At 53.8% G+C, this 40,800-nt stretch carries 38 protein-coding genes; 29 read left to right on the forward strand and 9 right to left on the reverse strand.

Going from position 1 to position 40,800, the window contains the following annotated elements:
* Window positions 1–271: 271 nt before the first annotated feature.
* A complete protein-coding gene (gene sdaAB, locus FHS18_RS32380; protein WP_183604546.1) occupies window positions 272–952 on the reverse strand; it encodes an L-serine ammonia-lyase, iron-sulfur-dependent subunit beta in 681 nt (226 codons plus the stop codon).
* A gap of 135 nt (window positions 953–1,087) precedes the next feature.
* Between sdaAB and FHS18_RS32385 the strand changes: the two genes are divergently transcribed.
* Window positions 1,088–1,666 (forward strand): RNA polymerase sigma factor, encoded by a 579-nt coding sequence (locus FHS18_RS32385; protein ID WP_183604547.1) that lies wholly within the window; start codon window positions 1,088–1,090, stop codon window positions 1,664–1,666.
* A 50-nt stretch (window positions 1,667–1,716) separates the two neighbouring features.
* On the opposite strand, the gene FHS18_RS32390 is transcribed toward FHS18_RS32385, so the two are convergent.
* The 3 genes from FHS18_RS32390 to FHS18_RS32400 are packed head-to-tail and all read right to left on the reverse strand — an operon-like array spanning window position 1,717 to window position 5,748.
* The gene (locus FHS18_RS32390) at window positions 1,717–2,865 is read right to left on the reverse strand and encodes a Ger(x)C family spore germination protein (RefSeq protein WP_183604548.1); all 1,149 of its coding nucleotides are present in this window, start codon (window positions 2,863–2,865) and stop codon (window positions 1,717–1,719) included.
* Window positions 2,866–2,870: 5 nt separating this feature from the next.
* Complete coding sequence (locus FHS18_RS32395; protein WP_183604549.1) at window positions 2,871–4,130, reverse strand: GerAB/ArcD/ProY family transporter; 1,260 nt, start codon at window positions 4,128–4,130, stop codon at window positions 2,871–2,873.
* Window positions 4,090–5,748: a spore germination protein gene (locus tag FHS18_RS32400; RefSeq protein WP_183604550.1), complete on the reverse strand. Its 1,659-nt coding sequence runs from the start codon at window positions 5,746–5,748 to the stop codon at window positions 4,090–4,092. Before FHS18_RS32400 ends, FHS18_RS32395 begins: the two co-directional genes overlap by 41 nt.
* A 143-nt stretch (window positions 5,749–5,891) precedes the next feature.
* Between FHS18_RS32400 and FHS18_RS32405 the strand changes: the two genes are divergently transcribed.
* On the forward strand, window positions 5,892–6,401 hold the full coding sequence (locus tag FHS18_RS32405) for a CBO0543 family protein (protein WP_183604551.1): 510 nt from the start codon (window positions 5,892–5,894) through the stop codon (window positions 6,399–6,401).
* Between the two features lie 59 nt (window positions 6,402–6,460).
* Here FHS18_RS32405 and FHS18_RS32410 read toward each other — a convergent pair whose 3' ends face one another.
* Together FHS18_RS32410 and FHS18_RS32415 are read right to left on the reverse strand one after the other, a co-directional pair.
* Window positions 6,461–6,793 (reverse strand): winged helix-turn-helix transcriptional regulator, encoded by a 333-nt coding sequence (locus FHS18_RS32410; protein WP_183604552.1) that lies wholly within the window; start codon window positions 6,791–6,793, stop codon window positions 6,461–6,463.
* A 156-nt stretch (window positions 6,794–6,949) separates the two neighbouring features.
* Window positions 6,950–7,399, reverse strand: a complete 450-nt coding sequence (locus FHS18_RS32415) for a hypothetical protein (protein WP_183604553.1) — start codon at window positions 7,397–7,399, stop codon at window positions 6,950–6,952.
* A 217-nt stretch (window positions 7,400–7,616) separates the two neighbouring features.
* Between FHS18_RS32415 and FHS18_RS32420 the strand changes: the two genes are divergently transcribed.
* The 12 genes from FHS18_RS32420 to FHS18_RS32475 all read left to right on the forward strand — a co-directional run bounded on the left by FHS18_RS32420 (window position 7,617) and on the right by FHS18_RS32475 (window position 23,882).
* On the forward strand, window positions 7,617–8,303 hold the full coding sequence (locus FHS18_RS32420) for a response regulator transcription factor (RefSeq protein ID WP_183604554.1): 687 nt from the start codon (window positions 7,617–7,619) through the stop codon (window positions 8,301–8,303).
* Between the two features lie 10 nt (window positions 8,304–8,313).
* Entirely contained in the window at window positions 8,314–8,457 is a 144-nt protein-coding gene (locus tag FHS18_RS32425; RefSeq protein ID WP_183604555.1) for a hypothetical protein, read from the forward strand.
* Window positions 8,458–8,492: 35 nt separating this feature from the next.
* A complete protein-coding gene (locus FHS18_RS32430; RefSeq protein ID WP_183604556.1) occupies window positions 8,493–11,876 on the forward strand; it encodes a glycoside hydrolase family 44 protein in 3,384 nt (1,127 codons plus the stop codon).
* Window positions 11,877–12,532: 656 nt separating this feature from the next.
* Window positions 12,533–12,892, forward strand: coding sequence for a class Ib ribonucleoside-diphosphate reductase assembly flavoprotein NrdI (nrdI, locus tag FHS18_RS32435; protein ID WP_183604557.1), 360 nt, complete (start codon window positions 12,533–12,535; stop codon window positions 12,890–12,892).
* Window positions 12,879–14,963 (forward strand): class 1b ribonucleoside-diphosphate reductase subunit alpha, encoded by a 2,085-nt coding sequence (nrdE, locus tag FHS18_RS32440; protein ID WP_183604558.1) that lies wholly within the window; start codon window positions 12,879–12,881, stop codon window positions 14,961–14,963. The genes nrdI and nrdE overlap by 14 nt, the downstream gene beginning before the upstream one ends.
* Before the next feature lie 43 nt (window positions 14,964–15,006).
* Window positions 15,007–15,957 (forward strand): class 1b ribonucleoside-diphosphate reductase subunit beta, encoded by a 951-nt coding sequence (gene nrdF / locus FHS18_RS32445; RefSeq protein WP_183604579.1) that lies wholly within the window; start codon window positions 15,007–15,009, stop codon window positions 15,955–15,957.
* A 210-nt stretch (window positions 15,958–16,167) separates the two neighbouring features.
* Window positions 16,168–16,980, forward strand: a complete 813-nt coding sequence (locus tag FHS18_RS32450; RefSeq protein ID WP_183604559.1) for a Fe-S oxidoreductase — start codon at window positions 16,168–16,170, stop codon at window positions 16,978–16,980.
* Between the two features lie 147 nt (window positions 16,981–17,127).
* Window positions 17,128–18,549: a SulP family inorganic anion transporter gene (locus FHS18_RS32455; protein ID WP_183604560.1), complete on the forward strand. Its 1,422-nt coding sequence runs from the start codon at window positions 17,128–17,130 to the stop codon at window positions 18,547–18,549.
* Between the two features lie 156 nt (window positions 18,550–18,705).
* Window positions 18,706–19,635: an AraC family transcriptional regulator gene (locus FHS18_RS32460; protein WP_183604561.1), complete on the forward strand. Its 930-nt coding sequence runs from the start codon at window positions 18,706–18,708 to the stop codon at window positions 19,633–19,635.
* 78 nt (window positions 19,636–19,713) lie between these two features.
* Window positions 19,714–21,222 carry an alpha-glucosidase/alpha-galactosidase gene (melA, locus tag FHS18_RS32465; RefSeq protein WP_183604562.1) on the forward strand — a complete coding sequence of 503 codons (1,509 nt, stop codon included), beginning with the start codon at window positions 19,714–19,716 and terminating at the stop codon, window positions 21,220–21,222.
* Between the two features lie 192 nt (window positions 21,223–21,414).
* On the forward strand, window positions 21,415–22,308 hold the full coding sequence (locus FHS18_RS32470) for an RNA polymerase sigma-70 factor (protein ID WP_183604580.1): 894 nt from the start codon (window positions 21,415–21,417) through the stop codon (window positions 22,306–22,308).
* Between the two features lie 245 nt (window positions 22,309–22,553).
* Complete coding sequence (locus FHS18_RS32475; RefSeq protein ID WP_183604563.1) at window positions 22,554–23,882, forward strand: phytoene desaturase family protein; 1,329 nt, start codon at window positions 22,554–22,556, stop codon at window positions 23,880–23,882.
* A gap of 77 nt (window positions 23,883–23,959) precedes the next feature.
* On the opposite strand, the gene FHS18_RS32480 is transcribed toward FHS18_RS32475, so the two are convergent.
* Together FHS18_RS32480 and FHS18_RS32485 are read right to left on the reverse strand one after the other, a co-directional pair.
* Window positions 23,960–24,733: a pirin family protein gene (locus FHS18_RS32480; RefSeq protein WP_183604564.1), complete on the reverse strand. Its 774-nt coding sequence runs from the start codon at window positions 24,731–24,733 to the stop codon at window positions 23,960–23,962.
* A 33-nt stretch (window positions 24,734–24,766) separates the two neighbouring features.
* On the reverse strand, window positions 24,767–25,156 hold the full coding sequence (locus tag FHS18_RS32485) for a DoxX family protein (protein ID WP_246428045.1): 390 nt from the start codon (window positions 25,154–25,156) through the stop codon (window positions 24,767–24,769).
* 353 nt (window positions 25,157–25,509) lie between these two features.
* On the opposite strand from FHS18_RS32485, the gene FHS18_RS32490 reads away from it, so the two are divergent.
* Together FHS18_RS32490 and FHS18_RS32495 are read left to right on the forward strand one after the other, a co-directional pair.
* On the forward strand, window positions 25,510–26,550 hold the full coding sequence (locus FHS18_RS32490) for a LacI family DNA-binding transcriptional regulator (protein ID WP_183604565.1): 1,041 nt from the start codon (window positions 25,510–25,512) through the stop codon (window positions 26,548–26,550).
* Between the two features lie 22 nt (window positions 26,551–26,572).
* Entirely contained in the window at window positions 26,573–27,025 is a 453-nt protein-coding gene (locus FHS18_RS32495; RefSeq protein WP_183604566.1) for a VOC family protein, read from the forward strand.
* Window positions 27,026–27,218: 193 nt separating this feature from the next.
* Here FHS18_RS32495 and FHS18_RS32500 read toward each other — a convergent pair whose 3' ends face one another.
* Entirely contained in the window at window positions 27,219–27,971 is a 753-nt protein-coding gene (locus FHS18_RS32500) for a hypothetical protein (RefSeq protein WP_246428044.1), read from the reverse strand.
* A gap of 341 nt (window positions 27,972–28,312) precedes the next feature.
* Between FHS18_RS32500 and coxB the strand changes: the two genes are divergently transcribed.
* The 13 genes from coxB (at window position 28,313) to FHS18_RS32565 (ending at window position 40,339) form a co-directional block, all read left to right on the forward strand.
* The gene (coxB, locus tag FHS18_RS32505; protein ID WP_183604567.1) at window positions 28,313–29,356 is read left to right on the forward strand and encodes a cytochrome c oxidase subunit II; all 1,044 of its coding nucleotides are present in this window, start codon (window positions 28,313–28,315) and stop codon (window positions 29,354–29,356) included.
* Between the two features lie 66 nt (window positions 29,357–29,422).
* Entirely contained in the window at window positions 29,423–31,231 is a 1,809-nt protein-coding gene (ctaD, locus tag FHS18_RS32510; RefSeq protein WP_183604583.1) for a cytochrome c oxidase subunit I, read from the forward strand.
* Window positions 31,228–31,848 carry a cytochrome (ubi)quinol oxidase subunit III gene (locus FHS18_RS32515; RefSeq protein WP_183604568.1) on the forward strand — a complete coding sequence of 207 codons (621 nt, stop codon included), beginning with the start codon at window positions 31,228–31,230 and terminating at the stop codon, window positions 31,846–31,848. The genes ctaD and FHS18_RS32515 overlap by 4 nt, the downstream gene beginning before the upstream one ends.
* A gap of 3 nt (window positions 31,849–31,851) precedes the next feature.
* Window positions 31,852–32,169, forward strand: coding sequence for a cytochrome C oxidase subunit IV family protein (locus FHS18_RS32520; protein WP_183604569.1), 318 nt, complete (start codon window positions 31,852–31,854; stop codon window positions 32,167–32,169).
* Window positions 32,170–32,251: 82 nt separating this feature from the next.
* Window positions 32,252–33,169, forward strand: a complete 918-nt coding sequence (gene ctaG / locus FHS18_RS32525) for a cytochrome c oxidase assembly factor CtaG (protein WP_183604570.1) — start codon at window positions 32,252–32,254, stop codon at window positions 33,167–33,169.
* 62 nt (window positions 33,170–33,231) lie between these two features.
* On the forward strand, window positions 33,232–33,696 hold the full coding sequence (locus tag FHS18_RS32530; protein WP_183604571.1) for a DUF420 domain-containing protein: 465 nt from the start codon (window positions 33,232–33,234) through the stop codon (window positions 33,694–33,696).
* Window positions 33,697–33,871: 175 nt separating this feature from the next.
* Entirely contained in the window at window positions 33,872–34,477 is a 606-nt protein-coding gene (locus tag FHS18_RS32535) for a uridine kinase family protein (protein ID WP_246428046.1), read from the forward strand.
* Window positions 34,478–34,697: 220 nt separating this feature from the next.
* Window positions 34,698–35,432, forward strand: coding sequence for a hypothetical protein (locus FHS18_RS32540; protein ID WP_183604573.1), 735 nt, complete (start codon window positions 34,698–34,700; stop codon window positions 35,430–35,432).
* A gap of 48 nt (window positions 35,433–35,480) precedes the next feature.
* Window positions 35,481–35,885, forward strand: coding sequence for a GntR family transcriptional regulator (locus FHS18_RS32545; protein ID WP_183604574.1), 405 nt, complete (start codon window positions 35,481–35,483; stop codon window positions 35,883–35,885).
* The gene (locus FHS18_RS32550) at window positions 35,886–36,788 is read left to right on the forward strand and encodes an ABC transporter ATP-binding protein (RefSeq protein ID WP_183604575.1); all 903 of its coding nucleotides are present in this window, start codon (window positions 35,886–35,888) and stop codon (window positions 36,786–36,788) included.
* Between the two features lie 42 nt (window positions 36,789–36,830).
* Window positions 36,831–37,733 (forward strand): ABC transporter ATP-binding protein, encoded by a 903-nt coding sequence (locus tag FHS18_RS32555; protein WP_183604576.1) that lies wholly within the window; start codon window positions 36,831–36,833, stop codon window positions 37,731–37,733.
* Window positions 37,726–39,063, forward strand: a complete 1,338-nt coding sequence (locus FHS18_RS32560; RefSeq protein ID WP_183604577.1) for an ABC transporter permease — start codon at window positions 37,726–37,728, stop codon at window positions 39,061–39,063. The genes FHS18_RS32555 and FHS18_RS32560 overlap by 8 nt, the downstream gene beginning before the upstream one ends.
* A gap of 82 nt (window positions 39,064–39,145) precedes the next feature.
* Window positions 39,146–40,339 (forward strand): TraB/GumN family protein, encoded by a 1,194-nt coding sequence (locus FHS18_RS32565; RefSeq protein WP_183604578.1) that lies wholly within the window; start codon window positions 39,146–39,148, stop codon window positions 40,337–40,339.
* Window positions 40,340–40,800 lie beyond the last annotated feature (461 nt).

The following is a 40,800-nucleotide window of genomic DNA, read 5'->3' on the forward strand; positions in this document are numbered from 1 at the left end:
CGGCTACCACCATCGTAAGATGCCTATAAAAATAGGCCAACCAGAAAACTCTGGCTGACCTAATAATACGAAGGACACATCGAAGACGGCCGCGTATCGTATAACGCCAATTACGGGTGTCCAGAGGGCGGTTGCCCTCTGGTTCCCCTCCAATGGAGGGGGAAGGGGCGAGGATAAAGCGGGGGTTAAAGGGGCGCAGCCCCTCAATCAGTGGGTCGCAAGGGAGAATCCCTCCCTAGCTCCCACCCAGAGGGTCACAAGGGACGCATCCCTAGCCACCCAGGTCCATCTGATCAACACGCGTAACAGCAGGATGCTCCAGAATCCCTTCGATCAGCGAGGCGGGAATGGGCCCGTCAAGCTCTAGCGCGGTCATCGCTTCCTGGCTCCGTCCTTTGCGGTCGACGGACATATGGCCGATATTGAGGCCGGCTTGCTTCAACAGCTGGGTCATGTCGGCGATCACGCCGAGGGCATCCTGATGGCGGATGACGAGCGTAGGGTAAGCGCCCGTCAGCTTGACCGAGAAGCCGTTCACTTCCACGATCTCGATATTGCCGCCTCCGATGGAGGTGCCGACCAGCGTTAACCGTCGCGAAGGTTCCCCGTCGGCCGCATGCAGAATCAGCCTGGCCGTATTCGGATGCGGATGCAGGCCGTGCCCTTGATCGAAGCTCACCTTCATGCCCTGCTGCTCGGCGACGAAGAGCGCATCCGGCAAGCGAGGGTCATCGGTGGCGAAGTCGAGCAGTCCGCCGACGATCGCGGTATCGGTCCCGTGTCCGCGGTAGGTGGCGGCGAACGAGCCGTAGAACAGAATCTGGGCCTCCGCGGGCTGCGCGCCGAGGAGCTGGCGCGCGGCGCGGCCAATTCGCGCGGCGCCGGCCGTATGCGAGCTGGAAGGTCCGATCATGGCGGGACCGATGATAGAGAAGACGTCCTTGAATCTCATACGCCAAGCTTCCTTTCTTGCGGATGTCCTCCGAACTTGATATCCATGCGAGCGGCCGCTTCCGGCAGCTAGTCACATGATGTTCATATTGGGCTGTTACACTAAGCGCATATGAACCGAAGGAGGAGACCGAGCATGCAGCCATGGATAGAATTCGAGGATGCGGTTAAGCCGCATTTTCAACCTTTGCGCACCTATTGCAGCTATTTGACGGCATCGAGATGGGAGGCGGAAGATCTGTTCCAGGATGTGCTGCTCCGGGCTTTCCAGCATTATCAGAAGGTCGGCGAGTTCAGCCACCCGAGATCGCTCCTGTACAAAATCGCCCGCAATCTGACGATCGATGCCCACCGCCGCAGACGCGGGATTACCGTATCCATCGATGAGGCGCTGCAGCGGCCGTATCACGACCAGAACTATGCCTCCGTCAGGGGGCTCCTCGAGTGGATGGCCGATTATTTGTCCGAGCGCGAGGTCGAGATGCTGCTGCTGGCCGAGGTGCTAGGTTACTCCTATCAGGATATCGCGCAGCAGCTCAATTGCACGGTGCCGGCTGTCAAAATGGTGCTTCACCGCTCGAAGTCGACGCTCCGCAAGCGTGCGCTCAGCCAATACGATCCAGGCATGAAGCCGGACCGTGCCGCGAAAAAACGACCGAAGAGTCCGCAAATCTCCGTGGAGCGGTGGACGAATGCCATGATGAGCTTAGGGTAGGTGGCCGTTCCCTGCCTTAATCGCCTTCCACGAAGCCCGTTTTCCCCATCTTACTGCATCTCCATCCCGGTATTGCGCAGGTTGACGCGAAAATCGACCGTTATGTTCGCTTCCGTGAATGCCTCGTTCCAATTGACTTTCTTCCATATCTCGGGGTGGAAGGCGCGAACGCGTGCGCCGATGCCGAGCGCATCGGTGCGGTACGTCTTTTGCAGCGCCTGAATCAAGGACATCGCATTCTTCTCCAAATATACCTCCGCGCCTTGTTCGAGCTTCTTGATCTCCGAAGCCTTGAATAGGTTGCTATCGAACGTCTTCTCCAGCAGATTGCTCTCCATATCGACCCGGATATGAACCTGAACCTGATCATTCTTATAGCTGATTTTCTCTCTGCGCCGCAGATAATCCATGCTGAGCGTCACCTTCTTGGCGGGATCATTATCGTAATTGTACGTAATATTCGATCCGTTCTTCTTCTCCGCGAGCCTAAGGAGTGACCATGACTGCTCGTCATTGAGCGTGCCGACCATCTGATCATCCCGGAATAACGCAATCCCGTTCCACCGCAGACTCCCCGCCTTGACCTGAAAATAGTTCAGGAACGGCTGTCGGCCATCCGTCGTCAGCTTGATAAAAAACTGCCCCAGATTGACATCCGTAATCGTGCCCGCCTTCGATCCGTTCTCGATCATTGTCATGATATAGACGGTGGGGATTTGCTCGAGGTTCGGGTTAATGTTGAGCGCGTCGAACGCTTTGCCCTTGATAACGAGCAGCCATAACAGGCGGCGGATCTCCGGGTCCCGCCGGAACGGATCGAACAACGAGTTGACGCCTAGTCGGGCCGCGTCCTCGCTGATGGCGATTACCCGCGTATGCCCGTAGAAAAGCTGCTGGTTCAGCTTCTTCTGCAAATTCTTCATCGCATCGAGTACGGTGCGGCCGCGCGCGCTTTCCACTTGAACGGTCTTCCCGTTCCCGCCGCCCGTTCCCGCCCCGCCGGAGCCGGCAATGCGAATCGGAATCGGGATTTGGACAGACACCTCGATCAGTTCCTTATGACCTTGCACCGTATCGATACCGACGGCAACGACAGAAGTTCTCTCTTCAATCTCACGGCGGTCCCAGCAGCCGCATAGCAGCACCGACATGGCTGATAGCAGCAGGAAGATGGGGCAAATCCGGCGCGCGAGCGGCATAGGGTTCACTCCTTCTGCATAGGCATTTCGGGCGGATCGGATAACGCAGCCGCGGCCGCAGTTGCGGCTCTATCCTCGTTGGCCTCATTTTCGGGATGAGGAGTCTCCTTGCCATGGCGCCGCATGAACGAGAGGATCAGGAGGAACAGCGGAATGACGGAGGCGTTAAACAATCCGAACAGATCCCATCGGGACATGAGTTCGAACAGGACTTGCACATTGGGTGCTTGAAGGGAAGTCCAATAGAACAGCGGCAACAGGGCAAGCGCAATCCACCGGTGATGCTTCAGGCCCATGATCTCCTTGAGCATGGTGCACGTGCCGTAATACAAGTTGCCGAGCGTCGTGAAGACGGCTGCGACCCAGACGGCAAGAAAGGCCGATTCGAGCCTCTCCAGAATCAAGCCCGGCACTTCGGTCGTCTTGACCAATTCAAGCGTCGGCCAGGCAAGCAGTTCCAATTCGTCCACCCCGAATACGGCAATGCCGGAGAAGACGATGAGGGAGTAGACCAGTCCAGGGACCGCCACGCCTAGAAGATGGTAGCGCAGGGGCTTGCCGGATTGCTCGCCGATAGCGCCGAAGATCATCAGCATCTCGAAGCCCAGGTACGAGGTGGTCGAAAGGGCGGTACCTTTGAGGAATCCCCACCAGTTCACCTGAAACATCGGGAGGAGGTTAACCAGCTGCGCGCTTTGCAACGAGGATAGACCGATGATGGCAAGCGGGATAACGATGAGCGGCAGCAGGACTTCGTTGACGCGCACGAGCACTTCAATGTCGTGCATCACCAGAATGAAAGCGGTGATCAGCATCGTGCCGATAATGACTTCGAGCGGCGTTCGCTTCAGGACCGTCGTCGTGACCACCTCTCCGAAAATTCTGGCGACGAGCGCCGTTCCCGAGGTCCAATAGAGCGCATAGGACAGCAGGAAAGGCAGGGCCAGCAATAGCCCGATGCGCTTGTGGCGCCCGGGGGTCAGCAACTGCCGCGTGAATCCGACCATGCTCATGCCGGGATGGCGCCGTACTAACGTGCTGATGAGGCTTAGCAGCAGCATGGCGAATACCGAACCGATGAGCGCGGAAATCCAACCGTTCTGTGCCGCGTACGATGCGGTGGAACGCGGCAGCGTCAATACGCCGACACCGATGATGGTGCTGGCGATCAATGCCCCCGACTGGCGGTTGTTCATCCGGAAGGGGACGGAATCGTCTAGGTCTTCATCCGATGGGGTGGGGCTCATGACTATCGCTTCGTTCATCTTGGCTCTCTCCTGTCTGTTCTCCATCGGAAGGCTGGGGCTTGTTGTAGCGGACTTGATCGCGCGGCAGGAACATGGCCGGCCGTCTCTTCATCCAATTCAGCGGCGTGCGGATCAGGGTATCCTTCAGATCGGACAGGCGCGTCGGCGTAAGCGGCGACAGATAGGGCACCCCGAACGATTTCAGCCAGCACAGATGAATGATGATAATGATGAGCAACAGCATAATCCCGTATAAGCCGAACAGAGCGGCGGCAATCATGATCGGGAACCGCAGCATCCTCAGCGCAATGGCGGCGCTGTAGCTTGGCGACGCGAAGGAACCGATCGTCGTTAGCGCGACGACAATGACCATGATCGGACTGACGATGCCGGCTTGCACCGCCGCTTGTCCGACGACCAGCGCTCCGACGATGCCGATCGTAGGGCCGATCGGTCCCGGCAGCCGTACGCTCGCCTCACGCAGGATCTCCATCGTCACTTCCATCAGGAATGCCTCGATTATGGACGGGAAAGGCACGGTTGACCGGCCTGCCGCCATCGCGATGACGAGCCGGGACGGAATCATCTCGGGATGGAAGGAGCTGAAGGCGATATAGAGCGAAGGGAGGAGCAGCGCCATCGCCATGCTGATAATGCGGATGAGCCGGATCAACGTGCCGATGCTGAACCGTTCGTAATAGTCCTCGGGACTGTGATAGAACTGGGTGAACACGGCAGGGGCAATTAGCACGAAAGGCGTCCCGTCCGAAATAATGACGACTTTCCCTTCGAGCAGATGCGATACCGCCTTGTCCGGGCGCTCGGTATTCTGCATCAGCGGGAACGGCGTCCAGCCGTTATCCTGAATAAGCTGCTCGATATAGCCGCTTTCCAGAATGGCGTCGATATCGATGCTGCGGATCCGCTTCAGCACTTCCTTGACGATTTTCGGATTGGTCAAGCCTTCAATATAGATAACGGCCACATCGGTCCGGCTACGTTTGCCGACCTGCAGCTGCTCGACCCGCAGCATCGGATCTTTCAGCCGCCGCCGGATGAGGGCCGTATTCGTCCTCAGCGTCTCGGTGAACCCTTCGCGGGGGCCGCGGACGACCGATTCGGTCGCCGGCTCCGAAATGTTGCGCATCCCCCATCCGCGAATATTAACGATCAGCGCATGCGCATCCCCGTCGACGAATAAGGCGCCATCGCCGCACAGGATGGCATGCACCGCATCGCCGAGCAGCTCGATATAGGCCGATTCGTGAACCGGAATCCCCCGAATCTGGAGATGGGAGAGGACGTTGGCGTTAGCGGCCGGAACGTTCTGCTGGTCGTACATACCGGATTGAATGACAAATTCATCGATGATTTCCGCCTTCACGAGTCCGTCGATATAGACCAGCATCGCCCGTTTGTCTCCGATGGGGCCAAGCTGGAAGAAGCGGTAGACCAGATCCTGGCTTTGGCCCAATATGAACTTCAACTGCTTCGTATTCTCGTCCAAACTTTCGGAGAGCGTAACGTTCTCCATGCCCTCGAGCTGATCGGCAAAATGCTGGTCGAGCACCCGGCTGCGAATGGACTGATGGCGATTATGGAGGCGGGACAAAATCGATTGACGCCCTGCGGTCATAGACGGATCACCTCAAGGGGAGTGTTCCCAAATGAGGGCAGAAGTATGAAGAATTGGTGTGGAATGAAGGATACGGGTATGCAAGGATTGGTATTTGATTATAATATTTGGAATAATGTGGAATATGAATCGAGGGAAGACGCATGCTGCATATGGCCGTCTCGGCACTTTTGCTGCTCATCAATTGGAAGCGAGGCGCCCTAGCCAATTGGAAGACCTACCATGCGACGATGCTCTATATCGTCGTATGCGACTTGACATACAACTACTTCTGCAAAGAATACCCGCTCTGGATTTATGAACTGGACCGCCCTGTCAAAAGCCATCATACGATTGAGCTGATGTATTCCTACTTCTTCCTGCCGCTTACGGCGCTGTTGTTCCTCAGTCTATATCCGAAGCAAGCTTCACGGGTGAAACGGCTGCTGTATATCTTCGCATGGATCTTGCTCTATATGATATGGGAAGGATCGTTCTTCCTGTTGGAGCGGATCTCCTACGATAACGGCTGGAATTTGCTGTGGTCGCTCGGCTTCTATTTCGAGATGTTCCCGATGCTGCTGCTGCACCATAACCGGCCGCGATTGGCTTATCTGCTGAGCATTGGAGCGGCTGCGGTGTGGCTATTTCTCTTCCATGTGCCGCTGAAGTAAGAAGGACCGCTGCCTCGTATCGAAGCATGCGGCCCTTATTCTGTTGGGGGATAGGGGAACTACGCCCATTTGGCCGCCCACAGCTTCATTTCTTTGAGAATCTGATGGAGATCCTCGCCCTTGGGGGTTAAGGTGTATTCGACGGTAACGGGGACGGTCGGGAAGACATGACGCTCGAGCACGCCTTGCTCCTCCAGATGGCGGAGGGTGCTGGTGAGCGCCCGCGGACTGACATCGGGAATGAGACGCTGCAGTTCGCCGAAGCGCTTCGTGCCGCAGAATAGCTCCCGCAGGACGAGGAAAGCCCACTTGCCTCCGATGACATGGAGCGTCCGTTCAATATTACATTCGATGTCGACGGGTTCTTTAGGAATATAATTGCTTTTGGTCATACGATTAAATCTCCTTTACGGACATTCGCACAGCAAGCAAAGTATAGCATAGATGCAAATGACAATATAGAAGCCTAACGTACAAAAAGCGTGCCTTATTCCTCCTGCTTAAACGGCAGGGGGACGAAGCACGCTTCTTCGGGCGGCGGATTGAACTTATAGCGCGGCTGCTGCGCCGAGGGAGCTCTGATCCTCTTCGTGCTCGGCATTGGCGGCTAATAGCCGCTTCTTATTGGCGATCCGCGCGCGGAACGGCTGCAGCAACTCGCGCAGGAGCGGAATAAGACGGGCCGTCACGAGCAGGATCAGGCTGACCGCGATGAGGTCGGCCGCAATATGGGAACACAGCTTAGCGAAGAATCCGGGATTCGTGCCAAGCAGGCTGTACAGGAAACGTTCGGGTTGCAAGGCGGGCGCATCCGGCCGATGCGGCGCAACGTAAGCGTGATGGACAGTCGAGGAAGCGGATGAAGAAGCGCCATAGGACGGCCGGCTCCCGAAGAACAGATCGGATTCCACGTAAAGCAGCAAAGCGGTACTCCCTGCCAATAGAACGAGTGCTCCTGCCAAGCGAGCGAGCAGCTGCAGCCGGCGTCGTAGGCCCATCTTCATTTCATCCCCTTGTCCGTCACTTTGATCGTCCGCAGATATAATCGTCCTTTTCACTATAGAGGGGAAACCTGAAATAAACCTGAAACCTTCCTAAGTCGTGGCTGAAAATAACCTTAAAATGATCCGCAGCATGGCATCGCCGGGCAAGGTTCACGCTTCGTTCATATTGGCTTGCCATAATGGGAGGACCTGATGAAGGGAGAAAAGCCGGATGCAGCAATGGTCGGATATTCGAATACTGCTCGTGGACGACGAGCCTAATATTGTGCAGTTTCTAGAACTCGGCTTACGAAGCGAGGGATTCACGGTCGTAACGGCATCGGACGGCGTCGGCGCCATCGCGGTCGCGCAGGACCAGCAGCCTCATCTGGCGGTGCTGGATGTCATGATGCCGGGCATGGACGGCTTCGAGGTATGCCGGATGCTGAAGCAGATCGATCCGGGTATGGCCGTTATTATGCTCAGCGCCAAAGCCGAGGTCGAGGATCGGGTGAAAGGGCTGTCGCTTGGCGCGGACGATTATATGGTGAAGCCGTTCAGCTTTACCGAGCTGCTCGCCCGCATTGCGGCCCGTCTGCGCAACTACCAGCCCGGATTATTCGGTGAGATCTGTGCGGGTCCGTTCCGAATCGACGACAGGCGCAAGGAGATCCGGTATGACGACCGGATTATGGAGCTGTCACCGACGGAATACGAGCTGCTGCGTTACCTGGTCACGAACCATGGCCTCGTGCTCAGCAAAGCGACGATTCTGGACAAGGTATGGGGATATCACTTCGGCGGAGAAGACAATATCGTCGAGGTGTACGTCCGCTCGCTGCGCGAGAAGTTGGAGGACCGCGAGCATCGCCTGATCCGGACGATCCGCGGCGCGGGTTATCGGGTCGACCTGCCTTGAGGCGCGGAAGGTGCGGATCAGGCAAGAGAATACAGGAATAACGGCACTTAAGCTTCGAAGCGAGTCATGGCGGGCACGGATGACGGCGGGCACGGATGACGGCGGCCACTGGTCATATGACCGCTTGCGGACGGACAATAAGGGAAGCACGTAACCTTGACTTCTCTTATTGAAAGGAGCACTTATTCCATGAACCGCATACCTAGCAGCAGGTGGGGGCGCGTCCTCCTCGTCGCGATCGCCTGTCTGCTCGCCATCAGCGGCTTGACGCCGTTTGGCGGCATCGGCCAAGCGCGGGCTGCCATGACGGTAGAAACTTCCGCGCAGGCGGATTCTGCCGTTATCGCCCCCGGCACCACAACCACGATTCATCTTCAGGTTACTCCCTCCGAGAATGCTTCTCTTCTGTTGGACCTCGAATTGTTCAACTCCAGCCTGACTCGCATCCATCAATCGGTCCAAGACCATATTGAAGTAACGGCCGGCGAACAGAAGACGGTCGCCTTCGAATGGAAGGTACCGGCCGGTCTGCCTGCAGGCACCTACATCGTCAGCTTCGGCGTATTCGGCGCCGGCTGGAGCGGGATGCACAAGTGGCATGCGGCCGCGGCCACGATCACGATCGGCGGGACGGGCACCGGTGGCGGTTCAGGCGGCAATGGCGGCGGTACGGGCGGAGACGGCGGCAGCGAACAGCCGGTCACGTTCGAAAGCGCGGCAGCGATCACGCCGGTTGAAGTCGAACAAGGTGCCGCAGCTACGATTCAGGCGTCGATTAAGGCAAGCGCGGCAGCAGCGGCGGTAGCGGAAGTGCGCATCGTCAGCCCGAGCGGCCAGGTGGCTGCTTCGGAATCTTACTCTCGCACCTTCGGCAGTACGGCAACGGTGTTGCCCCTGACATGGCTTACGGCCGCGGATACGGCAGTCGGCCGGTATACGGTCGAAGTGCTGCTCTATTCGGCGGACCGGTCGAAGCTGCTGCATGAGAACCGTTCAGCGGGCCAACTTACGGTAAAGGCGAAGGCCGAAGCGCCGGCAGGCGGATTCGTCGTCAGCGTCGAGAACGACGGCAATCCGAGAACGGCGGCGCCGAGCCCGGGCTTCGAGATCAAGAACACGTCCACGCAGCCGCTCAAGCTGTCCGCGATTAAGCTGCGTTACTATTTCACAATCGACGGGGAGCAAGAACTGTCCGTGGACTTCTGGACGATGCTCGGCTCCAAGTCGCTGGTCACGACCAAGTTCGAGAAGATGCCGATCCCTTCGGCGAAGGCGGACTACTATCTGGAGATCGGCTTTTCGGAAGCGGCAGGTTCGCTTGCTCCAGGCAAACAGACCGGCGTCTATACGTGGTTCCATAAGCCGGACTGGTCGAGCATGGACCAGACGAACGACTATTCCTATTCCGGAGCCTCCGACCCGGAGCCAAGCCAGCTGGTTACCGCTTATGTAGACGGCGTTCTGCAATGGGGCAGCGAGCCGGAACTGCTTGATATGCCGGCTGCGCCGGCAGGCATTAAGGCCGTTCCAACTTCCTCGAGCGTCGTGTTTACGTGGGAACCGGTCGATGGCGCAGACAGCTATGAGCTGCTCGCTGACGGCATTGCGGTCAAGAACATTACGACAGCCGGTTACATTGACAGCTATTTGAGCCCAGGCACCCCGCACAAGTACAAAATTCGGACGCGCAAAGGCGATGCGTACAGCATATGGAGCGCGCCGATCGCCGTCCGCACGACCGGACTTACGGCGATCCCGGCACCGGTGAACGTGAAGGCGAAGACGACGAGCAGCACCGTTACGTTAAGCTGGAACGCTTCTCCCGTTAAGGTGAGCGGCTATCAGCTCGATATCGACGGTACGATGATCGATCTGCCAAGCACGCAGCTGACTTATGCGCATGAAGGCCTAGCCTCCGGCACGGTGCATCACTACCGGGTCCGCGGCGTAGACGGCGCCGACAAGGGCGCTTGGAGCGACGAGGTGCGCGCCAACACGACCCGTCAGGTGACCGGCGCGTTCGATGTTGCGTTCACCGTTGACCCGGAAGCGGGCCGCGCCCCGATCAGCCCGTATATTTACGGGGCGAACGAGGATATGACGGGGACGGAGAATTTTACGGCCAGGCGGATGGGCGGCAACCGGATGTCCACGTATAACTGGGAGAACAATGCCTCCAATTCCGGTTCGGACTGGATCCACCATAATGACGGCTTCGTCCCGTGGTACTATGGCAATATTCCGGAGGCGCAGTGGAAGGTACCGGGCATCGCGGCGATCGGATTCCATGAGCAGTCGCTCAAGAAGGGCGCTTATTCGCTCGTGACGCTTCAGACGGCCGGTTATGCCGCAGCCGATTATAACGGCACCGTGAGGGATTCCGAACGTGCGCCATCGTCCCGTTGGGTGGAAGTCGCGCCAGCGAAAGGCGCGCCGCTGAGCCTGACGCCGGATCTGAACGACGGCAAAGTATACATGGACGAATTCGTAAACCTGCTGGTGAATACATTCGGACCGGCCTCGTCCAAGACCGGCATTAAAGGCTATGCGATCGACAATGAGCCGGGACTGTGGACGGAGACGCACAACCGGATGCATCCGGATCAGCCGCTCAGCGTGGAGATCTTAAGCAAAGGGGTGGCCCTTGCCAAGGCGGTGAAGGCCGTCGACCCGAGCTCGGAATTGTTCGGTCCGGTACTGTACGGATTCAGCGAGTACTACGACATGCAGGCGTCGACGGACTGGGTACAGTTCAAGGACAGCTACGACTGGTATATCGATTACTACCTCGACAATATGCGCAAGGAATCGGAGAAATCCGGCAAGCGTCTGCTCGACGTGCTTGATCTTCATTGGTATCCGGAGATTAGCGATGCAAGCGGCACGCGGGTAACGAACAGCGCGTCCAACGACAATATCGAGCTCAATAAGCTGCGGCTGCAAGCGCCGCGCTCCTTGTGGGACGCAAGCTTCATCGAGAATACGTGGATCGGCCGCTGGTCGAGCCAGTTCCTGCCGATGATCCCGAGGCTGCAGCAATCGATCGGCCAATACAATCCGGGGACGAAGCTGGCCTTTACGGAGCACAATTTCGGCGGAGAGAACCATATTACGGGCGGACTTGCGGCAGCGGACGTGCTCGGTATTTTCGGCAAATTCGGCGTCTATCTCTCTACCTTCTGGAAAATGGACAATACACTCGAAGAAGCGCCTTACGTCAGCGCGGCCTACCGGCTGTACAACAACTACGACGGGGCTAACGGCAAGTATGGCGATACGCTGGTGAAGACGGAGACGAACGATATCGAGAACAGTTCGATCTACGGTTCGGTCTTCCGCGAGGACGACGGCACGCTGCATCTCATCGTGATGAACAAGAACTACGATCATACGATGAACGCAAAGCTCGACATTGCCGGCAGCACCTCGTACACGTCGGCCCGTATCTTCGCGCTTGGCGGCGACTCGCCGGACGTGCAGGAGCAAGCGCCGATCGCCGGCATCGAAGGCAATGAGCTAAACTTGGCGATCCCGAAACTGACGGCTTACCACATCGTGCTGTCCGCGGAGTAATCCCGAAGGCATAGCGCCAGCGGCGGATGGGTAACCTCATTCGCCACACCGAATAGCTGTACAGGTCGTTTGATCTGTGCGGCTATTTGTCTATTTGTCGCGGCGTTCCATATTGGCATGCACCTGTCCAATAATAAAATGCGAACTTTTGTTCGCAAAACGTGCACAAAACGCAAAGGCGATGGATATAATGTAGAGGTGGGACACGGCCCGGGCAGACACAAGATATAGATTTTGGGCCTTTGTCGGATGATGGCGGAGCAGGTGAGAGGATCGTCCCATCCACAAGCTGTCCACACCGCATCCACAAACTGTCCTAGGTCCATCCACAGGCTGTCCACAAGCAAAAATATTTTCTGAAAAAAGTTCCAATTTAGCAGGAATCCCCGGAGTTCCCGTAGTGAAAAGGCTTACCGCCGATCGTTACAATTTGGAGCGCTTTTTGTCGAAAAATTTTTCTATTCTAGCAAAGTGGCGCGGCTACTGGATACTAGAGCCCTTGCGCCGGTTTTGAGAGGGTAAGCTAATTGACAAACACTATATCTTGATATAGATTTAATTCCTGTCGACTACATCTGGTTTGTGGTCAACTAGCATGTGTATAAATACATACGAATCTACTCGTAGTATTTTTAAGATAAGGAGAGAGTTGTGCTATGGTGATCGCGTATGATTCCAGAACCGGGAACGTAAGAAGATTTGTCGAAAAGGTCAAGGGGCGTGCCGTTAAAATCGAAGAGGCAATGACGCTGGATGAGCCGTTCGTGCTCGTCACCTATACCACCGGCTTCGGCCAGGTGCCAGACAAAGTAATGACGTTCCTCGAGCGGAATCATGGGCGTCTTCGTGGCGTTTGTGCAAGCGGAAATCGGAACTGGGGCGAGAAGTTTGCCGGAAGCGCAGACACTATATCTCGTATGTACGGAGTCCCGGTATTGCATAAATTCGAACTGGCCGGCACGGCCAGAGACGTCGAAAGATTTGAACAGGAGGTGCGTGCGGTTGAAGCATATTGAATTGAACAATCTGCTTATGCAGCGTGATGCAGACGGGTTTTTCCAATTGGAACGTGATCAGGAAGCGGTAGAAGCTTTCATGGAAGAGGTATACCGGAAGAGCGTCGTGTTCACGAGCACGGCGGAGAAAGTCCGTTATATGATCGATAACGACTACTATGAGAATTTGTACGACAAGTATACAGAGGAGCAGGTTGAGGCTGTATATCGCGTCACGCATGATTTCAACTTCCGCTTCCCATCCTATATGGCTGCTTCGAAGTTCTACACGGACTATGCGGTGAAGAGCAATGACCATTCGCTCTACCTCGAGCATTACGCGGACCGCGTCGCAATCGTGGCGCTTCATCTGGCACAAGGCAATGCCGATACGGCTTGCGTGCTTGCGACATCGATGATGGAGCAGCGCCTGCAGCCGGCGACCCCGACGTTCCTTAATGCGGGCAAGAGCCGCCGCGGCGAGCTCGTGTCGTGCTTCCTGCTCGAAGCCGACGATTCGCTGAACTCGATCAACTATGTGCTGGCGACATGCATGCAGCTGTCGAAGATCGGCGGCGGCGTAGCCGTCAACCTGTCGAAGCTGCGCGGACGCGGCGAGTCGATCAAGGGCGTTGAAGGCGCGGCGAAGGGCATTATGCCCGTATTGAAGCTGATGGAGGACGCGTTCTCCTATGCCGACCAGATGGGCCAGCGCAAAGGCTCCGGCGCAGCGTACTACAACATCTTCGGCTGGGACGTGATGGAGTTCCTCGACAGCAAGAAGATCAATGCCGACGAGAAGTCGCGGATCAAGACGCTGTCGATCGGCCTGATCGTGCCGAACCGCTTCTATAAGCTCGCTGAAGCGAACGAGATGCTGCACGTATTCGCGCCTTACACGGTGTACAAGGCCTATGGCCAGCATTTGGACGACATGAACCTCGACGAGATGTACGACACGCTGCTCGCCGACGACCGCGTGAAGAAGAAAGTCATCATGAGCGCGCGCGACATGCTCGTGAAGATTGCACAGATCCAGCTCGAATCGGGCTATCCATATATGATGAACAAGACGAATGCGAACGCGGCGCACGCGCTGTCGGGCATCGGCCAGATCAAGATGTCGAACCTGTGCACGGAGATCTTCCAGCTGCAAGAGACATCCATCATTAACGACTACGGCACGGAGGACATCATCAACCGCGATATCAGCTGTAACCTGGCTTCGCTTAACATCGCGAACGTCATGGAGCACAAGAAGCTGCGCGAATCGGTGCACGAGGGCATGATTGCGCTGACGTCCGTGAGCGACATGTCGGTGATCGGCAATGCGCCTGGCGTGGCCAAAGCGAACCGTGACTTGCATTCCGTCGGCCTCGGCGCGATGAACCTGCACGGATTCCTCGCGAAGAACAAACTCGCCTACGAGAGCGAAGAAGCGAAGGAGTTCGCCCGCACGTTCTTCATGATGATGAACTTCTACTCGATCGAGAAAAGCATGGAGATCGCGCGTGATGCCAACATGACGTTCGAAGGCTTCGAGAAGTCCGACTATGCGAGCGGCGTATACTTCGACCGTTACGTGAGCACGGACTACCGTCCGACTTCCGACAAAGTCAAAGCGCTGTTCGAGGGCATGGACATCCCATCGCCGACCGAATGGGCGCAGCTGCGCGAGCTCGTCATGAAGCACGGCCTGTACCATGCTTACCGGATGGCGATCGCGCCGACGCAGAGCATCTCGTATATCCAGAATGCGACGAGCAGCGTCATGCCGATCGTCGAGCAGATCGAGACGCGCACGTATGCGAACTCGACGACGTACTACCCGATGCCGTTCATGAACAAGGAGAATTTCTTCTTCTACAAATCGGCTTACCAGATGGACCAGTTCAAAGTGCTTGATATGATCGCTGAAATCCAGCCGCATGTCGACCAAGGCATCTCGACCGTCCTGCACGTCAATTCGGACGTGACAACGCGCCAGCTGGCACGTTACTATATCTACGCGGCCAGCAAAGGGCTGAAGTCGCTCTACTATACACGCACGAATCGTCTATCGGTCGAGGAGTGCATTAGCTGCGCGGTGTAATTGGGCCCCGCGTAAGGCTAAGGAAGGGGAACCACGCATGAGCATGAAGGCTGTCAATTGGAACCGACCGGATGATGATTTTACGATCACCTTCTGGAATCAAAATATTATGCAGTTTTGGACGGACGACGAGATTCCGCTCTCCGACGACAAAATGGCATGGCTTACGCTGAACGAGGCAGAGCGCGAGCTGTATATGAAAGTGCTGGGCGGCCTTACGCTGCTTGATACGGTGCAGGGCGGCGTCGGCATGCCGAAGATTCTCGAGCATGTAGAAGGCCTGCAGCGCAAGGCGGTGCTCGGCTTTATGGGCATGATGGAGCAGATTCATGCGAAGTCGTACAGCAGCATTTTCACCACACTCGCGACGACTGAAGAGATTGACGGTGTCTTCCGCTGGGTGGAGGGCAACGAATGTCTGCAGCTGAAGGCCGAGACGATCTCCCAGTACTACAAGGATATCGAGACGCCGAAGAGCCTGTATCTGGCAATGGCCGCATCGGTTCTGCTTGAGAGCTACTTGTTCTACAGCGGTTTCTTCTACCCGCTCTATCTGGCCGGTCAAGGCAAGATGACAAGCTCCGGCGAGATCATTGACCTTATTCTGCGTGACGAGAGCATTCACGGCCTATACGTCGGCGTACTCGCACAGGAGCAGTTCGCCAAGCTGGATGCGGACGAGCAGCGCGAAGTGCTCGAGACGTTCAATGGCCTGCTGCAATTCCTGCACGCGAACGAAATGCGCTATACGGAAGAGCTGTACGGCGCGATCGGCCTGACGGAGGAAGTGAAGAAGTTCGTCCGCTATAATGCGAACAAGGCACTGATGAACCTCGGCCTGGATCCATTCTTCCCGGAAGAGGATGTCAACCCGATCGTATTCAACGGCATCAGCACCCGGACGAAGCAGCATGACTTCTTCTCGAAGAAGGGCAATGGCTATGTCCGCACGATCCACGTCGAGCCGCTGACGGACGACGATTTCAAATTCTAGTCTCATCTGCAACCGAACGTTGCTTACGATATCGAAGCGCTTCTCCCATTGGGAGAGGCGCTTTTTTGGCATAGGGGACAAGCGGAGAGGAGAGCGAAATGGATTTTGTACTTTTGTTTGTATGTTTCGTTGAAAGTAGTTCTCATTTGAGTGAGAATCGTTTATAATGAGTTGAGAATGAGAATTATAATCAGCTGGAGGCTTGCGGATATGACAGGTGATATGGATTACGGTAAGCTGGAGCAGACATTCGGTATTCGATTCTCGCAGCAGGAGCATGCGATTCTAACGGTTAACGCAGCAGACCTGCTTCGTGCCGATGCGATGCAGCAGTTTCTGGATGAATACGCGCCTCTACTGAAAGCACACACGATGGATGCGGCCGGCGCGATCTTCGGCAGCACATTCGGCAGTTTTGCCCTTGGCTATCAGGCGGCGATGTCGCTCTATAACCAAAGGCTAATCGTATCTCCTGAGCAGATCACCTTGCAGCTGATTTCGATGGGTACCTACTACAAGATTGCATTCTGCATGCCGGAAGCAGTTGAAGCCGGCCCAGAAGGCGAGGCACGTGCGGATTGGGTTCAGCAATCGCTGGCGTCCTTCTACAGTCAGACCATTCTTCCATTATTCCGATCGATCGCGGATATATCGGGCATTCCGATCGGCCACCTATGGGGCCAGATGCCGACGTATTCCAATTATTATATTGACTATCTGCTGGGTCAGCTCGACGATTGTTCGATCAAGAACCGGCTGGCTGACGATTACGAGCTGCTGCGGCAGCTGGATCCGGCCATCATGGAACGGCCGAAGAACCCGTTCACGGTGAAGCCGCGCTGGATCGAGGATCTGCGCGATTCGAACAAACAGATGCGGATGAAGAACGTATGTTGCATGTATTACAAGACCGGCAGCAACGATTACTGTTTCAGCTGTCCGAAGCTGAAGGAGAGCGATCGTGCCGCAAGACGCGAGGCGGCCCGTGAAGCACAGTTGGCAGCGGCGGCAACAGGGAATTAAGAACGTTAACGTTAATGAAGTTAAACATATAGACTGCCAATTGTTAACTTGACCAATCGTGAAGATCGGGGTTAAGCTAACCAAAGTGGATTTATTTTGGACGGCCGACACTTTGGGAAAGTCCTGATTTTTGTTTGGAAGAGGTGAATGATTGTGCAGCTTGGCAATTGGCGCGAGCAATGGACGACGAATGTAAAGGGCAATGTATTGGCGGGAATGACCGCGACGTTGGCCTTGATTCCGGATTCGCTCGCGTTTTCATTTATGGCGGGCGTTCCGCCGCAGGTCGGTATCTATGCAACGATATGTATACTGCTGCTCATTACGTTCCTGGGCGGACGGCCGGGAATGATCTCGGCAGCGGCTGGCTCGATGGCAGTCCTCATGCTGTCGCTGGTCGAAGAACACGGGATTCAGTACTTATTCGCGGCAACCATCCTTACCGGTATCATTCAATACTTAATGGGCGTATTTAAGCTCGGCCGACTCATGAGCTTCGTGCCGCAGGGCGTGCTGGTCGGGTTTGTGAACGCGTTGGCGATACTGATCTTCTTGTCGCAGCTTCGGTATTTTAGCGGTGAGTCGTGGGTGATGTATCTGCTCGTGGCGGTTACGCTAGTCATTATTTACGTGCTGCCGCGTTATTTTAAGGCGATTCCGTCGCCGCTCGCTGCAGTCGTATTGCTGACATTCGCCGTGTGGGTGACGGGAATGGACGGTGTTACGCGAATCGGCGAGATTGACGCTTCCCTGCCAGCTTTCCTCATTCCGGATATTCCGCTGACGTGGGAGACGCTGATGATTATACTGCCGACCTCGTTCTCGCTTGCGATCGTCGGCTTCACCGAGACGATGCTGACACACAATCTGCTAGATGAGATGACCGACGAGCGGACGGATAAGAACAAGGAGATGCGCGGACAAGGGATCGCGAATTTCGTTGCCGGCTTCTTCGGCGGCATGGCCGGCTGTGCGTTGGTGGCGGAGTCGGTGCTGAACGTGAAGATGGGCGGCCGGAACCGGTTATCGACATTGGTGGCGGCATTGTTCCTGCTGCTGCTCGTCGTTGTCTTGGGCGATGTGCTCGCGCTTGTGCCGATGGCGGCGCTGGTCGGCATTATGCTCATGGTGTGCGTAGCCATCTTCGACTGGAAATCGATTTTCAATATGCGTGCGGTTCCGGCCAGCGAGACGATCGTGATGCTGGTTACGGTCGGTACCGTTGTCCTGACGCATGACTTGGCGCTTGGCGTCATTGCCGGTGTGTTGGTCAGCTTCGTCTGGTTCGCGGTTCAGGCTTCCAAGGTTCAGATTCATAGCGAATGGCAAGGCGAACGTCGCATCTACCGGATTCAGGGTCAGCTGTTCTTCGCCTCGGCCTCCGAGTTGGAAGCGAAGATCGAGCATGGCTGTAAGGCCGAAGAGGTTCATATCGATCTGACGCAGACGCGCGTATGGGACCATACGGCAGAGCTGGCGCTCACCAAGACGGTGGATCGTCTGACGCGTGCGGGCAAGAAAGTCGTCGTTCGCAAGCCAGAGCAGCAGAAAGTTCAGCCGGTCAGGTAGCGGTGCTTCATCACGCTAGCTAACATAAAAAATAACCCCTAAGAAGCATCACGCTCATTTACCGATGAGGCGTGGTGCTTTATGCTTTAGATAGAGACAAAAGACGATTATGCTGTGAGTTTTGCCCCAGCTGGAGCCGAAAGGAGTGAGCTTGCAATGGAACGGTTCAGCCTATACGACCCGAAGTGGCTGCAGGGCGAGTATCGTCCGCAGATCGATGCGTACTACTATCGGCAGTGGGTCGATTTCCATATGGGATTCCATGCGCATCCTCAGATTGAAATCATGTACGCGATTTCGGGCAGCTGCATCGTGGAGACGTACGATCAACTGCTTAGTCTGGGCAGCGGCGACTTCATTCTGCTCGATTCCTGCGTGCCGCATCGGCTGGTCGTGGATCGGACGGAACCGTGCCGTATGCTGAACGTGGAGTTTTCTTTTGCCCCATGCAGCGGGATCTATCCTTCCTTCTCGCAGCTGGCGTCCTCTACGCCTGCGCTCTCCGCCATGCTCGGGCAGTCGAAGGAGTGGGTGGTCCTGTCGGACCCAAGCGATGTGCAGCATACGCTCAAAAGCTTGGTCCTGGAACTCGACGGCGGCGCCGAAGAGCGGACGAGCATGGCGCATCTGCTCATCTCCCAGCTGCTGATCCATATTGCCAGGCTTGCGGTGGATGTGCAACGCAGCGGTGCCGACCGCCAGACGGACCGGTATGTGCGGGCTGCCATCCAATACATCCATCAGAACTATGATCGCGATATTCAGGCCAAAGATATTGCCGCGCATGTCAATTTGCACCCGGTCTATCTGCAGCGGATCTTCCGCCCGAGCATGCAGCAGACGATGGCGGAGTACTTGGCCGTCGTCCGGATTGAGAAAGCGAAGATGCTGCTCGGCCGAACCGATATTCCGATCGCGGAGATCGCCGATTATGTCGGTCTCAACAGCCGGCAATATTTCAGCGCGTTGTTCAAGCGGCTAACAGGCGTTACGCCTGCTGCATACCGCCACTCGGTCGAACTTGACAGCCGGATATCGAAAGTTGCAATAGTTGACATTGATGACGGCAACATGTTGCATTTGTGACAACGCCTTCATTCTGCGCCTGCTACAATGAGGCTAAACGCTCGGGCCTGAGCAGCAGATGATGAGGAGGCAATTGGCATGTCATTCAAAGTAGCTTTTATCGGAGCAGGCAGCATCGGATTCACGCGGGGCTTGTTAAGGGATTTGCTCGCGGTACCGGAGTTCAATCAGATCGAAGTTGCATTTACAGACATCAATGCACATAACTTGGAGATGGTCACGCAGCTGTGCCAACGGGATATCAACGAGAATGGGCTCTCGATTCAGATTCAATCGTCGCTGGACCGCCGCGAAGCGCTTAAGGATGCGCGGTACGTCTTCTGCGTCGTGCGGATCGGCGGGTTGGAGGCGTTCAAGACCGACGTGGACATTCCGCTCAAATATGGCATCGACCAATGCGTGGGCGATACGCTCTGCGCCGGCGGCATCATGTACGGCCAGCGGGGCATTGCGGAGATGATGAATATTTGCCGCGATATCCGCGAGGTTGCCGAGCCGAACGCGTTGCTGCTCAACTATGCGAACCCGATGGCGATGATGACGTGGGCTTGTAACAAGTACGGCGGCGTACGTACGATCGGCCTGTGCCATGGCGTGCAGGGCGGACATTGGCAGATTGCGACCGCGCTTGGCCTGGAGAAGAAGGACGTCGATATCATTTGCGCGGGCATCAACCATCAGACGTGGTATGTCCAGGTGAAGCATAAAGGCGAAGATATGACCGGCAAGCTGCTGGAGGCGTTCGAGCGCCACCCGGATTTCAGTCAGACGGAGAAGGTCCGGATCGATATGCTGCGCCGCTTCGGTTACTACTCAACGGAATCGAACGGCCACTTAAGCGAGTATGTGCCTTGGTATCGCAAACGTCCGGAGGAGATTAACGACTGGATCGACCTCGGCTCCTGGATCAATGGCGAGACCGGCGGCTACCTGCGCGTATGTACGGAAGGTCGTAATTGGTTCGAGACCGACTTCCCGAATTGGATGAAAGATAAGCCGTTCGAATACAAAGCGGAGAATCGTGGCGAAGAGCACGGCTCTTATATTATTGAAGGGTTGGAGACCGGTCGCGTCTATCGTGGTCACTTCAATGTCGTGAACAATGGCGTCATCAGCAACCTGCCGGATGATGCGATTATCGAGGCGCCGGGTTATGTTGACCGCAACGGGATCAGCATGCCGCAGGTCGGCGATCTGCCGCTCGGTTGCGCGGCCGTGTGCAACGTCAGCATTTCGGTGCAGCGCTTGGCCGTAGAGGCAGCGATTCACGGGGACGATAAGCTGTTGCGTCAGGCGATGATGATGGATCCGCTCGTCGGCGCCGTCTGCAATCCGAAGGAGATCTGGCAGCTGGTCGACGAGATGCTCGTCGCGCAGGAACAGTGGCTGCCGCAATACGGGAAGGCGATTGCCGAGGCCAAAGAGCGGCTGGCGCAAGGGAACCTGCTCCCGACGCGCGAAGGTTACCAGGGCGCGGCGCGCCTTGCGGTCAAATCGGTCGAAGAGATGATGCACGACCGCGACTCGGCGAACAAGAATGCCGGGGAATCGGACAAAGCGAAGGAGCGCCCTGCGGCAGCGCATTAAGCAAGCGATTTTACGCAACGTCATGTGGAGGCTGGAGTCTGACTTCAGCCTCTTTGTGCTGTTTCTAAATTTTAACAGGTAATGACGACATCGATGGCGCCAGGCATGATATATTCAAGTAGGTATGTCACAGATGACGGTTCATGAACGTCTTGATAGATAGAGAAGTTAGCGTGGAAGGGAATGATCAACGTGCAGACCGAACAGCTGTATGTCGAATATCGAAGCCTGCTGGTAGGGCTTGCCTACCGGATGCTCGGCAGTGCATCGGATGCGGAAGATATTGTGCAGGATGCATTCATCGCGCTTGCGGAGCTGTCCGGGGAACAGGTGCGCAATATGAAGGCGTATTTGTGCAAAATGGTCTCGAACCGCTGCATCGACCGGCTGCGTTCCGCGCGGCACAAACGAGAGCTATACGTCGGTCCGTGGCTGCCCGAGCCTGTCATGACCGACCAAACGTCATCCGGTCTGAACGATCCGCAGGATCGGTATGTGTTCAAGGAGTCGCTGTCGACCGCTTACCTGCTCCTGCTTCAGCAGCTGTCATGGACCGAGCGCGCTGTCTTCCTGCTGCGGGAAGTCATGCAGTTCGAGTATGACGAGATCGCCGATATCGTGGGGAAGAGCAGCACGAACTGCCGCCAAATTTTTCGCCGCGCCAAACGAAGCATCGGGGAGATGCCGATCGCAACAGGCGTCGTTCAAGCCCGGACAACGGAACTGGTACAGCGGTTCACGAGCGCGCTGGCGAGCGGAAGCATCCCCCAGCTGCTGGAAGTGCTGGCCGATGATGCCGTGCTGCAATCCGACGGCGGCGGCAAAGTTCGAGCTGCGGTTAACCCGATTAACGGGGCAGATCGGATCAGCCGGTTCTTCTTCGGCATTCTCTCCAAGGCGGACGCTTCGTATTCGTTCGAGCTGCGGGAGTTCAACGGGCTTACCGGCATCGTGACGTATACGGGCGGACAGGTGCATGGCGTGTTGACCTTCCGCGCGGAAGAGGAGCGGATCACGAATTTGTACTACGTGGTGAACCCGGAGAAGCTGGCGCATCTGGTGGAGTTAAGCAAGCCAACGCAATAGGGCGAGAAGCAACAGGTACGAAACCAATGAAGTCGGATCAATGCTGCATTCCCAATCTTGATTGTGAACGCAAACCAATGACCGGTCGGATCAATGCTGCATTCCCAATCTTGATTGTGAACGCAAACCAATGATCCTATGTCACACACGCCATTCCTAACCCGTCTTTGAAGTGGAACCCAACATCGACTGTCGCGTAAGCGGCGCGATCTTAAGGTCACTTCGGATAAAAGGGGATAGAGCCGATGAATGATGTGCATGCGGAGAAGGAGCGGACGATTGTGATCGGAGGGGGGCTCGCTGGACTGCTGGCCGCCTGCAAACTTGCGCGCGCTGGCGGCAAGGTGCTGCTGCTGGAACGGTCGCCGCAATTGGGCGGCCGTGCGCGGTCGATTACGAAACATGGGGGCCGAATGAATCTCGGCGCGCATGCCTACTATCTTGGCGGAGCGTTCGAGCAAAGCTTGCTGGAACTCGGCGTTCAGCTGCAAGGAGCAGCGCCGCCGAGTTCGCAAGCACAGCTGTTGTGGGGAGGCAAGCTAGTATCGCTGCCCAGGCTTGTAGCTTCCGGCACCTATTTGTCGCTTGCAGAGAAGGCTGAGCTCGTTCGCGTTATGGTCTATATAGCTAGGCTGAAGCCCGCCTCCATCGAACGGATGAGCCTAAGGGAATTCGCCGAGCGCACGACCCTCCATCCATCCGTTCGGAACGTGCTATATGCGCTTATGCGCACAGCCTCGTATACGCTTAACCCCGATGGACAGCTGGCGCGGCCCGTCGTCTCCCAGTTGAAGCGCACCTTTCAATCCGGGATTCTGTATCTCCATGGCGGCTGGCAATCCATTATCGATCAATTGGAGCGGAAGTTCCAAGAGGCAGGAGGGCAGCTGCTGTTGGGCCAGTCCGTTAAGCAGGTGGAGCACGAAGGAGGACGCGTGACGGGAGTACGCATGGCGGACGGCAGCTTTCTCGCTGCGCAAGCTGTTATCCTGACGGCTTCTCCTGCAGAGAATATGCGGCTCGTCCGGGACGGCTCGGAGTCGATTCTTCGCAGGTGGAAGGAGCAGGCGCTGCCTTCCACGGTGGCCAGCCTTGATATTACGCTCAGGCAGCTGCCTGTCGCTGGCCGCAATTTTGTCGTCGGTATTGACCAACCGCTGTTCTTCACGAACAATTCGACTTCGGCGAAGTTGACGGAGGATGGTTCGCAGGTCATCCATCTGACCAAGTATCATGGCATCTCGGAGAGTGATCCGAAGGCGGATGAGCAGCAGCTGGAGAGCGTGATGGATTTTCTCCATCCGGGTTGGCGGCAGCAGGTGGTGGCCAAACAGTATTTGCCGCGGATTACGGTTGTGCACGATTACCCTCATATAGGAAGTGCGGATTCGAACAGGGGACCGGATGTGCCGGAGATTATGGGATTGTACGCTGCAGGGGATTGGCTGGGACATGAGGATGAGCTACTGTCCGACGCTGCCGCCGCAAGTGCCGAGCGGGCGGCACGGCGTGTGCTTCAGTTCAGGGAACACAGTCCTCATGCCGCAGCCGATGACAAGCTAGTATCGGTGTAGTGACGATTCGAGCAGAACAATAAACAAGCGGCCGCTCAATCGAACGGCCGCTTGAATGTTTCATCGAGCTTGAGGGATTAACGTTTCGGATACAGGGGATAGCTCACTTTGGACGGTACCTCAATCATGAGAAGCCGAAGCGGACTGTCACCCGCGGACCAGATCACCTCATGTTCCTTCTCGGCCCGCTGCACGAGGAAGTCACGATGGGCAAAGGAAGCGGCTTCCCGCTCATCTTCCACAATATCGACGGTGCCGTTGCCGCGTATCGCGAGCGTGGCCAATGTGCGGTTCGCAGGAACGGTTTGCGCCATGCTGGCGCCTGGCTCCAGCTGAGCATCCCACATTCTCACATCGACGACAAGCTGGACCGGCGAAGCGTCGCCGAGCACATTTTTGCGCGTAAAGCCTGCGCCTTCTTCTACCGGGAACTGCTCGGTCTCATATTGCCGATAGGTAGGCGGCTGCATCAACGTCTGGCGCATATGCGGCTCGAACCAAATCTGGAAGGCTTCCATGTCCGGACCGATAAAACGCTCTTCATGGCTGACGCCTGAGCCGGTCTGCATCACTTGCGCGCCGCCCGCGCCTACGGTGCTATTCGTACCTAGCGTATCCCCATGCTGGGCTTCGCCTTTGGTTACATAAGTCATAATTTCGAAACCTTGATGCGGATGGAGCGGGATATGGCCATCATGCCGGGCTTCTGCCCAAGCCCAGTAGAAGAGGGGGCCAATCCCTTTAATCACCGAGCCTTCGCCCGGGAAACCGATCGGTTTTTGCTCGGTAATGTTGCCGTGATCGAACTCGCCTTTGGCTTGCATCGTTGTCCCGTAGATCATCGTTTGCATACGATTCGCCTCCTTAATCGTGTTTATGAGTAATTAATGAATGGCATATTCCCCAGGTCCGATAAGAGCAAGACCAAGCGCAATAGCAATTAAGATGAGGTTATACTCAAATCCGTTCTGTGTCACCCAAAGTCCGTTTTTGCCGTGAACCGTAACGATTGCGCCGATCATCGGGATGATGATAAGGGCAGCTGCGACAGGGAACCACAGGCCAAGCGCGAGCAGCAAGCCTCCGACCAGTTCGAACAGGCCGACCATCACTGCCATTGGAACGCCGGGCTTAACGCCGATCGAATCGAGCCAACCGCCCGTACCTTTAATACCGTAACCGCCGAACCAGCCGAATAGCTTCTGAGCCGCATGCCCCGCGAAGAGAAGACCAACCACCAATCGAATAATAAGCAAACCAAGATCCATGTTCATCATGTTAATTCCTCCAATTTAATTATCTTTAATTTAAGATATATGACAATAATAAAAGGTCGTTACTGTTATATATAGGACACCAGCCGATTGCGAATTCAATCACAGCAGGTAATCCTTATTTCTCGTTACTTCATCACTCGCTTCATTTCATCTAATCATTCAGTATCTAATAGAGAGCGTTCACTTGGTGCACCTCATTCCTTAACATCAAATATCTTAAATTAAAGATAATAGATAAACGGTCTTTTGTCAACACATTGATGACAAGAAATCACGGTCTCCGCATTGACAGCTGCAGATCGCATTGATAGGATGAGTATAAACGCGCGTTTATTTAGGAGTGACCATCTTTGAATGCAAGCGATATTGCAAAACTAGCCGGTGTATCACGCAGTACGGTTAGCCGCGTTGTCAACAATTATGCCAATGTGCCGCCAGAGACGAGAGACAAGGTCATGCGGGTTATTGAAGCCTACAATTACGTCCCTAACATGTCCGCGCAAGTCATGGCAGGCAAGAAGACGAAGACTTTAGGACTCTTCATTATTAGTCATGGTCCGGTGGCAGGCGATTTCGTATCCAATATGCTCATTACGAGCGTTATTGAGCAGGCCTCCCATCAGGGTTACTACGTGCTGACCTACATTGTTGGCGACCCATCTACTGACCAGGCCGCAGTGAAGAAGGTGAACGACATGTTCTACCAAGGCCGAGTGGATGGCGGACTGTTTATCGGGGCGGCATACGGCGAGCCGTTCATCGAGTCGCTAATTGCCGAAGGGTATCAAGCGGCGATTATCGATCAGGATTTGAACGGCAATCATGCGGAAGACAAGCGGATTGTAGCTGAATATGACAATCATAAAGGAATGCGGCTGGCGATCGATTGCCTCGCCGAGCTTGGTCATCGGAAGATCGGCGTCATAAAGGGCGATATGAGCCGGTTGTCAGGCGTCACGAAATTCGAAGGTTTCCAAGCTGCGATGCAATTGCACGGGTTACCGGTCGTTCAGGATTGGGTGCTTCCGGCTGATTTTAGCGAGCAGGGCGGCAAGGATGCGATTATCCGGTTACTTGAGCAGCAAGTACCGCTGCCGACGGCGATTATAGCAGCGAATGATAGCGTTGCTTTTGGCGCGATAACGGCATTGCAGGGGGCAGGTCTGAAGGTGCCGGAAGATGTCTCGGTTATTGGATTCGATAATCATGTGTTGAGCGCGTACCACAACCCTCCCCTGACGACCGTAGCTGTCGACTTCGAGGGATTGATGAAGACAGTGACGGCCAGCCTCATACGGCATATTGAGAGTAACGAGCTTGGAAGCGAACGGATTGTAATTGATTATGCGTTAATCGAACGGCAATCTTGCAGGGATCTGAAGCAACCATAACATTGAAGGGCGGCTGATTTTTATGGTAAGCAAACTCACGGATTCTAATGTCATTACGCAGATCGGCATTCTCGTGCATGATATCGAGAAGACTTCGCAAGCTTATGCGCAATTTTTCGGCATGGATGTTCCTTCCTGGTTCTGGACCGATACGATAGACAAAGCGCAGACGGAATACCGCGGGCAGCCGAGTGAGGCGAGGGCCAAGCTAGCTTTCTTCGATATGGGCGCGGTACAGCTGGAATTGATTCAACCAGACGAACAGCCGAGCACATGGCGCGAGCATCTCAATCAGCACGGAGAGGGAGTTCATCACATCGCCCTCAATATAAAAGGAATGAAGACGACAATCGCTGGCATGGCCGCGCAAGGGATGCCGCTGCTTCAAAAAGGAGAATATACCGGCGGTAGATATGCGTATATGGACACATCAGACGCGCTTAAAGTTATCGTGGAACTACTTGAGAACGACTAAGCAGATGGAGCTCGGGCCGGTCATTCCGGCCGGGCTTTTTTTCTTTATAATATGAATTGACTTTTCGAGAAGCAGGGATTCATATGCGAATAATGACTATATTAATAGAAGGGATTATTTTGGAAGCCCATATAGGCAATGATAATTAAGGCTGAAGCACCTATGATTCGGCGCTTCAGCCCTAGCATCAGAGCTATTGCGATCCTAAGTGGCCAGCTGCCTTCAACTTCTGCACATTAATCGGGGCGGGTACATCATTGCCGCCTTCGAATTGATGTTTCACAAGTTTATTGAAGGAATCGTACCAAGGGGTCAGGGAACGGCCAGCCCACGCTTCTTGGGCATACTGGACAAGATGGTTGACGAACTCCTGATTGGCGGAGATATGCACCTCTTGGACAGTCGGCGCAATCCTTCTTACATGAATCGCAATCGTTTGCTTCAGCTCACTGGAGATTTCATTGTGGTCATTCACGGTAAAATAAGAATTGTAAGGCCCTGCAATACGCTGGTTGTTCCAGAACGGACTGCCGTTATCCACATTGAAGACACCTTCGTTGGACCCGGTATTATCCTGTTCCATCGTTCCTGGCCCGCCGCTCTTGCGCGTACCCGTAGCTGTCCAGTCCAGCGTCATGCCGACGTACGCATTCTTATCGCTTAGGAAAACAAGCGCGCCGGCAACGCCGTTAATATTGGAGATATCGGTGGAGAGCAGCGAACTGTATTCGACCCAGTTGTTGTCGTGCTGGTAAGGATTGCTGCTCATAGCTCCGTACATGCGGCTGCCGAGCATCTTAGGATCGCCTTTCTGCTTTGTTCCATAATCATAAGTGCTGTCCTGTACGTAGCGCTTGTAGCTGCAGCCCGTTAACGTCGGTCCGATCATCAGCGCTAGGACAAGCAGCGGAACAAGCGACCGGCGCCAATTACGCCTTGTCATCATAACAGGTCTCCTTCCGCTTAGGGATGATGTTAGGATGCGATTGCGGAAAGTTAAATATGCGCCGCCGTGCCATACATAAAGAACCATGGCTTTGGAGCACAATGAAGGATAGAGATGGCGGAAGAAAATATCGTGCAGAAAGTTTTAAAAACAGCAATCTGAAATTTTGACAGCTTTTAGAACAATGTGTGAACTCAGATTGACAAAAACCACCTCCAACTTTATATTTATTTAAGTGAATTAGATTGCGGAAGTTGTCTAAACAGCTAGGATTTCACGCAGTAGGTCGTTTTTTTTTGCCATCACGGCCGAAGCGAAAACGTCAAAAGTGGGGTTGATTGATGATGAATCGGTGGCACGTTCTAAAACGGCTCATGCCGCTTCTTGCCGGGATGGTGTTGCTGCTGTCAGCATGCGGACGAGCTGACCTGTCGACACTAAGACCGCAAGGGCCAGTAGCCGAAGAACAATTCGGACTAATGAAACTGTCCATCACGATCATGATTTTGGTTGTCATTGTCGTGTTTGCAATCGCGCTCTACGTAATTATTCGATTCCGCCGTCGCCCAGGCGACAAAACGGTTCCGGTCCAGGTGGAGGGCAACCATAAGCTCGAGATCATTTGGACGGTCATTCCGATTATCCTGCTGATCATCCTCGGCGTACCGACGATCAAGACAGTGTTTAATCTTGCGGAAGATTACACCAAAGATCCAAATGCGGTACAGGTTAAAGTAACAGCTCACCAGTACTGGTGGGAGTTCGAGTATCCTACATACGGCATTAAGACAGCGCAAGAGTTGCTTATTCCGAACGACGCGATTATTTCCGTGGAAGCGAAGACGGCAGACGTTCTTCACTCGTTCTGGATTCCATCGCTGGCAGGTAAAGTAGATACAAATCCTGGCGGCAACGTCAACATTATGTACTTTGAAGCTCCGAATACCGGCGTCTACTTAGGTAAGTGTGCCGAGCTATGTGGACCTTCCCACTCCTTAATGGACTTTAAGGTTAAAGTTGTAGACCGCGCATCGTTCGAACGGTGGGTAGCCGCACAGAAATCTCCGGTAGCGCTTCCGTCGGATCCGGAAATCGCAGAAGTATTGACAACACAATGTTTGTCTTGCCATGCAGTTGGCGCTAACGGTGGACAATTGTATCCGAACCTGACAGGTATGGGCAGCCGCGAATCGGTGGCTGGTATTCTGATCAATACGGATCAACCACAGTATGAGAATGAAGGCTCGGTTGAAGACAACTTGAAGAAATGGATCAAAGACCCGCAAGCCGTTAAACCGGGTACATTGATGCCACAAGTACCTTTGTCCGACCAACAACTGGATGCGATCGCGAAGTATTTGGCGGATCTGAAGCTTAATTATTAATACTGGCGGATTAAGGGGGTACCTACTTTGGCTCATGGACATGCGGTCAAGCGGTACAGCGGTCTGATGGACTGGCTGACAACGGTTGACCATAAAAAAATAGGCATTCTGTATTTGCTTTCGGGCGGCTTCTTCTTCTTGGTCGGTGGATTAGAAGCGTTATTGATCCGGATTCAGCTATGGAAGCCGCTCAATGACTTCGTTAGTGCCGATACATACAACGAGTTGCTCACCATGCACGGTACGACAATGATCTTCTTGGCAGCGATGCCATTATTGTTCGCATTAATGAATGCGATTGTTCCACTCCAGATCGGTGCACGCGACGTTGCGTTCCCTTTCGTGAACGCACTCGGTTTCTGGACCTTCTTCTTTGGCGGCGTTCTGTTGAACGTCAGTTGGTTTACGGGCGGTGCGCCTGATGCCGGTTGGACATCATACGCCCCTCTTGCTACGACTACTTTCAGCAGCGATCACGGTGTCGATTACTATGTACTCGGTCTTCAGATCGCGGGTATCGGTACGCTGGTAGGCGGTATCAACTTCCTGGCTACCATCATTAACATGCGTGCTCCAGGCATGAGCTTCATGCGGATGCCGATGTTTACATGGACGGCGTTCATTACGTCGGCGCTGATCCTGTTCGCTTTCCCTGCACTGACCGTAGGTCTGGTAGCATTGATGTTTGACCGTTTGTTCAGCGGTAACTTCTTCGAAGTTTCCAACGGCGGTAACGCTGTTCTGTGGGAGCATATCTTCTGGATCTTCGGTCACCCGGAAGTTTACATTCTGATCTTGCCTGCATTCGGCGTGATTTCCGAGGTTATCAGTACGTTCTCGCGTAAGCGCCTGTTCGGTTACAGCTCCATGGTCTTCGCAACCGTGCTGATCGGTTTCCTCGGCTTCATGGTTTGGGCCCACCACATGTTCACGGTTGGCTTAGGTCCTGTAGCGAATGCATTGTTCTCGATTGCAACGATGTTGATCGCGGTACCTACGGGTATCAAGATCTTCAACTGGCTGTTTACGATGTGGGGCGGCTCCATCCGCTATACAACGGCTAACCTGTTCGCGGTAGGTTTCGTACCTACATTCGTTATGGGTGGCGTAACGGGCGTCATGCTCGCGGCAGCGCCTGCCGACTTCCAGTATCATGACTCGTATTTCGTCGTTGCCCACTTCCACTACGTTATCGTTGGTGGTTTGATCCTGGGTATCTTCTCGGGCCTGTTCTACTGGTGGCCGAAGATGTTCGGTCGCATGCTGCATGAAGGTCTTGGCAAACTTTGCTTCTGGACATTCTTCATCGGCTTCCATCTGACATTCTTCGTACAGCATTTCCTTGGTCTGATGGGTATGCCTCGTCGGGTATGGCAGTACTTGGACGGACTCGGTTTTAATAACTTGAACTTGATCAGTACAATCGGCGCAATGCTGATGGGTGTTGGTACGATCGTCTTCTTGATCAACGTAGTCGTTACGGCATTCAAGCCTCGCGACGCTGCGAACGATCCATGGGAAGATGGCCGTACGCTGGAGTGGACGATCTCCTCGCCGGCACCAGAATATAACTTTGCTCAAACTCCTCTTGTACGCGGTTACGATGCATACTGGAAGGAGAAGATGGAAGGCAAGAAAGCTATGACACCGGCAGAGCCGCTTGGCCCGATTCATATGCCGTCGCCATCCATTCTGCCATTCCTTATGTCTGTCGGTCTGTTCATTGCAGGCTTCGGATTGATGTATCACCAGCATATCGTTACGATTGTGGGTCTTGCGATTACACTTGGCTGTATGCTGACTCGCTCGCTTATTGATGATCACGGCTTCCACATCGAACCTGAGGAGCTGCAAGACAAGGGGGTAAAAGCATGAGCGCATCGCATGTAGAAGGAAAACTGCCTCATGAGCCGGAGAAGGCAACGCTTGAAGGCCGCAATAAAGTATTGGGCTTCTGGTTGTTCCTCGGCGGCGAGACCGTATTGTTCGGTACCTTGTTCTCGGCATTCTTGGCGCTTCGCCATCAGGTGCTGGACGGCAACCCGACGTCGCAAGAGCTGTTCAAGCTCTCGACGGTCGCGATTGCAACTTTGATCCTTCTTGTATCCAGCTTGACGAGCGTCTTCGCGATTCAAGCGATGCATAAGAATCAAGTGAAGGCCATGTTGAACTGGCTGATCGTGACGGTCATCCTCGGATTTGGTTTCCTTGGTCTTGAGATTTACGAGTTCTATGAGTATGTGCATGAGGGTCATAAGTTCTCGACTAGCGCATTCAGTACCTCATTCTATACGCTTGTTGGGTTCCACGGCGCTCACGTGGCCTTCGGTGTTCTCTGGATTACGGGCCTCATCATCCAGATCGCAACGAAGAAGGGACTTACCGTTGTTACGGCGCCTAAAGTTTATGTCGCTGGTATGTACTGGCACTTTATCGACGTCGTTTGGGTTTTCATCTTCACCGTCGTTTATCTGATGGGAAAGGTGGGCTAATCAATGGCCAATCAGCATTCAACAACTGAGGAGCAGGGTAAGCGTCATCGCCATGAAGGTCCTCAGAAGCATATCGTCGCCTTTATTTTCTCGATCGTGCTGACGGTCATTGCCTTTGCATTGGTCGCAGCCGGCGAGATTAATGAATCGTTCATCTATATCATGTTGCTCGCAATGGCTGTACTTCAAGTATTCATTCAGATGTCGTTCTGGATGCATATGAAAGATCGAGGTCATCTGTTCGCGATAGTCGCTATCCTGTTCGGCGTGTTCGTCGTACTAACGATCGTCGTCATGGCTGAATTCTGGACTTGGTGGTAAAATCGAATGAAGAAGAGGGAGGTCTATTAGAGACCCCCTCTTTTGTCGTAAGTGAAGTTGCTTGTAGAAAGGGGAATCCATTATGCTAGGTCTGCAGTATTTCAGCTTTGAAGAGCAATGGAGTCCGATGTTTTTCTTCTTTATGGCTGCGCTAGTCATCCTTTATTTCTATATTGCAGGTCCTTGGAGAGAAAAGCATATACCGGAAGAACCTCCGGTGACGGCGATGCAGAAGACTTGGTTCGTGATCGGCGCGTTTCTTTTCTATATGGCTCAGGGCGGTCCGCTAGATTTGCTCGGCCATATGATGTTTACGTTCCATATGACGAACATGTCTATCTCGTATATCATTGTGCCTCCCATGATCTTGTTGGGCATTCCTGCTTTTATGTGGAGAGCGATGTTCGGGCATGCCTTCTGGCAGCGGCTGAGCCTCTTCATGCATCCGATTCTTACACTCGTGGCGTTCAATGTTTTGTTCTCCGTGTATCACTTGCCGCTTGTTCACGATTATGTCATGACGCATTTCGGGGTTCATCGACTGTTTTATTTGGTCCTGCTTATCTCGTCCTTCATGATGTGGTGGCAGATCGTCAATCCTGTGCCGGAATGGAAGCGGATTGCCGACGTGAAGAAAATGGCGTATATTTTTGCTAACGGGCTTCTGCTTACGCCTGCATGTGCGCTTATTATTTTTGCCAGTGCACCGATGTATGCGATTTATAGCGACCCGAACGTATGGGCGCAAGCGATGGGCTATTGCGTTGCCGGTGATCCGAGCACGCTGCTGTCTTCGTTCGAAGGCCCGGCGTTCTTCAATCTGATGGGGGCGCTTGAGGATCAACAGACCGGCGGCATCGTAATGAAGCTGGTTCAAGAATTTATGTACGGCGCGATATTAGCGTATGTGTTCCGTCAATGGTACAAGCGGGAGCATGGGGATACGGAGGATGATCTTCCCCCGGGTCCAGGTGCGATGGGGCCTGCTGGCGCCAACTGATATGTACTAAGCTGTAATCGAAGACTAGCTCAAGATTGATCAACGAATTGGTGGGATACTCGATGTCGATTTATACTATTTTTCCAACGATTAGTACAACCTTTATTGTCGTTAGCGCAATATGTGTCGCCATCGGATGGAGCCTTGCGATTCAACGTAAGCTGGACGCCCATAAGAAAGTGATGTTGGCTGCTGCGGTCTTCGCAGTGCTGTTCTTTATTATCTATTCGTCGCGGACGATATTCGTCGGCAATACGGAATGGGGCGGGCCAGACAGCCTGAAGCCGTACTATATGGTGTTCTTGACGTTCCATATTGTCTTGGCCACGGTAGCTGCCGTATTCGGTATTAGCACGCTTGTACTCGGTTACAAGGAGAAATACGCCAAGCACCGGAAGTGGGGGAGGATCACATCCGTCATCTGGTTCATAACGGCGATTACAGGCGTAGCCGTCTATGTGTTGTTGTACCTGATGTATCCAGGCGGTCATACCAAGCCGATGCTGGAAGTCATTTTCGGTTGGTAAAGATGCTTTTTGTCCCGTTCAAGTAGTGCTCGTCGAGCGCTGCTTTTTCTTTTTTAAAACGGAGAAACAATCGTACGAAGAGACGGTCTTTTCATGATAGTATAAAAGTAGATCGATCTTGGAGCAGCAGGGATAATAGGTCAGGTCACATTCTAAGGGGGCGGCAGAATTGATCATGCATGCGAAGCCGATTATTGTTGGAATTGCAGGTGGATCCGGCAGTGGGAAGACGACCTGGTGTGATCGTCTCGCGCAATCAATACCGGACTTGCCGATCAAGATCATTCACGAGGATCACTATTATTTCCGGACTCGGATGACATCATCAGCGCCGTATACGGACAAGGTGTATGAAGATTTCAACCATCCCGATTCGATCGATTTTCCGAAAATGATGGAGGACTTACTGCGGGCCGCCAATGATGCGGAGACGGAAGTCGTGCTGGTAGAAGGGATTTTAGTATTGGCCCATCCGCCTCTGAGAGAATGGCTTGATTTGAAGCTGTATGTGGAATGCCAAGCGGATGAACGTATCGTTCGGCGTATCGATCGTTTCATGAAGAAAGGCTTTGATTATCAAGATATTGTGACCGAATATGTAGATATCGTCCGGCATCGTCACGATGAATTCGTAGAGCCGTCCAAATGGCATGCGGACCTCATCCTGAATGGTTCAGGCGATCCGGATAAAAGCGTTCGCGTGGTTCAGGAATGGATCAAGCAAGCGCTGCGCAGCCGCAAATCGTTCGAGACCGTGAGGGATTTTAATGGCAAGCGGTGAGATCTAGCAGATAGGTTAAACGAGTCGAAGGATACCGTTAATGGAGCCTTCGGCTTTTTGCTGTTCCCTGTGAAGGGAATTATTTCCTTGAGAGGGATTGACGTGGGAACAACCTGTGCATATACTGTATATAAAGATATATACAGTAAACACAGTGATCACAGTAGATACACTGATTGTCAGTCACATCTACAACGTGTGCTTAATGGAGGGGAAGAAGATGTCTAGCTGGCAAGGAGCGCTTGTGCTTTTCCGGCATGAGATGCGCAGGTCTTGGGTTGGGATAGTCGTAACGATGGCCTTTTTCACCTATATCGCCTTCGCATTGATGTTGGTCATGGGTGAGACGATTGGGGAACAAGCGAGTGGTGAAACTTCGAATGAGGCATGGTTCATCGATTTCATGTTCCTTACCTTGCTCCCGAACATAGCCTTCACCATGAATCGGACGGCATTCAAGTACTGGAGCACGAATCCGTTTACGCGCAAGTTGGCTTACTGGCGCACGATGCCGATCAGTTTGGATTCGATCGTAATGGCACGAATGCTGCAACTTGTCGTCACTTTGGCGCTTGTAGGCATTTATTATTTTGCCATTCAATATGCCATGGTTGGCGAGCTGAGGGATATCCTCACCATTGGGCAGTATGTGTTATTCATCCTTCCATGGATGGGGTACGCGCTTCTAGTCTCATCCTTGTACATGTTCGCAGAACAGACGGTGAACGGGAAGATTTACATGGTCATTTGCATCCTCTGCATCGTGCTGTATGCGCTGCTTGTACTGGGCTTATGGTGGATTGACTTACAGCCGGTCTCGTTAACATTGCAGTGGGCGAAGGAGGGGAATGGTCTTCCGGCCATCGTGATGCTGATGGCAGGCGCTGCTGTACTGTTGGCAGCAGGGCACGTCGTACGTAACAAACTGCTTAAGAGAAGCTTGATTAATGCATAATCAATATAGGCTGCAAGCCATAGGAACGAATAGAAGAAGGTGTGCACGGTGTGGATTCCGATACAGATTAATGAACAAAGCGCAGAGCCGTTATACCACCAGATCGAAGTTCAGCTGCGCGCGCTGATCGTTAGCGGACAGTTGGCGGAAGGAACGCTGCTGCCCTCGATTAGGGAGCTTGCCCAGATGGTTAAGTGTTCCGTTATCACAGTAAGGCGGGTCTATCAGGACTTGGAGAATGAGGGTTTGCTGCGAACGAGACAAGGAACGGGAACCTTTGTTGCGAAGGTAGGCGAGGAGATGCGCGATAAACATCGGCGCAGCTCGGTAATTGAAGCATTCGAAGCCGCGGTGGATGCCGGGTTGCGAGTGCAATGTACGGACGCGGAGATGAGGGAGATGCTGGAATCAGTATTGGTTCGCAAACGCGATGAAGACAAGGGGGGCGGTTAGATGGAAGAGCTGGCGATTCGGGTAGAAGGAGTCGTGCAGAGACGGAAGCATTTTCAGCTGGGGCCGGTGCAGCTTCGCATACCGAAAGGTTATGTGACCGCACTAGTCGGGCCGAACGGTTCAGGCAAAAGCTCGTTGTTCCGTCTGCTGATGGATCTAAGCAAGCCAGATGAGGGAGAGATTGAAGTGTTCGGGCATCCGATCGGCTGCGATGATCTTCTGCTGAAGCAGCGAATCGGCTATGTACCGGATCAAGCCATCGATATCGAAGATCATTTGCGTGCGGAGGACAAAGCGAGTTTTGCAAGACACTGGTATCCAACCTGGGAGTTGAACCGGTATCAAGAGCTGCTGCGACGATTCGAAGTCGATCCTTCCATCAAGCTTGGCCGGATGTCTAAGGGGATGCGGCGCAAATTCGATATCGCGCTGGCAATGGCGCATCATCCTGACCTGTTGCTGCTTGATGAGCCGTCCTCTGGTCTGGACCCGATCGCTTGGAAGACGATGATCGATGTCATTCATCGGTATATGGAGCGCGGGGACCGTACGGTGCTGATGGCTTCCCATATCGTAGATGAGGTGAAACGATTGGCCGATTATATCGTATTCATCGTTCACGGCCGCGTACTCGGAATGTTCGAGAAGGATGCGCTGCTGGAATCTTGGTACACGCTATATATCGACGGAGCAGGACGGTCACTGGAGTGGAAGGCAATGCCGGGTTTTTATACCCAAGAAGCGGTGGGCAGCGGACAGTTCAAGGTTGTAACCGGCGATGTGGCTGAGGCAGAAGAATGGTGCGAGCGCGAAGGATTACGCATTGCAGGCAGACAGAAGTTGGAGCTTGACGATATCCTAGCCATCTTGATTGAGCAGGAACGGCTCCGTATGCAAGCTTAATGTCGGAGATTGACTAGACTTTCTTGAAAGGGGCCTATAGCAATGAATCCGTTGAAGGTAGAGCAGATTTTCAAGCAGTATGGTGACAAGACGGCCGTGAACGGCATCAGTTTTGAGGTGGCGGAGGGCGAGATATACGGGCTGCTTGGCGCCAATGGTGCCGGCAAGACGACGACGATGCGAATGGTGCTCGGCTTGATTTACCCGGATAGCGGGCAGATTCATTACCACGGCAAGCCGTACAGCGTGAAGCAATTGCAGGGACTTGGCTATTTGCCGGAGGAACGCGGTCTGTACCCGAAGGTGAAGGTCAGCGAGCAGATCATATACCTCGCTCAACTGCGCGGCATGAGCAAGAAGGACGCGGACCGCAACTTGAAGAGATGGCTTGATCGCTTCGGCGTGCCTGAGTATTACAACCAGAAGGTCGAGGAATTGTCGAAGGGGAATCAGCAGAAGATCCAGTTTATCGCCTCGGTGATCCATAGTCCGAAGATCGTTATTATGGACGAAGCATTCAGCGGTCTGGACCCGGTTAATGTCGAGCTATTGAAGGGTACAGTCAAGGAACTGCGCGATTCCGGAACGAGCATCCTGTTCTCGACGCACCGGATGGAGCATGTGGAGGAGTTATGCCGAAACATTACGATTTTGCACCGTTCCAATCCGGTTCTCCAAGGAAGCCTGAGAGCGATTAAGCAGCAGTTCCCGCGGGAACGCGTGATGCTCGGGACGGCGAATGAAGTGACGGGTCTAGAGTCCGTCGAAGGCGTGCTTAACGTGAAAAGGCACGAGAATGGCTATGAGATTCTGATCAATCAGGAATCGGCGAGCCGTCCGATTCTGGAATTGGCGATGCAGCAGACGAATATTCATCGCTTCGAGGTAATGGAACCGACGTTGAACGAAATATTTATCAAGACGGTAGGTGAGCGCCATGAATAGCAGCTTCTGGACGGTCGTAGGCTTCACGGTCAAGAATAAATTTAGAGGCAAAGCATTCCTCATCACGACGTTAATCATTGCACTCATTATTAGTATTGGGATCAATCTGCCTTACATTATCTCGCAGTTCACCAGCGGCGATGACGAAGCGAAGTCGATCGGTTATATCGCGCATCAGCAGCAAGACACGGACGAAGGGGCGTTCGGCGAGGCACGAATCGCTTCCATGCTGAGCAGCTACTATGAGGCGCAAGAGACACCCGACCTGAAGTTGGTACCAATTGCGGATACGGGCTCGGCCGAAGGCAACGAAGAGGCGCTGAAGCAAGCGATCGAGGCTGAGGCCGTTAAGGGCTACATTCAATTTACCCCGGGTACCGTATTGCCGTTCCCTGATGTCGTGTACAAATCAGAGAAACTGATGGATACGAATGTAACGCGATCCCTAGAGACGGCGCTGCAAGCAGTGAAGACAGAGGCTGTGCTTCAGAACTCCGGCATTAGCCAGGAGCAGCGTACGCTTCTCTTGTCAGAAGTTAATGTAAGTACGGTTCAGATTACGACATCTGAAGGCGCTGGCTCTGTCGGCCAAGGGAAGAGCGCTTCGGAACAAGCAATGGATATGGGACTTGTCTACGTTATTCTGATCTTACTCTTCATGGCGATCATGATTACGGGGCAGCTCATTGCGAGTGAGATTACAGCCGAGAAAAGTTCGCGCGTCATGGAGATTCTCATTACGAGCGTGTCGCCGCTGAAGAGCATGTTCGGCAAAATTTTCGGAATGTTCCTTGTCGGCTTAACGCAAGTACTCGTCTACGTCGGCATTATCGTGCTTAATATGGCGCTGCCGCACAATGCGGAACCGTTGTCGGATCTCAACATTCGTCTTGCCGATATCAATCCGGTCCTTCTCGTCTATGCACTGGTCTTCTATCTGGCGGGTTACTTCCTGTTTGCGACTTTGTTCGCCGCGGTAGGTTCCATTGTCAGCCGCACGGAAGATCTGGGGCAAGCGGTGCTGCCGATCACGATGATCTCGTTGGCTGGCTTCTACATTTGTATGTTCGGCGGCTTGAGCAATCCGGACTCCATGCTCATGAAGGTTGCCTCGCTCATTCCGCTCTTCTCGCCTTACGCCATGACGGTGCGGCTTGGGTTGTCTGATCCGGCTATGTGGGAAGTATGGACGTCTATCATTCTGCTCTTAATCGCCATTTATGTGGCGGGCTGGATCTCCGCTCGCATCTATCGCGCAGGGGTGTTGATGTACGGCAAGCGCCCATCTTTGAAAGAATTGCGTAAAGCGATGAAGGCGTATAAAGTCTAGCGCGCTATAGTAGGATAGAGATTTACCTGCAATTGTAGAATCAACAATATTCATGGGATGAAACACGGGAGGAATTAGGGTTATGAAATGGAGAACTTCGCTGTTATCGGTATTGTTGTCTGCTGGTATGCTTACGTCGGCGCTGTCTAGTGCAGCAGCTGCTCCTTCGCTGACGGTCCAAGTTGACGGCAAGCAGATCGAATTTGCCTCGCAACAGCCTGTCGTTGACAATGGTACGACGCTGGTACCCCTTGAATCCATTCTTAAGGCGCTGCAAGTAACGCTGGAGGAACAAACGAACGACGCCATCACCGTAAACGTAGATGGCAGACAGGTTACCATTACGGTACAGGCAAGAACGGTCGACGGGGTCTCGTATGTACCGGTTCGGCTTATCGGGGAGACAGTTGGCTTTGAAGTCAGATGGGATGCCGGCACGCGTGCAGTCATACTGACGGAGAAGGAAGCGAGCCGCGGTTTTCTGTGGGAAGTGAAGCATGATGGCAATACCGTTTACTTGGCCGGCTCCATGCATATTGCGGACAGCAGCTTTTATCCCCTTGCTCCAGCCTTTGAGGAAGCATTTGCAGAGGCGGATTACCTCGGGGTAGAGGTTGATGTGAGCAAAGCAACCGATCCTAAGGTTCAAGAACTAATCATGAATCTGGGTACCTATCAGGACGGCACGACGCTGAAGGATCATGTGTCGGCGGAGACCTATGCGATGCTTGGTGAAATTCTCACGCAGTACGGCTTGCAGCCCAATGCATTGGATGCTTATAAGCCATGGGTGGTCGAATCGACGCTGCTATCGCTTCAAGCGAGCGGTGCCGGGTACGAGAGCGCGACCGGGATCGATTTATATTTTGTTCAAAAGGCGTTGGAACGTAACATCCCGATCATTGAATTGGAATCTTACGAGTCCCAACTGAACATGTTCAACAATTTCTCTCCTGAACTGCAGGAGCTGACCCTGCAGGCTGCATTGAATGGATTCAATGAGATCGATGACAGCGTGGATCAGATGGCAGACATGTGGAAGAGCGGCGATGAAGAGGGATTGCTTGAGCTGACTGAAGCGATGGTCGTGAATGAAGAGTACAACAAGGCGATGCTTGTTGATCGGAACAAGCTGATGGCCGATAAGATCGATGGTTATCTCAAAGGTACCGAGAAGGCGGAATATCTGATCGTGGTCGGCGCAGCGCATTTCCTGGGCGAAGACGGGATCATTAAACTGCTCGAGGATAAAGGATATACCGTTACTCGTAAGTAAGCATACAGTCCATTACGCCGGCTCCTATGAAGGGGCCGGTTTTGCGTTAAATGAATTGGGATATATTGCAACTTGCAATGAACTCCTCAAAGGTGTATTCTATATCTCGTTGCCGCGAAAGACACTCACGGTTAACAAAAAGAATTTCAAAAACACTTGCAATGATCGCTTTGAATGTGTTATATTCTAATTCCGGCCGCGAGAGCGACACGGAAAAGCGATAAAGAACTGATGAATGCTGAACGTCTTATCAGTCGTTCAAATCAATCATCACTTGATGAATGCTGAACGTTCCTTGGATCGTTTAAGTCAATCATCACTTGATAAATGATGAACGACCTGTTGGTCGCTCAAATCAATTATCACTTGTTCCTTGAAAACTGAACAATGAGCGATATGTTTTATAGCTAGTTAAGTAATGAGCTAACAAGCTTCTTTACTTGATGGAATGCTGATCGACC

The organism is Paenibacillus phyllosphaerae (assembly GCF_014192105.1).
GTDB classification, from domain to species: Bacteria; Bacillota; Bacilli; order Paenibacillales; family Paenibacillaceae; genus Paenibacillus_Z; species Paenibacillus_Z phyllosphaerae.

Excerpts from the sequence above, each read along its gene's own strand:
- nrdF (WP_183604579.1), top strand. The coding sequence starts at position 15,007 with ATGAAGGCTGTCAATTGGAACCGACCGGATGATGATTTTACGATCACC.
- FHS18_RS32540 (WP_183604573.1), top strand. The coding sequence starts at position 34,698 with ATGTCTAGCTGGCAAGGAGCGCTTGTGCTTTTCCGGCATGAGATGCGC.
- FHS18_RS32520 (WP_183604569.1), top strand. The coding sequence starts at position 31,852 with ATGGCCAATCAGCATTCAACAACTGAGGAGCAGGGTAAGCGTCATCGC.
- ctaD (WP_183604583.1), top strand. The coding sequence starts at position 29,423 with ATGGACTGGCTGACAACGGTTGACCATAAAAAAATAGGCATTCTGTAT.
- FHS18_RS32400 (WP_183604550.1), bottom strand. The coding sequence starts at position 5,748 with ATGACCGCAGGGCGTCAATCGATTTTGTCCCGCCTCCATAATCGCCAT.
- coxB (WP_183604567.1), top strand. The coding sequence starts at position 28,313 with ATGATGAATCGGTGGCACGTTCTAAAACGGCTCATGCCGCTTCTTGCC.
- ctaG (WP_183604570.1), top strand. The coding sequence starts at position 32,252 with ATGCTAGGTCTGCAGTATTTCAGCTTTGAAGAGCAATGGAGTCCGATG.
- FHS18_RS32495 (WP_183604566.1), top strand. The coding sequence starts at position 26,573 with ATGGTAAGCAAACTCACGGATTCTAATGTCATTACGCAGATCGGCATT.
- melA (WP_183604562.1), top strand. The coding sequence starts at position 19,714 with ATGTCATTCAAAGTAGCTTTTATCGGAGCAGGCAGCATCGGATTCACG.
- FHS18_RS32530 (WP_183604571.1), top strand. The coding sequence starts at position 33,232 with ATGTCGATTTATACTATTTTTCCAACGATTAGTACAACCTTTATTGTC.
- FHS18_RS32550 (WP_183604575.1), top strand. The coding sequence starts at position 35,886 with ATGGAAGAGCTGGCGATTCGGGTAGAAGGAGTCGTGCAGAGACGGAAG.
- nrdI (WP_183604557.1), top strand. The coding sequence starts at position 12,533 with ATGGTGATCGCGTATGATTCCAGAACCGGGAACGTAAGAAGATTTGTC.
- FHS18_RS32535 (WP_246428046.1), top strand. The coding sequence starts at position 33,872 with ATGCATGCGAAGCCGATTATTGTTGGAATTGCAGGTGGATCCGGCAGT.
- FHS18_RS32405 (WP_183604551.1), top strand. The coding sequence starts at position 5,892 with ATGCTGCATATGGCCGTCTCGGCACTTTTGCTGCTCATCAATTGGAAG.
- sdaAB (WP_183604546.1), bottom strand. The coding sequence starts at position 952 with ATGAGATTCAAGGACGTCTTCTCTATCATCGGTCCCGCCATGATCGGA.
- FHS18_RS32480 (WP_183604564.1), bottom strand. The coding sequence starts at position 24,733 with ATGCAAACGATGATCTACGGGACAACGATGCAAGCCAAAGGCGAGTTC.
- FHS18_RS32485 (WP_246428045.1), bottom strand. The coding sequence starts at position 25,156 with ATGAACATGGATCTTGGTTTGCTTATTATTCGATTGGTGGTTGGTCTT.
- FHS18_RS32500 (WP_246428044.1), bottom strand. The coding sequence starts at position 27,971 with ATGATGACAAGGCGTAATTGGCGCCGGTCGCTTGTTCCGCTGCTTGTC.
- FHS18_RS32565 (WP_183604578.1), top strand. The coding sequence starts at position 39,146 with ATGAAATGGAGAACTTCGCTGTTATCGGTATTGTTGTCTGCTGGTATG.
- FHS18_RS32390 (WP_183604548.1), bottom strand. The coding sequence starts at position 2,865 with ATGCCGCTCGCGCGCCGGATTTGCCCCATCTTCCTGCTGCTATCAGCC.
- FHS18_RS32555 (WP_183604576.1), top strand. The coding sequence starts at position 36,831 with ATGAATCCGTTGAAGGTAGAGCAGATTTTCAAGCAGTATGGTGACAAG.
- FHS18_RS32460 (WP_183604561.1), top strand. The coding sequence starts at position 18,706 with ATGGAACGGTTCAGCCTATACGACCCGAAGTGGCTGCAGGGCGAGTAT.
- FHS18_RS32475 (WP_183604563.1), top strand. The coding sequence starts at position 22,554 with ATGAATGATGTGCATGCGGAGAAGGAGCGGACGATTGTGATCGGAGGG.
- FHS18_RS32420 (WP_183604554.1), top strand. The coding sequence starts at position 7,617 with ATGCAGCAATGGTCGGATATTCGAATACTGCTCGTGGACGACGAGCCT.
- FHS18_RS32395 (WP_183604549.1), bottom strand. The coding sequence starts at position 4,130 with ATGAACGAAGCGATAGTCATGAGCCCCACCCCATCGGATGAAGACCTA.
- FHS18_RS32560 (WP_183604577.1), top strand. The coding sequence starts at position 37,726 with ATGAATAGCAGCTTCTGGACGGTCGTAGGCTTCACGGTCAAGAATAAA.
- FHS18_RS32450 (WP_183604559.1), top strand. The coding sequence starts at position 16,168 with ATGACAGGTGATATGGATTACGGTAAGCTGGAGCAGACATTCGGTATT.
- FHS18_RS32515 (WP_183604568.1), top strand. The coding sequence starts at position 31,228 with ATGAGCGCATCGCATGTAGAAGGAAAACTGCCTCATGAGCCGGAGAAG.
- FHS18_RS32430 (WP_183604556.1), top strand. The coding sequence starts at position 8,493 with ATGAACCGCATACCTAGCAGCAGGTGGGGGCGCGTCCTCCTCGTCGCG.
- FHS18_RS32410 (WP_183604552.1), bottom strand. The coding sequence starts at position 6,793 with ATGACCAAAAGCAATTATATTCCTAAAGAACCCGTCGACATCGAATGT.
- FHS18_RS32415 (WP_183604553.1), bottom strand. The coding sequence starts at position 7,399 with ATGGGCCTACGACGCCGGCTGCAGCTGCTCGCTCGCTTGGCAGGAGCA.
- FHS18_RS32385 (WP_183604547.1), top strand. The coding sequence starts at position 1,088 with ATGCAGCCATGGATAGAATTCGAGGATGCGGTTAAGCCGCATTTTCAA.
- FHS18_RS32455 (WP_183604560.1), top strand. The coding sequence starts at position 17,128 with ATGATTGTGCAGCTTGGCAATTGGCGCGAGCAATGGACGACGAATGTA.